43 protein-coding genes and 1 tRNA gene (2 of these 44 running past the window's edge) are annotated in these 57671 nt (G+C 68.0%); 19 read left to right on the top strand and 25 right to left on the bottom strand.

All coding sequences use genetic code 11. The features are described 5' to 3' along the window. A protein-coding gene (locus tag ACFPN1_RS05305; protein WP_386754050.1) for an acyl-CoA dehydrogenase family protein crosses the window boundary here: on the top strand, positions 1-1590 show its 3' portion. The gene continues 51 nt to the left of window position 1, outside the view; only the last 1590 of its 1641 coding nucleotides appear in the window; its start codon lies beyond the left edge, outside the window; the stop codon is at positions 1588-1590. A 32-nt stretch (positions 1591-1622) separates the two neighbouring features. On the opposite strand, the gene ACFPN1_RS05300 is transcribed toward ACFPN1_RS05305, so the two are convergent. The 5 genes from ACFPN1_RS05300 to ACFPN1_RS05280 form a co-directional block, all read right to left on the bottom strand. Beyond that, positions 1623-2048, bottom strand: a complete 426-nt coding sequence (locus tag ACFPN1_RS05300; RefSeq protein WP_386753588.1) for a pyrimidine dimer DNA glycosylase/endonuclease V — start codon at positions 2046-2048, stop codon at positions 1623-1625. 14 nt (positions 2049-2062) lie between these two features. Further along, complete coding sequence (locus ACFPN1_RS05295) at positions 2063-3820, bottom strand: ABC transporter transmembrane domain-containing protein (protein ID WP_386753586.1); 1758 nt, start codon at positions 3818-3820, stop codon at positions 2063-2065. A 108-nt stretch (positions 3821-3928) separates the two neighbouring features. After that, positions 3929-4513 (bottom strand): IMPACT family protein, encoded by a 585-nt coding sequence (locus ACFPN1_RS05290; protein ID WP_386753584.1) that lies wholly within the window; start codon positions 4511-4513, stop codon positions 3929-3931. After that, positions 4510-5517 carry a hypothetical protein gene (locus ACFPN1_RS05285; protein WP_386753582.1) on the bottom strand — a complete coding sequence of 336 codons (1008 nt, stop codon included), beginning with the start codon at positions 5515-5517 and terminating at the stop codon, positions 4510-4512. Before ACFPN1_RS05285 ends, ACFPN1_RS05290 begins: the two co-directional genes overlap by 4 nt. Beyond that, positions 5514-6068 (bottom strand): RNA polymerase sigma factor, encoded by a 555-nt coding sequence (locus tag ACFPN1_RS05280; protein WP_386754049.1) that lies wholly within the window; start codon positions 6066-6068, stop codon positions 5514-5516. Before ACFPN1_RS05280 ends, ACFPN1_RS05285 begins: the two co-directional genes overlap by 4 nt. Before the next feature lie 220 nt (positions 6069-6288). Between ACFPN1_RS05280 and ACFPN1_RS05275 the strand changes: the two genes are divergently transcribed. Further along, positions 6289-9189, top strand: a complete 2901-nt coding sequence (locus ACFPN1_RS05275) for a bifunctional diguanylate cyclase/phosphodiesterase (RefSeq protein ID WP_417498519.1) — start codon at positions 6289-6291, stop codon at positions 9187-9189. A 79-nt stretch (positions 9190-9268) separates the two neighbouring features. Here ACFPN1_RS05275 and ACFPN1_RS05270 read toward each other — a convergent pair whose 3' ends face one another. The 4 genes from ACFPN1_RS05270 to xseA form a co-directional block, all read right to left on the bottom strand. Next, positions 9269-11080, bottom strand: a complete 1812-nt coding sequence (locus tag ACFPN1_RS05270) for a vWA domain-containing protein (protein ID WP_386753580.1) — start codon at positions 11078-11080, stop codon at positions 9269-9271. Positions 11081-11158: 78 nt separating this feature from the next. Beyond that, positions 11159-13204 carry a M14 family zinc carboxypeptidase gene (locus tag ACFPN1_RS05265; RefSeq protein ID WP_386753578.1) on the bottom strand — a complete coding sequence of 682 codons (2046 nt, stop codon included), beginning with the start codon at positions 13202-13204 and terminating at the stop codon, positions 11159-11161. A 137-nt stretch (positions 13205-13341) separates the two neighbouring features. Further along, on the bottom strand, positions 13342-14769 hold the full coding sequence (locus tag ACFPN1_RS05260) for an aldehyde dehydrogenase family protein (RefSeq protein ID WP_386753576.1): 1428 nt from the start codon (positions 14767-14769) through the stop codon (positions 13342-13344). A gap of 118 nt (positions 14770-14887) precedes the next feature. Further along, a complete protein-coding gene (xseA, locus tag ACFPN1_RS05255; protein WP_386753575.1) occupies positions 14888-16234 on the bottom strand; it encodes an exodeoxyribonuclease VII large subunit in 1347 nt (448 codons plus the stop codon). Positions 16235-16520: 286 nt separating this feature from the next. Between xseA and ispG the strand changes: the two genes are divergently transcribed. From ispG to ACFPN1_RS05240, 3 genes are read left to right on the top strand one after another with little or no spacing between them, the layout of a single operon-like run. After that, the gene (gene ispG, locus ACFPN1_RS05250; RefSeq protein ID WP_386754047.1) at positions 16521-17756 is read left to right on the top strand and encodes a flavodoxin-dependent (E)-4-hydroxy-3-methylbut-2-enyl-diphosphate synthase; all 1236 of its coding nucleotides are present in this window, start codon (positions 16521-16523) and stop codon (positions 17754-17756) included. Then, positions 17734-18465 (top strand): phosphatase PAP2 family protein, encoded by a 732-nt coding sequence (locus ACFPN1_RS05245; RefSeq protein WP_386753573.1) that lies wholly within the window; start codon positions 17734-17736, stop codon positions 18463-18465. The genes ispG and ACFPN1_RS05245 overlap by 23 nt, the downstream gene beginning before the upstream one ends. Before the next feature lie 58 nt (positions 18466-18523). Further along, the gene (locus ACFPN1_RS05240; RefSeq protein WP_386753571.1) at positions 18524-20479 is read left to right on the top strand and encodes an HD domain-containing phosphohydrolase; all 1956 of its coding nucleotides are present in this window, start codon (positions 18524-18526) and stop codon (positions 20477-20479) included. A gap of 12 nt (positions 20480-20491) precedes the next feature. Here the strand turns inward: ACFPN1_RS05240 and ACFPN1_RS05235 are convergent, their stop codons facing one another. The 6 genes from ACFPN1_RS05235 to ACFPN1_RS05210 form a co-directional block, all read right to left on the bottom strand. Then, a complete protein-coding gene (locus ACFPN1_RS05235) occupies positions 20492-21361 on the bottom strand; it encodes a DMT family transporter (protein ID WP_386754046.1) in 870 nt (289 codons plus the stop codon). 38 nt (positions 21362-21399) lie between these two features. Next, a complete protein-coding gene (murB, locus tag ACFPN1_RS05230; RefSeq protein WP_386753569.1) occupies positions 21400-22443 on the bottom strand; it encodes a UDP-N-acetylmuramate dehydrogenase in 1044 nt (347 codons plus the stop codon). A gap of 16 nt (positions 22444-22459) precedes the next feature. Continuing rightward, positions 22460-23518 (bottom strand): quinone-dependent dihydroorotate dehydrogenase, encoded by a 1059-nt coding sequence (locus ACFPN1_RS05225; RefSeq protein WP_386753568.1) that lies wholly within the window; start codon positions 23516-23518, stop codon positions 22460-22462. Between the two features lie 135 nt (positions 23519-23653). Then, positions 23654-25186, bottom strand: coding sequence for an L-piperidine-6-carboxylate dehydrogenase (gene amaB, locus ACFPN1_RS05220; RefSeq protein WP_386753566.1), 1533 nt, complete (start codon positions 25184-25186; stop codon positions 23654-23656). A gap of 106 nt (positions 25187-25292) precedes the next feature. Next, positions 25293-25369, bottom strand: a tRNA-Arg gene (locus tag ACFPN1_RS05215). Between the two features lie 316 nt (positions 25370-25685). Beyond that, a complete protein-coding gene (locus tag ACFPN1_RS05210; RefSeq protein WP_386753565.1) occupies positions 25686-27896 on the bottom strand; it encodes a M3 family metallopeptidase in 2211 nt (736 codons plus the stop codon). Positions 27897-28069: 173 nt separating this feature from the next. Here ACFPN1_RS05210 and ACFPN1_RS05205 point away from each other — a divergent pair, with 173 nt between their 5' ends. The 6 genes from ACFPN1_RS05205 (at position 28070) to ACFPN1_RS05180 (ending at position 37783) form a co-directional block, all read left to right on the top strand. Beyond that, positions 28070-28495 (top strand): CBS domain-containing protein, encoded by a 426-nt coding sequence (locus ACFPN1_RS05205; RefSeq protein WP_386753563.1) that lies wholly within the window; start codon positions 28070-28072, stop codon positions 28493-28495. A gap of 372 nt (positions 28496-28867) precedes the next feature. Beyond that, positions 28868-30952, top strand: a complete 2085-nt coding sequence (locus ACFPN1_RS05200; RefSeq protein ID WP_386753561.1) for an amidohydrolase family protein — start codon at positions 28868-28870, stop codon at positions 30950-30952. Between the two features lie 478 nt (positions 30953-31430). Next, positions 31431-33722, top strand: coding sequence for a TonB-dependent receptor (locus ACFPN1_RS05195; protein ID WP_386753559.1), 2292 nt, complete (start codon positions 31431-31433; stop codon positions 33720-33722). Positions 33723-33866: 144 nt separating this feature from the next. Continuing rightward, positions 33867-34349 carry a glutathione peroxidase gene (locus ACFPN1_RS05190; RefSeq protein ID WP_386753557.1) on the top strand — a complete coding sequence of 161 codons (483 nt, stop codon included), beginning with the start codon at positions 33867-33869 and terminating at the stop codon, positions 34347-34349. After that, complete coding sequence (locus tag ACFPN1_RS05185) at positions 34346-34744, top strand: hypothetical protein (RefSeq protein WP_386753555.1); 399 nt, start codon at positions 34346-34348, stop codon at positions 34742-34744. The genes ACFPN1_RS05190 and ACFPN1_RS05185 overlap by 4 nt, the downstream gene beginning before the upstream one ends. Positions 34745-34837: 93 nt before the next feature. After that, the gene (locus tag ACFPN1_RS05180; RefSeq protein ID WP_386753553.1) at positions 34838-37783 is read left to right on the top strand and encodes a bifunctional diguanylate cyclase/phosphodiesterase; all 2946 of its coding nucleotides are present in this window, start codon (positions 34838-34840) and stop codon (positions 37781-37783) included. A 99-nt stretch (positions 37784-37882) separates the two neighbouring features. Here ACFPN1_RS05180 and ACFPN1_RS05175 read toward each other — a convergent pair whose 3' ends face one another. Beyond that, on the bottom strand, positions 37883-39091 hold the full coding sequence (locus tag ACFPN1_RS05175) for an acyltransferase family protein (RefSeq protein ID WP_386753551.1): 1209 nt from the start codon (positions 39089-39091) through the stop codon (positions 37883-37885). 152 nt (positions 39092-39243) lie between these two features. Here ACFPN1_RS05175 and ACFPN1_RS05170 point away from each other — a divergent pair, with 152 nt between their 5' ends. After that, on the top strand, positions 39244-40140 hold the full coding sequence (locus ACFPN1_RS05170; RefSeq protein WP_386753549.1) for a LytTR family DNA-binding domain-containing protein: 897 nt from the start codon (positions 39244-39246) through the stop codon (positions 40138-40140). Positions 40141-40434: 294 nt separating this feature from the next. Here ACFPN1_RS05170 and ACFPN1_RS05165 read toward each other — a convergent pair whose 3' ends face one another. The 6 genes from ACFPN1_RS05165 to ACFPN1_RS05140 form a co-directional block, all read right to left on the bottom strand. Then, positions 40435-41244, bottom strand: coding sequence for a ferredoxin--NADP reductase (locus tag ACFPN1_RS05165; protein WP_386753547.1), 810 nt, complete (start codon positions 41242-41244; stop codon positions 40435-40437). A 215-nt stretch (positions 41245-41459) separates the two neighbouring features. Beyond that, the gene (locus ACFPN1_RS05160) at positions 41460-43130 is read right to left on the bottom strand and encodes an ABC1 kinase family protein (protein WP_386753546.1); all 1671 of its coding nucleotides are present in this window, start codon (positions 43128-43130) and stop codon (positions 41460-41462) included. Between the two features lie 55 nt (positions 43131-43185). Further along, a complete protein-coding gene (locus ACFPN1_RS05155) occupies positions 43186-44388 on the bottom strand; it encodes a PQQ-dependent sugar dehydrogenase (protein ID WP_386753544.1) in 1203 nt (400 codons plus the stop codon). 140 nt (positions 44389-44528) lie between these two features. After that, complete coding sequence (locus ACFPN1_RS05150; RefSeq protein ID WP_386753542.1) at positions 44529-46415, bottom strand: ABC transporter ATP-binding protein; 1887 nt, start codon at positions 46413-46415, stop codon at positions 44529-44531. Between the two features lie 228 nt (positions 46416-46643). Then, the gene (locus tag ACFPN1_RS05145) at positions 46644-47102 is read right to left on the bottom strand and encodes a carboxymuconolactone decarboxylase family protein (protein ID WP_386753540.1); all 459 of its coding nucleotides are present in this window, start codon (positions 47100-47102) and stop codon (positions 46644-46646) included. Positions 47103-47189: 87 nt separating this feature from the next. Then, the gene (locus tag ACFPN1_RS05140; protein ID WP_386753539.1) at positions 47190-48050 is read right to left on the bottom strand and encodes an RNA polymerase sigma-70 factor; all 861 of its coding nucleotides are present in this window, start codon (positions 48048-48050) and stop codon (positions 47190-47192) included. A 212-nt stretch (positions 48051-48262) separates the two neighbouring features. On the opposite strand from ACFPN1_RS05140, the gene ACFPN1_RS05135 reads away from it, so the two are divergent. Then, a complete protein-coding gene (locus ACFPN1_RS05135) occupies positions 48263-49816 on the top strand; it encodes a fumarate hydratase (RefSeq protein WP_386753537.1) in 1554 nt (517 codons plus the stop codon). A 415-nt stretch (positions 49817-50231) separates the two neighbouring features. On the opposite strand, the gene ACFPN1_RS05130 is transcribed toward ACFPN1_RS05135, so the two are convergent. From ACFPN1_RS05130 to ACFPN1_RS05120, 3 genes are all read right to left on the bottom strand, one after another. Next, entirely contained in the window at positions 50232-51497 is a 1266-nt protein-coding gene (locus tag ACFPN1_RS05130; protein WP_386753535.1) for a phospholipase D-like domain-containing protein, read from the bottom strand. Between the two features lie 77 nt (positions 51498-51574). Then, positions 51575-52729 carry a phospholipase A gene (locus ACFPN1_RS05125; RefSeq protein ID WP_386753533.1) on the bottom strand — a complete coding sequence of 385 codons (1155 nt, stop codon included), beginning with the start codon at positions 52727-52729 and terminating at the stop codon, positions 51575-51577. Next, entirely contained in the window at positions 52729-53229 is a 501-nt protein-coding gene (locus tag ACFPN1_RS05120) for a DUF456 domain-containing protein (protein WP_386753531.1), read from the bottom strand. Before ACFPN1_RS05120 ends, ACFPN1_RS05125 begins: the two co-directional genes overlap by 1 nt. Positions 53230-53479: 250 nt before the next feature. Between ACFPN1_RS05120 and ACFPN1_RS05115 the strand changes: the two genes are divergently transcribed. The 6 genes from ACFPN1_RS05115 to ACFPN1_RS05090 form a co-directional block, all read left to right on the top strand. Further along, positions 53480-53689 (top strand): cold-shock protein, encoded by a 210-nt coding sequence (locus tag ACFPN1_RS05115; protein ID WP_386753529.1) that lies wholly within the window; start codon positions 53480-53482, stop codon positions 53687-53689. Positions 53690-54017: 328 nt separating this feature from the next. Next, complete coding sequence (locus ACFPN1_RS05110; protein ID WP_386753528.1) at positions 54018-54707, top strand: GspH/FimT family pseudopilin; 690 nt, start codon at positions 54018-54020, stop codon at positions 54705-54707. Next, positions 54704-55168 carry a type IV pilus modification protein PilV gene (pilV, locus tag ACFPN1_RS05105; protein ID WP_386753527.1) on the top strand — a complete coding sequence of 155 codons (465 nt, stop codon included), beginning with the start codon at positions 54704-54706 and terminating at the stop codon, positions 55166-55168. The genes ACFPN1_RS05110 and pilV overlap by 4 nt, the downstream gene beginning before the upstream one ends. Next, positions 55165-56265: a PilW family protein gene (locus ACFPN1_RS05100; RefSeq protein ID WP_386753526.1), complete on the top strand. Its 1101-nt coding sequence runs from the start codon at positions 55165-55167 to the stop codon at positions 56263-56265. The genes pilV and ACFPN1_RS05100 overlap by 4 nt, the downstream gene beginning before the upstream one ends. Next, entirely contained in the window at positions 56262-56804 is a 543-nt protein-coding gene (locus tag ACFPN1_RS05095) for a pilus assembly PilX family protein (RefSeq protein ID WP_386753524.1), read from the top strand. The genes ACFPN1_RS05100 and ACFPN1_RS05095 overlap by 4 nt, the downstream gene beginning before the upstream one ends. A 13-nt stretch (positions 56805-56817) precedes the next feature. Then, on the top strand, positions 56818-57671 hold the 5' portion of the coding sequence (locus ACFPN1_RS05090) for a pilus assembly protein (RefSeq protein ID WP_386753523.1). It continues 2404 nt past the right edge of the window; 854 of the gene's 3258 nt are visible here — the first part of the coding sequence; the start codon lies at positions 56818-56820; its stop codon lies beyond the right edge, outside the window.

Raw genomic sequence — 57671 nt, 5'->3', positions numbered from 1 at the left:
CAGCCGCCGGAGTTCGCCGGGCACGACCTGTGGGCGGATGACATCGTGCTGCGCGAAGCGGTCGAACGCGAAGGCGCCGCCGCTTTCACCGGGCGCCTGCAGGATTACGCCCGGCTCGCCGGTGGCGAACTGCTCGGGCTCAGCTTCGACGCGCATCGCGACCGGCCGCGCCTGCGCACCCACGACCGTTTCGGCCATCGCCTCGACGTCGTCGAATTCCACCCGAACTACCACGCGGTGATGAACGCCGCCATCGGCCATGGCGTCGCCGGGCTCTCGTGGCAGCAGGCGCAAGCCGGAAGCCACGTCGCGCGCGCCGCCTTGAGCTACCTGCACGGCCAGGTCGAGCCCGGCAGCAGCTGTCCGCTGACGATGACGCATGCGGCCGTGCCGGTGCTGCGGCGCGAGCCGGGCCTGCACGAGTGGGCCGACAAGGCTGTCGCCCCGGCCTACGACCCGCGCAACGTGCCGATCGGCGGGAAGCGCGGCGTCACCGTCGGCATGGGCATGACCGAGAAGCAGGGCGGCAGCGACGTGCGTTCCAACACGACCCGCGCGACGCCGTTGTCGGGCGAAGGCGAGTACGCGCTGGTCGGGCACAAGTGGTTCTTCTCCGCGCCGATGTCCGATGGCTTCCTCGTGCTTGCGCAGGCACCCGGCGGCCTGACCTGTTTCCTGCTGCCGCGCTGGCGGCCCGACGGCACGCGCAACGCGTTGCGGCTGATGCGCCTGAAGGACAAGCTGGGCGACTGGTCGAATGCGTCGTCCGAAGTGGAATTCGACGACGCGTGGGCGCGGCGCGTCGGCGACGAGGGACGCGGGGTGGCGACCATCATCGAAATGGTGATGCTCACGCGCCTGGACTGCATGCTGGGCTCGTCCGCGTTGATGCGGATGGCGCTGGCGCAGGCGATGCATCATGCGCGGCATCGCAGCGCCTTCGGCAAGCGCCTGGTCGAGCATGCGCTGATGCGCAACGTGCTGGCCGACCTCGCGATCGAAGCGGAAGCCGCGCTCGCCTTCTCGTTGCGCATCGCCGGTGCCGTCGATCGCGCGCCCGCTGACGAAGGTGAAGCGGCCTTCGCGCGCATCGCCACCGCGATCGGCAAGTTCTTCGTCTGCAAGCGCGCACCGGCGTTCGTCAACGAGGCGCAGGAATGCCTGGGTGGCGCCGGTTACGTCGAAGAGTCGCTGCTGCCGCGCCTCTATCGGCAGGCACCGCTGAATTCGATCTGGGAGGGCAGCGGCAACATCCAGTGCCTCGACGTGCTGCGCGCGCTTGAGCGCGAACCCGGAACGCGCGTGGCGCTGCTTGCGCAACTGGAATCTGCATCGGCCCATCCCGCCGTGGCCCGCGAGACCACCGCGCTGCGCGGGCAACTCGAGTCGGGTGCAAGCGAAGAAGCCGGCGCGCGCAGGCTGGTCGAGCGCCTGGCATTGGCGCTGCAGGCGAGCGTGCTGGTGCGCGCCGGCAGTCCCGTCGCGGAGCTGTTCTGCCGCTCGCGCCTCGGTGGCGAACGCGGGCTCGTGTTCGGCACGCTACCGCCGGATGCGCCGTTCGTTGCCGTCATCGAGCGCGCATTGCCCTGATCCGCGCGCGGTGGGGTGCCGCGCGCTGCAGGTCAGGCGCGCTCCCAGTCTTCCACCGGGCCCGGCTCGATCACGAACAGCGGATGGATCGCCGGCGCGGTGGTCGCCCAGCGCTGGAACAATTCCGGCGATCGCGCCTGCAGCTTCGCCAGCAGATGCCGCCACTCGTGTGCGACCTGGCCATCGCTGACGGGAATGGGCCCGACCGCGCGTCGCGGCCCGAGCTTGCCGCGATCGAAGCGATAACCGCGTGCCGTGGCCTCGGCGTGCACGGCTGCGAGGTAGGCGTTGATCGCGGAAACCGGCGTGGCGTGCGCCTGGAAGCGGTGCAATTGCGGATGGTGGCGATAGCCGCGCGTCTTCCCCTGCAGGACCGCCTTCGCGAGCAGCGCTTCGCGCCACAGCGCCACCAGCCCCTGCGGGTCGAGGTGGCGCGGATGCAGGGTCCACAGGCGCACGGCCGCGCCGCGGATCAATCGAGGAACTGCAAGCGGGCGAGTTCGGCGTAGAGTCCGCCCTGCGCCAGCAACTGTTCGTGGGTGCCTTCGGCAACGACGCGGCCGTGGTCCATCACCACGATGCGGTCTGCCTTGAGCACGGTGGCGAGCCGGTGCGCGATCACGATCGTGGTGCGGCCCTGCATCAGCGCTTCCAGCGCCTGCTGCACCGCGCGCTCGCTCTGCGCATCCAGAGCGCTGGTGGCTTCATCCAGCAGCAGGATCGGCGCGTCCTTGAGCAGTGCGCGCGCGATGGCGATGCGCTGCTGCTGGCCGCCGGACAGGCGTGCGCCGCGTTCGCCCAGTTCGGTGTCCAGGCCCTCGGGCAGTGCGTGGATGAAGTCGGCGGCATGCGCGTTGTGGACGGCGGTTTCGATCTGCACGGCATCGGCGTCGAGCCGGCCGTAGCGGATGTTGTCGCGCGCGCTGGCGGCGAAGATCGTCGGCTGCTGCGGCACCAGGGCGATGGCTTCGCGCAGCGCGGCCGGATCGAGCGTGCGCACGTCGATGCCGTCGACGCTGACCCTGCCCGAGTCCGGATCGTGGAAGCGCAGCAGCAGCGAGAACACCGTGCTCTTGCCGGCGCCCGAGGGGCCGACGAGAGCCACGGTCTCGCCCGGCTGCACGCGCAGGCTGAAGTCGGTCAGCGCGGCGTAGTCGGGGCGCTGCGGGTAGTGGAAGGTGACGTGCTCCAGGGCGAGGGCGCCCTGCACCGGCGTGGGCAGGGTCTGCGGAATCGCGGGCGGCATGATTCCGGGCTGTTCCTGCAGCAACTCGCTGATCCGGCCCATGCCGGCGGCCGCGCGCTGCACTTCGTTCCACACTTCGGCCAGTGCGCCGATCGATCCGCCGCCGATCACCGCGTAGAACACGAATTGCAGCAGGACGCCCGCCTTCATCCGTCCGCCTACCACATCGTGCGCACCGGACCACAGCACCAGCGTGATCGCACCGAACACCAGCGTGATGGCCACCGCCGTCACGATCGCCTGCGCACCGATGCGCCTGCGCGCGGTGGCGACCGCGGTCTTCAGCGCGTCGGTGAAGCGGCGCCGCTCATAGGGCTCGCGTGCGTGCGCCTGCACGGTCCGCACCGCGCCCAGCGTTTCGGATGCGAGGGCATTGGCGTCCGCGATGCGGTCCTGGCTGGCGCGCGAGATCTTCCGCAGCCTGCGTCCCCCGATCACGATCGGCAGCACGGTCAGCGGGATGCCCACCAGCGCGAACGCGGCCAGGCGCGGGCTGGTCACGAACAGCATCACGATCGAACCGGTGACGGTGACCACGCTGCGCAAGGCCACCGACATCGTCGAGCCTACCGTGCTGCGCAGCAGTTCGGCGTCGGCGGTCAGGCGCGAGACCAGCTCGCCGCTGCGGTTGCGGTCGTGGAAGCCCGCATCGAGCGAGAGCAGGTGCGAATACAGGCTCGCGCGCAGGTCGGCGACCACACGCTCGCCGAGCAGCGAGACGAAGAAGAAGCGCGCCGCGGTGGCGAACGCGAGCACCAGCGCCACGCCGAACAGCAACAGGAACGCCCGATCGATCGCGGCGCCGCCGCCGCTGGCGAAGCCCTGGTCGATCATCACCCGCGATGCGGCCGGCAGGGCCAGGGTCGCGGCGCTCGAGCAGGCCAGCGCCAGCAGCCAGGCTCCGAACAATCCCTTGTGACGACGCACGAACGGCCACAGGCCGCGGAGGCTGCCGATGGGAGCTTTGCTGGGGGCGTCGGCCATGCGTGGGGAGTCCGTAGCGGTGGGGCGGAGACGGGTTGCGCGGATCGCCGGCGCCGGCTGCTGTCGGCAGCCCGGCCGGAATCGCGTGGAGTGGCGAACGCCGGGCGGTCAATCCATCCCGAAGCGCACCCGGTCCCGGGTGGCGTCCCGCAACTGGATTTTCAAGGCGTCGATACGGTCGGCGGGAAGCCGCAGCCGCATCCTAACGCCGTCGGCCTCGTAGTCCTCGGCCAGTTTCTCGACGCCAAAGGCGCCCAGCGTGCCGTGCACCGCGCCCGTGGCTTCGAACGGATAGCGGATGTCCAGCTCTCCGTACGCGATCAACTCCTGGCGTGGCGCCACCCGCAGGCATTCGGCGGCCGCACCGCCATACGCACGCACCAGGCCGCCGGCGCCGAGCTTGATCCCGCCGAACCAGCGCGTGACCACCGCGACGACCTGGTCGTACCCCTGACCGTCGATCGCAGCGAGGATCGGCCGCCCGGCGGTGCCGGCCGGTTCGCCATCGTCGCTGAAGCGGTACTGCCCGCCGATGCGGTAGGCCCAGCAGTTGTGCGTGGCCGCGGGATCGGCGACTTCGGCGAGGAAGGCGAGGGCGGCCTCGGGTGTCGTCACCGGCGCCGCATGAACGATGAAGCGGCTGTGCTTCACCTCGAGCACGTGCGCCGCGCGCGCGGCCAGGGTGTGGCTCATCGCGACGCGTCTGCGGACATCAGCGCCCGCAGGTCGTCGGGAATGCGGACGCGGGGGTACTCGCGCCGGAACAGCCGCAGGCTGGCGCGGGCATTGTCGAGGTCGTCGGCGTCGCGGCGCGCGCGGACGCGCTCGAGCCACTCGGCGGCGGGGAGATGCGTGTCGTCGTTGACGGGAACCTGCGTCCAGTCGACCGCATCCGCATCCGCACGGCGGATGCGCGAGCCGGTGACTTCGACCCGATCGAGCGTCGCGGCATCCGCTTCGGCGGCCTGCGCAGCGGCCGCTTCTTCGCGGTTGCCGCGCGCGCGGCGTTCCGCCATCGCGCGCGCGGCGGTGGTGTAGGTCGCATGGCTCTTGCGTGCGGAAGTCGCCGCCGGCGCCGCTGCCGGAGGCGGTTCCGCGCTGAAGCCCTCGGCGGTGGCGGGAGCATCTGCGGCCACCGCTTCCGCCGCCGGCGCTGCTGCCGTCGCCGCAGAAGCACCCGGCGCCGCGGGCGCAGTGGCCTTCGCCGTCGCATCCGCCATTGGCGCGGAGGCGTGTTCGAGCTCCGCCGTCTCCGTCGCTGTCTTCGCACGCGAAGCCGGCGCTTGTGGCGTGGCCACGAGGGCAACGGACGGTTCCGCCGCCGGCGGCGGATTGGCCGCGGGTGCGCGCGCCGCGGGCAGGGGCTCGGCCATGATGATCAATTCTTCGTCCGCGCCGGCACTCACCCGGGCCGCGTTGTGGCCGTACTGCGGACGCAGCTGCCAGACGAGGCCGAGTGCGAGCACCGCGGCCGCGGCGACGCCGATCCCGGTGACGAGCGCCGGCGGAAGCCCGAGCCAGGCGAACTTGCCGTGCCGACGCGGCCGGTGCGCGGCCGCGGCCGCATGGGCGGCGGCGAGGATCCGGGCGTCGAGCGCCGGCGACGGCCCGTCGATCGGACCCATGCGCGCGAGCCGCGCGGCGAGCTCGCGCTCCTCGGCGTCCAGCGGGTCGTGTTGATCGGGGCGGGTGGTCATTCGTTCATTCTCTGGCGCAGCTTGTCCATGGCGTAGCGAAGCCGCGATTTCACGGTTTCCCTGCCGACGCCGGTGATGGCGCCGATCTCCTCCAGGCTCAGCTCCCGTTCGAGGCGCAGCACCAGCACTTCGCGCTGTTCCTCGGGTAGTTCTTCCATCGCCAGCTGCAGGCGACGGCGTTGTTCGAAATCGGACAGTTCGCGCTCGGGCGTGCTCGGGTCGGGTACCCGCGCAGCACGCTCGTCGCCATCGTCCGGCGCGGTCGGGCGGTGCTTCGCCGCACGCCAATGATCGTTGAGGCGGTTGTGGGCGATCCTGAACAACCACGTGGAAAACGCGGCTTCGGGCTTCCAGCCCGCGCGCGCGGCGATCACGCGTTGCCAGACGTCCTGGAAGAACTCGTCCGCCAGCGCCTGGTTGCGCAACTGGCGCATGAGGAAGCGATACAGGGGCCCGCGGTGGCGCGCATACAGGATCTCGAACGCCGCGACGTCGCCGCCCACCCAGGCCAGCATCAACAGGTCGTCATTGGCGTCCGCGCCCGGATTCATCGCCGGCAGGTTACGGGCTGGCGCGGGGGACGTGAAGCCGTTGACGTGGCCACCGGCGCGGGGTTGCAGGGGCCAGGGGGAAGCCAGAACCAGTTCCATGGGGCTGCAAACGTCCGGATCCGGGGGGCGGGGTTGGGGGTTCCAGCCACGCCGGCTGGAGGTATGCTCCACCGGTTCGTCGGGGGATGATTCGAGAGGGCGAGTGCAGCGATTGCGGGCGATGATGGCCAGGCCGACCGAGCCGGCGGAGGGCGCTGCACAGGCGTTGGCGGGCGTGCTGCAGGAAGGCCTGCCGGCCGGATCGCAGGTGCTCGTTCGCTGGCGTGAGGAAGCGGGCGCGCCCGGGTTCTCGATGTCGGCCGAGGTTCCGGACCGGCTGCACGAAACCGCCGATCAGCTGATGGCCACCGGCAACGCGTCGGAGGACGTGCAGACCCTGATCGACGTGTGGGATGGCGATGGCGCCATGCGCGCGGCAATCGTCGCCCACGTTCCCGAAACCATGCCGCAGTCCGCCCGTCGCGGCTGGCTGACCATGGCGAAGGTGCTGGTGGCCGCGCACCTGGCCGCCGTGGAGGCGAAGGCGCGCGCCGAACGGCTGGAGAAGTCCGAGCGCCTGCAGCAGGCGTTGTACGAAATCGCCGACCTGGCCGGTTCCGACCTGGAAATGGCCGACATGCTGCGTCGCATCCACGCGATCGTTGCCGGCCTGATGTACGCGGAGAACTTCTACATCGTGCTGTACGACGATGCGCGCGATTCGATCCGCTTCCTGTACTTCGCCGACCGGCAGGATCCGTACGTCGCCGACCCGGCGCTGGACATTCCCGCCATCGACATGCCCAACAGCCTGACCCTGGCGCTGCTGCGCCATGGCGAGCCGCTCAGGGGCGCTTCCGACCAGCTGCGCGTGCAGTTCGGCGTCGCGCGCGACACCGACCACGGTCCCGACAGCGCCGACTGGCTCGGCGTGCCGATGCGGCGCGAGGACCGCGTGTGCGGTGCGGTGGTGGTGCAGAGCTACGACCGGCCCGACGTCTACCGCGACGAGGAACGCGCGCTGCTCAGCTACGTGGCGCAGCACATCCTCACCGCGCTCGATCGCCGCCAGGCGCGCGAGGACCTGGAGCGACGCGTCGAGGAACGCACGCGCGCCCTGCAGCACAGCAACCGCGACCTGCAGGCCGAGATCGTCGAGCGCCAGCGCGGCGAACGCCTGCAGCGGGCGCTGTTCCGCATCGCCGAGCTTTCGATCACGTCGGAAACGCTGGAGCGCTTCTACGCCCAGGTGCACGACGTCGTGGGCGAGTTGCTGTACGCACGCAATTTCTACATCGCGCAGGTGTCCGAAGACGGGGCCATGATCGAGTTCCCGTACTCGATCGACGAACGCGATTCGGTCCGCCATGCGCGCCAGTTCGCCCGCGGCCTGACCGAGTACGTGATCCGCGAGGGCCGCGCGCTGCTCGCCGACCGTCCCGTGATCGAAGGCCTGCAACGCGACGGCAAGGTCCGCAGCCTGGGCACGCTCGCGCACTGCTGGCTCGGCGTGCCGCTGTTCCGCGAGGAAGTGGTGGTCGGCGTGATCGCGGTGCAGAGCTACTCGCCGGCAATCAGCTTCACCAGTCGCGACCAGGAGCTGCTCACGTTCGTCGCGCACCACATCGGCATCGGCCTGGCGCGCAAGCAGGCGCAGGACCGGCTGCTGGTCGCGCATGGCGAACTGGAGCAGCGCGTCGCTTCGCGCACGCGCGAACTGGCCGAAGCCAATGCCGAACTGCTCTCGCAGATCGGCGAGCGCCTGCGCGCCGAACAGCAACTCACTTACCAGGCGCGCCACGACGCGCTGACGGGCCTGCCCAACCGCAGCCAGCTGCTCGAGCGCCTGGCCGCATCGATCGCGCGGGCGCAGGCCGATGCGGCTCAGGGTCATGCGCCGACGCGGCAGTTCGCGGTGCTGTTCCTCGACCTCGATCGCTTCAAGCTGGTCAACGACAGCGTCGGCCATTCGGCCGGCGACGAACTGTTGATCGAAGCCGGGCGCCGCATCGTCGCCACCGTGCGCGGCGGCGACATGGTCGCGCGCCTGGGCGGCGACGAATTCGCGATCCTCATCAGCGACATCGACACCCTGTCCATCGCCGAAGAGCTGGCGCGGCGCGTGCTGATCGCGCTGGGTGAGCCGTTCTGGGTCGCGGGCAGGGAGGTGTTCCCCTCCGCGAGCGTCGGCATCGCCGCCTGGCATCCGCGCTACCAGAACGGTGCCGAACTGCTGCGCGACGCCGATGCCGCGATGTACCGGGCCAAGGCCAACGGCCGCAACAGCTGCGCGGTGTTCGACGAGGTCATGCGCGAGGAGGCGATGCGCATCCTCGATCTCGAAGCCGATCTGCGACGCGCGATCAACGGCGACAACTTCGTCGCCTTCTACCAGCCGATCGTGCGCCTGAGCGACCGCCGCGTGATCGGTCACGAAGCCCTGCTGCGCTGGAAGCACGAGCGCCGCGGCCTGCTGGCGCCGGGCGAGTTCATCGGCCTGGGCGAGGACAGTGGCCTGATCGAGGAAGTCGACTGGCTGATGTACGCGCAGGTCGCCAAGCGGCTCGCGCGCGAGGAATACGGCTACATCTCGGTCAACGTGTCGCCGCGGCATTTCCTCTCCGCCGACTTCGCCGACCGCCTGTTGCGCCTGCTGGACGAAGCCGGCGCCGATCCGCACCGGCTGCGCATCGAAATCACCGAAGGCGCGCTGCTCGACGACACCGCGCGCGCGCTGCGCATGCTGCGCACCTTGCGCAGCAACGGCGTGCTGGCGCAGCTGGACGACTTCGGCACGGGCTTCTCCGCGCTTTCGTATCTGCACCGGTTCCCGCTGGAATGCCTGAAGATCGACCGCAGCTTCGTCGCCGGGCTGGTGGGCGACACGCGGCCGGAAAGCATGGCGGTGGTGCGCGCGATCCAGGCGCTGGCCGGCTCGCTCGGCATCCACACCATTGCCGAGGGCGTGGAAAGCGAATCGCAGCGCATCATCCTGCGCGAGCTGGGATGCCAGCACGGACAGGGCTTCCTGTTCGGCAAGCCGGCCGATGAGCTGATGCCGCTGGTGTCGCTGCCGCGCTGATCCGGCGCTGCTTCGATGCGGCACGTCCGAACGAACGCGAAGGCCCGGCAGCGCCGGGCCTTCATGTTTACGGCAATGCCTATTCGCTGACGCGGACCGCGACGCCTTCTGGCGAGGTCAGCGCACGTGCCTGTTCGATGAGGCCGACGAATTCCCGGCGCTGCCCCCAGCGGTCCTCGCCCACCGAGTGTTTCGCCGCCGCGGCGATGTCGTTCCAGTTCCACTGGCCGATCTGCTTGCCGCCACGCAAGGCATCGGCGAACGCCGCGACGGCGGCCGCGAAACGCAGCGATTCGTCCGGTGTGGAGACCAGCTGCGAGCGCAGGATCGGCGTTTCGATCAGGCGGCTGGTGCCCTCGCCAGGGCGCTTGTAGCGCAGGCTCAGGTGCGCGAGTTCCTTCGTGTCCGTGGGCGCGACCGAAGCGGCGCCGCTGCCATACCGCAATGCGGGCAGCCGCTCCGCGCCGGAACCGACCGGCGTGATTTCGTACAACGCCGTCACTTCGTGCCCGGCGCCGATGTCGCCCGCGTCGACCTTGTCGTTGGCGAAATCCTCGCGGTTGAGCACGCGGTTCTCGTAACCGATGAGCCGATATTCCGCGGCGACGGCCGGATTGAATTCGATCTGGATCTTCACGTCCTTCGCGATCGTCAGCAGCGTCGAACCCATTTCCTGCACCAGCACCTTGCGCGCTTCCATGGGCGTGTCGATGTAGGCGTGGTTGCCGTCGCCGACGTCGGCGAGCTTCTCCGCCAGCTCGTCGTTGTAATTGCCCTGGCCGAAGCCGAGCGTGGTCAGTGCGATGCCGCTTTTGCGCTGGTCGGCCACCAGCGTCTCCAGTGCGTTCTGGTCGACCGTGCCGACGTTGAAATCGCCGTCGGTGGCGAGGATCACCCGATTCACGCCGCCCTGGATGTAGGCCTGTTTCGCCATCGCGTAGGCCAGGCGGATGCCGTCGCCGCCATTGGTGCTGCCGCCGGCTTCGAGGCGATCGAGTGCATCGAGGATGTCGTCGCGTTGCGCGCCGGACGTGGGTGGCAGCACGAGCCCGGCCGAACCGGCATAGACCACCATCGAGACGCGATCCTGCGGCCGCAGCTGCTTCACCAACTGGCGCAACGCGTCCTTGACCAGCGGCAGCTTGTCGGGGTCCTGCATCGAGCCGGAGGTGTCGATCAGGAACACCAGGTTCGCGGGCGGCAGTTCCGCCTTGGGCACGTCGTAGCCCTTGATGCCGATCATCAGCAGCTGGCGCTTGCCGTTCCAGGGCGCGGGCGCGAGCTTGGTGGTGACGCGGAAGGGCGTCTCGCGCGAGGTCGGCGCCGGATGCCCGTAGTCGAAGTAGTTGATGAATTCCTCGGCGCGCACCGCATCTCCCGGCGGACGCACGCCGTCGGCGAGCATGCGCCGCACGTTGCTGTAGCTGCCGGTGTCGACGTCGATCGAGAACGTCGACACGGGTTGCTCGGACGTGCGATGCACGGGGTTGTCTTCGTTGTGCGCGTATTTTTCGGTATTGGCCGGTTGCGGCGGCGCGCGCATGACCAGCATCGCGGCCGGTGCCGCGGGTGCGTTGCCGACGATGCGCGAACCGGTCACCTGCACGCTCTCCAGCGCCACCGACTTCTGCCGGGACTCAGCCGGCGGTGGTGGCAGGGCCGGCGCCGTTGCCGCAGCGGCCAGTGCAGCGTCGCGCTCGCGTCGCGGCTGCAGCATTCCATTGGCGGCGGTGCTATCGACCGATGCCGCGGCATCGGCGGCTTCGGCCGCCGCGACCGCGGCTTCCTCTCCGGTGCTGGCGAGCTGGCTGTTGTTGGTGCTGCATCCGCCCAGGGCGAGGGCGAGCCCGAGGGCCAGGGTGAGGCGGTGGCGCTGTGGCGAGCGTTGCATGGCGAGTCTCCGCGGTGTGGTGGCCGTGGAAACGCGCGGTTCCGGCAAACGGGGTTGGCAGGATCGATCGGTGCGTCATCAGTAGCGGAACACCAGGCTCCACTGGTTGATGAAGCCCGCACTCCCGCTGGCGCGGTCGGTGACGCGCAGGCGCCACGTCCCGTTCGCGCTTTCGCTGGAAGCATCGCGCGAATAGCTCGCGACGACATTGTCGCCCGTGCCGCCGCTGCGGTTGTGCAGTCGATAAGTCGTCCCGCCCGGCGCGATGAGGTCGACGAGGAGGTCGCCCTTGTTCGGGTGGCGGATGTCCACGCTCACGCCAAGCGCGGTGGGTGCGGTGCCGTACACGCCCGTCGCCTGGATGCTGCTGGATGCCGTGCCGCCGTCGGGAATGGCGACATCCGTTCCGTTGGCGAAGGTGCGGCTGCCGGCGACGGTGAACACCACGCCCTGCGGCGGGCCCGGTCGTCCGCTGGCGTCGGTGCCGCGCACCAGCACCGTGTGCCTGCCCGGGGCGAGGCCGCCGGTGGACAGCGTCGCGCGCACCGCTTCGCGCGATGCGTTGAAGGCGTCATCGGTCGCCACCATCGCCCATGCGGTGGCGCCCGACGTCCACGGGCGCTGGTCGAGGTAGGCGCGCGCGCTGGTGATGCGTTGCATGGGTTCGGTGCCGTTGCTCTGGTTGTAGCGCGTGTCATCGATGGTCGCGGTCAGCGCGATCGGCGTTCCCGCGGCGACGCGCGCAGGCGAAGCGCCGATCGCGGTCACGTCGGGTCCGCCCGCATAGACGTACGGCGCGACGAGCGTGCGCGCGGCGTAACGCAGTGCCGCCAGGTTCTGCGGCAACGTGGTGGACTCGAAGGTGGCGCACGACTCGAAGAACGCTGCGCCCATCTCCAGCGCGTAGCTGGGCGCACCCAGCACGCCGTACACCGAATCCGTGGTGGTGCCGTCGGCGACGTACAGACCCGTCCATTGCCGTGGCGAGTAGCCGTTGAACCAGGCCAGGCGGCGTCCCAGCGTCCGCAGCGCGGCGGCATTCGGCGGGGCGGCCGTGCTGTAGGACCACGGCCAGAGCACGAGTCGCGCATAACTGTGCAGGTCGATGAACAGGCCGCGGTAATCGCTCGGCGCGAGACTCGTCGACGCATCGCCGCGCCGGTCGGGCAACACGCCGCCCGCGTAGACACCGCTGACGCCGGGCGTGCCGGCGATGTACTGGAACATCGCGATCGATTCAGGTTCCGAAGCGGCACCCGGACCGCGGTAATTGCCCAGGCAGGGATCCCCGCTGGAGCCGCCGGACGCGCTGTTCCAGCGGTAGGGGAAGTTGCGGTTGAGATCGACGCCGTAGGCGTTCGCGCTGCACGTGCCGTTGAGATCGTCGACGTTCTTGCGCCAGGACAGGCCCGCTTCCGCTTTCTTGCGCCCGTCCGGATTGGCCTGCAGCACGATATGGAAGCGGAAGTTGTCCAGCAGCCACGTGGCCTCGCTGTCGGTGCCGTAACCATTCACCAGCCATTCGCCGAAGCGCGTCAGCAGTTCCGCCGGCGTGTATTCGCGCGCATGGATCGAACCGAGCACCACCATGTTGGGCTTGTTGTGGATGCTCGCGTCGGTAGCGACGTTGTTGAGCCGCAGCACGCGCATGCGGTAGCCCGCCGAAGCGTTGCGGCTGCGCAGCCAGGACGGGCCGATGTCGACCACGCGCGCGAGATTGGGATGGGCAGCGGCGAGCGCGTCCATTGCGGCGTACGTTTCCTCGACCGTGCGATAGCACGAATAACCGGAAATGGTCTGCGTTCCCGGTTCGCCCGCCGCTTCGGCCGCGGCCTGCAGTGCGGTTTCCGATTCGCGTAGCCGCGCCGTTGCCTCGCGATCGACACGCACTGCGATGCCCGCGCGTTGCAGCGCGGCGATGTCGTCGTGCGACGCCTCGACGGTGGCGGTCTTCGCCCGCTGGTTGATGATCAGATGCTGGAAGCGGGAGGCGATCCGCTGCAGTTCGGCACGGTCGCGGTAGCTCACGCGGATGACGACGAGCGGGTCGGTGTCGTTGCCCGCAGCGCAGGTGCCGCTCGCCGCGAGCAGCAACAGCGCGAACAGGACGGGTCGCGATCGCATGACGACTCCCGCGTGCGATTCGTGCTGAAGCGTCGCGAATATCCGGTGAAAGGCGTGCGAACCGCCGTGGCGACGGATGGCGGTGAAAGCGCGCGAAAAGCCGGGTCAGGAACCGCAACAGGCCGAAGCGCGCGGGATCAGCCGCGGATCACCAGCAGCCTCGGCTCGGTCATGTCCTCGATGGCATAGCGCAGGCCTTCGCGCCCCAGGCCGGAGTGCTTCACGCCGCCGTACGGCATGCTGTCGACGCGGAAACTGGGCACGTCGCCGACGATCACACCGCCGACCTCGAGCCGGTCCCATGCACGCAGGGCATGATCGAGATTACCGGTGAACACGCCCGCCTGCAGGCCGAAGTCGCTGTCGTTGGCGCGATCGAGCGCGTCGTCGAAATCGTCGAAGGGTTCGATCATCGCCACCGGGCCGAAGGCTTCCCTGCGGTACAGGTCGGCATCGTGCGGCACCTTTTCCAGCAACGCGGCCGGCAGCATGTTGCGGTTGCGTGCGCCGCCGGCCAGCAGCTTCGCGCCTCCCTTGCGCGCGGCCGCGATCCAGCTTTCCACGCGCTGCGCGGCCTCCTCGTTGACCATCGGGCCGATGAAGGTTTTCTCGTCGTGCGGATCGCCCATGCGCAGTTTGGCGACGGCCGCCTTCAGCTTGCGCCGCAGTTTTTCGTAGATGTCCGCATGCGCGTAGATGCGCTGCACGCTGATGCAGCTCTGGCCGGACTGGTAATACGCGCCGAACACCAGGCGCTCGACCACATGATCGAGCGGCGCGCCGGGATCGGCATCGACGATGCAGGCCGCATTGCCGCCCAGTTCGAGGGTGACCTTCTTGCGGCCCGCGCGCGCCTTCAGGTCCCAGCCGACGAGGCCGCCGGTGAAGCTCAACAGGGCGATGCGTTCGTCCTCGACCAGCGCCGCCGCATCGTCGGTGCTGCACACCACGACGGAGAACGCCCCCTTCGGCAGGTCCGTTTCCGCCAGGACTTCCGCGATGATCAGCGCGCCGATGGGCGTCTTGTCCGCGGGCTTGAGCACGAACGGACAACCCGCCGCGATGGCCGGCGCGACCTTGTGCGCGACGAGGTTGAGCGGAAAGTTGAACGGCGTGATGAAGCTGCACACCCCGATCGGCACGCGCTTGACCATGCCGCGGTAGCCGCGCGCGCGTTGGGAGATCTGCAGTTCGAGCAGTTCGCCGGGACTGCGCGTGGCTTCGCCGGCAGCGATGCGGAAAGTGTCGATCAGGCGCGTGACTTCGCCCCGTGCGTCGCGGATCGGCTTGCCGGCTTCGATGCAAAGTGCCTGCGCAAGTTCCTCGGCGCGCTCGCCGAAGCGGCGCACGCAGTGCTCCAGCACATCGCGGCGTGCATCGGGCGGAAACGCGGCCATCGCCTCGCGGGCGCGGTGCGCGGCGACGATCGCCTTGCGCACGGCCGCTGCGTCGGCGAGGGCGACGCGCGTGGCGCGCTTGCCGGTGTACTTGTCGAGGACGTCCAGTTCCTGCTTCCCGTCGACCGGCTGGTTGGCGAGGTAATAGGGATAGCGCCTGGCGAGCATCGGAATCCTCCTTGTTTCGCGAAGCCTAGATCATGCCGTGTAAACGCGGCATGGGTTGTGTTGCAGGCGACCTTGCGAACGTGTCGCGCGGCGTCGGCTCGCGATCTGCGGGCGACCGTCACGCTTCGCCGGGATCGATCACCCGCAGCGGCAGCTGGCCGTCGGCCAGTCGCGCGTCCAGGCGATCGCCGGGCGCGGCGTCTAGCACGCTGCGCACGACGCGTCCGTCGGGATGACGCAGGATCGCGTAGCCGCGTGCGACGGTGGCGAGCGGGCTGATCGCTTCGAGCGAGCGCGCGAGCCCGCGCAGCCGCAGCGTCTCGTTGCCCAGCCGCCGCACCACCGCGGCCTGCGGGCGCGAAGACACGGCGGCCAGGCGTTCGCGCAGGCGCGCGATGCGGCGCTGTGGGTGCGCCGCGCGCAGTACCGCGTCGGCATGGCGGACGCGGGCGCGTTCGCGATCGATGCGCCGCTGCCAGGCGGCCGACAGGCGCCGCAGCGCGTCCGCCTGGCGCTTGCACAAGGCATCGAGCCGCGCGCGCGGACGCAACGCATTCAGGCGCAGTGCGGCGCGGTCGGCGCGCTGCATCGCCGCGCGCAATTGCTGTGCCTGCAGGTTGCGCAGGCGTGCATCCAGTGCGCGCAACCGGCGGAGGAGATCGTCGCGGCTGGGCACCAGCAGTTCCGCCGCGACCGAGGGCGTCGGCGCGCGCAGGTCGGCGGCGAAATCGGACAGGCTGAAGTCGGTTTCGTGGCCGACTGCCGACACCACGGGTACGGGCGAGGCAGCGATCGCGCGCGCCAGGCGCTCGTCGTTGAAAGACCACAGGTCCTCGAGCGATCCGCCGCCGCGCGTGAGCAGCAACGCGTCGTAGCGGCCCGACGCAGCGGCCCGCTGCAGCATCCGCACGATCTGCGGTGCCGCGGTTGCGCCCTGAACCTGCACGGGCAGGATCTCCGCTTCGACCAGCGGAAAGCGACGCGCCAGCACGCTCAGCACGTCGCGCACCGCGGCGCCGCTGGGTGAGGTGATCACGCCGATGCGGCGGGCGAAATGGGGCAGGGGGCGCTTGCGTTCGCTGTCGAACAGGCCTTCGGCGCCCAGCTTCGCCTTGAGTTCGTCGAACGCGCGCCGCAGCGCGCCTTCGCCGGCTTCCTCCATGTGGTCGAGCACCAGCTGGTATTCGCCGCGCGCCTCGTACAGGGTGAGGCGGCCGCGCGCGAGCACGTGCACGCCTTCGCGCGGGATGAATTTCAGCCAGGTGCTCTTGGGCTTGAACATCGCGCAACGCACCTGCGCGCGTTCGTCCTTCAGCACGAAATACAGGTGCCCGGACGAGGGCCGGGACACGTTGCCGAGTTCGCCTTCCACCCAGATCAGCGGGAAGCTGCCTTCCAGCAGGTCGCGCGCCAGCGTGTTGAGCTGGGAGGGTGTCAGGACGTCGCGGGAGTCGTCAGCGTTCATGAACGAAGGCACGGCACGGCCGCTCACGGTACCGCAGACGGCGTAGCCCGGGTAAGCGCAGCGCACCCGGGTGTGGTGTCGCCCCAGGCAACCGCAGCGCACCCGAACGCGGTGTCGCCCCAGGCAACCGCAGCGCACCCGAACGCGGTGTCGCCCCAGGCAAGCACAGCGCACCCCGGGTGCGGCCTGCGGCCTTACCCGGGCTACGGAGCGCGCGGGGGCTGCGCGATACAATGCGCGGATGAATTCCGTCCTCGATCTGACCTCAGCGGTACCCTGCGCCGCCATGGCCTTCGGCCCCCAATCGCGCCGTAACACCCGCGCGGTCGCCATCGGCGGCGTGCAGGTCGGCGGCAGCGCACCGGTGGTGGTGCAGTCGATGACCAACACCGACACGGCGGATGTCGCTTCGACCACGAAGCAGGTCGCCGAGCTGTGGCGCGCGGGATCCGAACTCGTGCGCGTCACCGTGAATACGCCGGAAGCCGCCGCCGCGGTGCCGCGCATCGTCGAGAAGCTGGCGATGATGGGCGTGAACGTGCCGATCATCGGCGACTTCCACTACAACGGCCATCAGTTGCTGAGCAACGAACCGGCGTGTGCCGAAGCGCTGGCGAAGTACCGCATCAACCCGGGCAACGTCGGCTTCGGCAAGAAGAAGGACACGCAGTTCGCCACGCTGATCGAATTCGCGATCCGCCATGGCAAGCCGGTGCGCATCGGCGCCAACTGGGGCTCGCTCGACCAGGCGCTCGCGGCGAAGCTGATGGACGAGAACCACGCGCTGGCCGAACCGCGCGATGCGGCCGAGGTGCTGCGCGAGGCGCTGATCCGCTCGGCGCTGGATTCCGCGCATCGCGCAGTCGAACTCGGCCTGCCCGCCGATCGCATCGTCCTCAGCGCCAAGGTCAGCGGCGTGCAGGAACTCATCGCGGTCTACCGCGAACTCGCGCGTCGCAGCGATTTCGCCCTGCACCTGGGCCTCACCGAAGCCGGCATCGGCAGCAAGGGCATCGTCGCCTCGAGCGCCGCGCTGGGCGTGCTGCTGCAGGAAGGCATCGGCGACACCATCCGCATCTCGCTCACGCCCGAGCCGGGCCAGTCGCGCACCACCGAAGTGATCGTCGCGCAGGAACTGCTGCAGACCATGGGCCTGCGCGCGTTCACGCCGATGGTCACCGCGTGCCCCGGTTGCGGCCGCACCACCAGCACCTTCTTCCAGGAACTGGCATCGAGGGTGCAGGAACACGTGCGCGCGAAGATGCCGGAGTGGAAGGTCACGCATCCCGGCGCCGAGAACCTCACGCTGGCCGTGATGGGCTGCGTGGTGAACGGTCCCGGCGAGTCGCGCCACGCCAACATCGGCATCTCGCTGCCCGGCACGGGCGAAGCGCCGTCGGCACCGGTGTTCGAGGACGGCGAGAAGACCGTGACGCTGCGCGGCGAAAACATCGCCGACGAATTCGTCGCGCTGATCGACCGTTACGTCGAACGACGCTATGGCGCCGCCGGCCAGGCCTGAGCCCACCGCACGCACCCTCGCGAAGGAAGCGCGTTTCGGCGCCGCCTTCCTGCGCCGGTACTGGCTGCGCCTGTTGCTGCTCTTCGCCGGACTGCTGTTGCCGCTGCTGGGCTTTGCCGCGCTCGTCGACGAACTCCGCGAAGGCGAGCCGTTCTTCTTCGACGCGCCCATCCTGCTGTTCGCCCATGCGCTGGCGCGCGACGGATTCGACCGGGCTTTCCTGCTGTTTTCCGCGTTGGGCTACGAGTGGGGCGTCATTCCCGTGGATATCGCGCTCGTCGCGATCCTCGCCGTGCGCCGCCGCGCACGCGAAGGCCTGTTCGCCGGGCTCGCGCTGGGCGGTTCGGCCCTGCTCAACCTGGCCACCAAGCAGCTGTTCGCGCGCGAACGTCCCTCGCTGTGGGAATCGATCGCGCCCGAGTCGACCTTCAGTTTCCCCAGCGGGCACGCGATGGGTTCGATGACGCTGGCGTGGGTGTGCCTGCTGCTGGCGTGGCGCACGCCGTGGCGCTGGCCGGTGACGATCGCGATGCTGGGCTTCACGCTCGCGGTCGGCCTGTCGCGGGTGTACCTCGGCGTGCATTACCCGTCCGACATCCTCGCCGGGTGGACCGCTGCTTCAGTGTGGGCCGTGGGCTGTTTCTTCCTCGTGTTCCGTCACGATCGTCACCCCTGGGAAACGCGCCGCGTGCCGCAGGACGCCGGCTGAGCGGGCTGCGGCTGCTGGCTTAGACTGGCCGGCAACGGGGACGTTGCGGGCAGCGCACATGTCGGGGAGAACTCCGCTTTATCTGCAGGCGGCGCTGGGCGCCGTGCTGCTGGTCGCCGCGACAGCGACGGCTACGCATGCATTCGACACGGGAACGGGGACGCTCGCGGTGGCGATCGGGCTCGCCGTGATCGGCGTCGTGCTGGCGCTCGCGTTCGCGCGCCGGGTCGCGCGGCCCCTGGAGCAGCTCGCGCTGGAGGCCGATGCGGTACGCCGTTTCGACTTCCGCGATTTTCCGCAGGTGCGTTCGCCGGTGCGGGAAATCGACCGCCTGGCGCAGGGCTTCGACCTGATGCGCGATGCGATGCGCCGTTTCCTCGCGCTGAACCAGCGCCTCGCCGAGGAGCGCGATCTCGACGCCCTGCTGCCGTGGCTGCTGCGCGAAACCATGGGCGTGTTCGATGCCACCGCGGGCGTGCTTTACCTCGCCACGAACGGCGAGGACGGCCTGGCGCCCGTGGCCCGGCACGGGCTCGATGCAGGATTCGATCCGGTGCGCCTGGAGTCCGGCGGCCTGCACGGTGTACTGGGCACTGCATTGCGAACCGGCACGGCGAATGCCGGACACCTCGACGGCGCGCAACTGGCGTTGCTCGGGCTCGGCGATGCAGCGGCGGAGCGCTACGCGATTGCGCTGCCGCTGCTGGACCGCAAGGACCAGCGGGTCGGCCTGCTGCTGCTGTTCCCGCAGCACACGATCAATGCGCACGGGCTCGCGTTTGCGGCCGCGCTCGCCGCGAGTGCCGCCATGGCCCTGGAGACGCGTCGATTGATGCGCGACCAGAAGGAACTGCTGCAGGCCGTGATCCGCATGGTCGCCGCCGCCATCGACGCGCAGAGTCCGTACACGGGCGGGCATTGCGAACGCGTGCCCGAGCTCACCTTCATGCTCGCGCGCGCCGCTTGTGAAGCGCGCGAGGGACCTTTCGCCGGCTTCGCGCTCGACGCGGACGAGTGGGAAGCCGTGCACATCGCCGCCTGGCTGCACGACTGCGGCAAGGTCACCACGCCCGAGTTCGTAGTCGACAAGGCGACGAAACTGGAGACCCTTTACGACCGCATCCACGAAGTGCGCATGCGGTTCGAGGTGCTCAAGCGCGATGCCGACATCGTGTACTGGCGCGGCGTGGCGCAGGGCGGCGATGAAGCGGTGCTGCGGGCCGCGCGCGATGCCACGTGGCAGCGGCTCGACGAGGAGTTCGCGTTCGTGGCGGCGTGCAATACCGGCGGGGAATTCCTGTCCGCCGAGCGCCAGGCGCGCCTGCGCGCCATCGGTACGCAGACCTGGCGACGCACGCTCGACGATCGGCTGGGCCTGTCGCGCGACGAACTCGAGCGGCGCCCGGCCGTGGAGGTCGCGCTGCCGGCCGAGGAACCGCTGCTGGCCGACCGCCCCGAGCACCGCATCCCGCGGCCGCAGGACGACGGCATCGCCTCCGTCGACGACGCCTGGGGTTTCCGCATGGACGTGCCGGAGCTGCTGTACAACCGCGGCGAACTGCACAACCTCACGGTCAGCCGCGGCACGCTTTCGGCGGAGGAGCGCTACAAGATCAACGAGCACATCGTGCAGACGATCGTGATGCTGTCGCAGCTGCCGTTCCCCGCGCATCTGCGCAACGTTCCCGAGATCGCCGGCGGGCACCACGAGAAGATGGATGGCACCGGCTATCCGCGCGGCCTGACCCGCGAGCAGATGAGCCCGGTGGCGCGGATGATGGCCATCGCCGACATCTTCGAGGCGCTCACTGCGGCGGATCGCCCGTACAAGTCCGGCAAGAAGCTGTCCGAAGCGCTCTCGATCATGGCGAAGATGCGCAGGGAGCAGCACATCGACGCCGATCTTTTCGAACTGTTCCTGCGCTCCGGCTTGCACGTCGACTACGCGACGCGCTTCCTGAAGCCGGAGCAGATCGACGACGTCGTGATCGAGGACTACCTGCAGGGCGCCTAGCCCGCGGAAGGACTATTCGCCCGGCTTGGCCGCTTCCACCGGCGCGGTCGTGGCGTGTTGCCGCGCCAGCCGGGCTTCGCGATGGGCGATGTAGGCGTTGGCGGCGAAGATGACCGCCGCTCCGAGCACGGTCCAGCGATCGAGCTTCTCGCCGAACAGCAGGTAGCCGGCCACCGCGACCACGGGCAGCTGCATGAAGCTGATGGGCGTGAGCGCCGAAACGTCGCCCATGCGCAGCGCGCGCGTCCACAACAGCTGGGCGACGGTGCCGAATATGCCGGTCGCCACCAGCCACAGCCAGACGATGCCCTGCGGCCACTGCCACACGAACAGCGCCGGCAGCAGCGACAGAGGCACCCAGAACACGTAGGTGTAGAAGACGATGGTGTCGGCGGGGTCGATGCGCGAGAGCTGCTTGATCTGGATCGCGACCACCGCGCTGAACACCGCCGCCGCCACCGCGATCAACGAGTGCGCAGTGAAGCCCGCGGTGCCGGGCCGCACCACCACCAGCACGCCGATGAAGCCGACCACCACCGCGGCCCAGCGGCGCATGCGCACGTGTTCGCCCAGCCAGAACACCGCCAGGATGGTGACGAACAGCGGGGTCGAGTACGACAGCGAAATGGCCTGCGACAGCGGCAGGTTGCCGATCGCCCAGAAGCCGCACAGCATCGAGCAGATGCCGATCGCGCTGCGCAGCAGGTAGCGGGGCAGCTGCTTCGTCTGCAGCACGCTGCGTCCGCTGCGCACCAGCATCGGCAGCAGCGCGAGCAGGCCGAAGGCGTTGCGGAAGAAGGCGATCTCGAAGGTCGGCAGCGATTTCGACGCGTAGCGGATCGTGATCGCCATCATGCCGAAGAACAGCGTGCTGACGACCATCAGCATGGCCGCGCGCAGGAACCGGTGCGGCTGCGCGCTCACCAAGTCGCGCCGATCAGCCGGGGTTCGGGTTCGATCGCCACGCCGAAGCGTTCGCGCACCGAGGCCGCGATGCGCCGGGCCAGTGCCAGCAATTGCGCACCGGTGGCGTTGCCGTGGTTCACCAGCACCAGCGCGTGCGATGCGGCTACGCCGGCATCGCCGTCGCGGTGTCCCTTCCAGCCGCACTGGTCGATGAGCCAGGCGGCGGAGAGCTTCCGCGTGCCTTCGTCGTTGCCGCGGAACACCGGCAAGGCCTCGTGTGTCGACTTCAGCGCTTCGGCCTGTGCCGCCGGCACGATGGGATTCTTGAAGAAGCTGCCCGCGTTGCCGAGCACCGCCGGGTCCGGCAGCTTGCGGCGGCGGATCGCGATCACGGCATCGGCGACGAGTTGCGGCGTCGGCGACGGGATGTCCATGGCGGCGAGCTCCTCGCGGATGCCGGCGTAATCGAGCTTCAGCGACGGCTCGCGCGACAGCGCGAATTCCACGGCGGTGACGATGTACCGGTCCGGTTGCCGCTTGAACAGGCTGTCGCGATAGGCGAAGTCGCAGCCGGCCGCATCGAAGCGGCGCAGTTCGCCGGTGGCCGGTTCGAACACTTCCACCGCGTGGATGAACTCGCGCACTTCCGCGCCGTAGGCGCCGATGTTCTGGATCGGCGCGGCACCGACCGTGCCCGGGATCAGGGCGAGGTTTTCCAGTCCGGCGAAACCATGGCGCAACGTGCGCATGACGAAGTCGTGCCATTCCACGCCGGCATCGGCGCGCACGATGGTGCGGCCGTCGGCGCCTTCGTCCAGATGCGCGACGCGCTTGCCGGTGAGCGCGAGCACCACGCCCTCGGGATCGCCCGCGAACAGCAGGTTGCTGCCGCCGCCGAGCACCAGCGAGAGGCGTTCGCCGAATTCCGGGTCCGCGAACAGGGCGGGCAGGGCGCTCGCGTCGGAGACTTCCACCAGCACCGGTGCCGTCGCCGCGACGCCAAACGTATTCCGGGATTGCAGGGAAGCGTCGCGGGCGATGCGGATCGATTCGGTCATGGATGCGTATGCCGCCTCAGACTTCGGGCGGCAGGTGGCCGCGGCTCGGGGCTTCCTTGCGGCGGCGCAGGGCCTCGACGCATTCGCGCACCAGTTCGGGACCGCGATAGACCAGGCCGGTGTAGACCTGCACCAGCGTCGCGCCGGCGGCCTGCTTCGTCGCCGCATCGGCGCCGGACAGGATGCCGCCCACGCCGATCAGCGGAATGGATTCGGGCAGGCGCGTGCGCAGCATGCGCAGGATCGTGGTGGAGGATCCCATCAGCGGCTTGCCGGACAGGCCGCCCTGTTCGTTCGCGTGTTCGGCGCCTTCCACGAGGAAGCGCGACACGGTGGTGTTGGTGGCGATCACGCCATCGACCTCGAGATCGGCGAGCACGCGCGCGGCGGCGTCGACGTCGCTCTCGCTGAGGTCGGGCGCGACCTTCACCAGCATCGGCACGCGCTTGCCGTGCTTGGCGCCCAGACGCTCCTGTTCTTCGCGCAGCGTGCCGATCAGGCGGCGCAGGGCCTGTTCTTCCTGCAGTTCGCGCAGGCCGGCGGTATTGGGCGAGGAGATGTTGACGGTGACGTAGTCGGCCAGCGGGTACACGCGCGACAGGCAATACATGTAATCGCCTTCGGCCGCTTCGTTGGGCGTGTCCTTGTTCTTGCCGATGTTGATGCCGAGCAGGCCGCCGCGACGCTGCGCCTTTTCGACATTGCGCACCAGCGTCTCGATGCCTTCGTTGTTGAAGCCCAGGCGGTTGATCACCGCGCGATGGTCCGGCAGGCGGAACATGCGCGGCCTGGGATTGCCCGCCTGCGGCTTCGGCGTGACCGTGCCGATCTCGATGAAGCCGAAGCCCAGCGCCAGCAACGCATCGATGTGCGCGCCGTTCTTGTCCAGGCCGGCCGCGAGGCCGACCGGATTGGGGAAGGTCAGGCCGAACGCCTTGGTCGGCAACGGAGCGGGCTTGCGCGCCAGCAGCGGGTTGAGGCCCGTGCGGTAGGCGACTTCGAGCGCATCGAGCGTGAGCGCATGCGCACGCTCGGCGTCGAGGCCGAACAGGAAGGGGCGGGCGAGTCCGTACATCGATCGTTCGCTGGCTGTCCTGGCTCTGGTCTATTTCGTCATCCCCGCGAAGGCGGGGATCCATGGACGTTTTACGCAGTGTAGCAACGGTAACGTCCATGGACTCCCGCCTTCGCGGGAGTGACGAGCGAGGATTTACAGGTCGAACTTGATGCCCTGGGCCAGCGGCAGCGCGTCGGAGTAGTTGATGGTGTTGGTCTGGCGGCGCATGTAGGCCTTCCACGCATCCGAGCCCGATTCGCGGCCACCGCCGGTTTCCTTCTCGCCGCCGAAGGCGCCGCCGATCTCCGCACCCGAGGTGCCGATGTTGACGTTGGCGATGCCGCAGTCCGAACCCGACGCGGCCAGGAAGGCTTCGGCGGCCTTGAGGTTGGTGGTGAAGATCGCCGACGACAGGCCCTGCGGCACGGCGTTCTGCATCTCGATGGCTTCGTCGATCGTCCGGAACTTCATGACGTAGAGGATCGGCGCGAAGGTTTCGTGCTGCACGATCTCGGCATCGTTGGTCAGGCCGGTCACGATCGTCGGCAGGACGAAGTTGCCCTTGCCCTCGACCTTCGCGCCACCGGTTTCGATCCTGCCGCCTGCGGCCTTGGCCTTCTCGATGGCTTCGAGGTAGGCATTGACGCCGTCCTGGCTGTTGAGCGGGCCCATCAGGTTCTTCGGATCGGTCGGATCGCCGATCTTGCCTTCGACCTGCTTGTACGCGGTGACCAGCTTGCCGAGCACTTCGTCGTACATCGACTCGTGCACGAACAGGCGGCGCGTGGTGGTGCAGCGCTGGCCGGCGGTGCCGACGGCGCCGAACACGATGGCGGGGATCGCGAGCTTCAGGTCGGCGGTCTGGTCGACGATGATCGCGTTGTTGCCGCCGAGCTCGAGCAGCGAGCGGCCCATGCGCTGGGCAACGCGCTCGCCGACCATGCGGCCGACCCTGGTCGAACCGGTGAAGCTGATCAGCGGGATGCGGCGGTCGTCGACGAACTGCTGCGCCAGCTCGCTGCCGGCGTCGTTGAACAGGTAGAAGATGTCCGGGAAGCCGCCCTTCTTCAGCGCTTCGTTGCAGATCTTCATCGCGGCGATAGCCGACAGCGGGGTCTTCGGCGACGGCTTCCAGATCGTGATGTCGCCGCAGATGGCGGCGATGAACGAGTTCCAGGCCCACACGGCGACCGGGAAGTTGAAGGCCGAGATCACGCCGACGAGGCCGATCGGGTGCCACTGCTCGTACATGCGGTGGCCGGGGCGCTCGGAGTGCATGGTCAGGCCGTACAGCTGGCGCGACAGGCCGACGGCGAATTCGCCGATGTCGATCATCTCCTGCACTTCGCCGTCGCCTTCCGGCTTGGACTTGCCCATTTCCAGCGCGACCAACGAACCCAGCGCGTCCTTGTGCGTGCGCAGCGCGTCGGCGCACAGGCGGATCGCTTCGCCGCGGCGCGGGGCCGGGGTGGTGCGCCACACCTTGAAGGCGGCCTGGGCGCGCTCGACGATCGTGTCGTAGTCGCCCTGCGAGGAGGCGTAGACGCGACCCAGCACTTCACCGGTGGTCGGGTTGACCGGCTCCAGCACGCCCGCGTCCTTCGTGGCCGACCACTGGCCGTTGCCGAGGAAGGTGCCGGATTCGTTATCGGTCAGGCCGAGGGCGGTGAGGACGGGATGGGTCATGGGGGAAAGCTCCGGGCAATGTGCAGGAGTGGCCCCTGGCCGCGACCAGCGCGGCGGCGACCAGGGGTGTCGCGGCCATGGGCCGCTCCTGCGTGAGTGGTTGAACTGGCGGCCCCGACACGATTCGAACGTGCGACCTTCCCCTTAGGAGGGGGACGCTCTATCCAGCTGAGCTACGGGGCCGTGAGGCGCGGAATTATCGCAGAGAACGGCGGGAGGCCGTACCCCGCGGGACGAGGCGAGGTGCCGGGCCCTGCAGGCTGCGAAAGCGGGCTTCGTTCTCACTCGGGAGAGCCGCGGGGTCGCAGCGTGCGAGTCGCTGGGTCGATGTCGTCGGAATGCCCCGCGGCGCACGCCTGACGCTCGTCATCCCGGCGAAAGCCGGGATCCATTTTGACGTTGCCTTCCTGTTTGAAAGGAAGAGGCAGCGCAGCGAGCTGCTGTTCTCCCAAACAAAAACGCCCGGATCGCTCCGGGCGTTTCGTGGACCGCGCAGGGCTTACTTCTTGCCCTGGTCGCCCTTGTCGGCATCGCTCGGCGGCGTGGTGTCGTCGGCCTTCGACGGCTCGACCAGGCCACGACGCTCCAGCAGCGGCTCGATGTACGGGTCGCGGCCGGTGAAGTCGTGGAACAGCGCCAGCGCGTCCTTGCTGCCACCGCGCGAGAGCAGCGTGTCGCGGAAGTGGTCGCCGTTGGCGCGGGTCAGGCCGCCGTTCTGCTTCATCCATTCCACGCTGTCCGCGTCGAGCACTTCCGACCAGATGTAGGCGTAGTAGCCCGCGGCGTAGCCACCCATGATGTGGCTGAAGTACGGCGTGCGGTAACGCGGCGGAACCGGGGCGAAATCGAGGCCGTCCTTCTTCAGCGCCTCGGCCTCGAAGGCCATCACGCCGTCGGCGTTGGGCACCTCATTCACCGACTTCAACTGGTGCCAGCGCTGGTCGAGCATCGCCGCGCCGAGGTATTCGGTGGTGGTGAAGCCCTGGTTGAACTTCGAGCTCGCCAGCACCTTGTCCAGCAGTTCCTTCGGCATCGGCGCGCCGGTCTGGTAGTGCTTGGCGTAGTTGGCCAGCACTTCCGGCCAGTCGGCCCACATCTCGTTGACCTGCGACGGATATTCGACGAAGTCGCGCGGCACGTTGGTGCCCGAGAAGTACGGGTACTTCACGTTCGAGAACATGCCGTGCAGCGCGTGGCCGAACTCATGGAACATCGTGGTCACTTCGTCCCAGGTCAGCAGCGTCGGCTGGCCCGCCGGCGGCTTGGGGATGTTGAGGTGATTGGCGACCACCGGCACGAAGCCGGTCAGCGCGGACTGGTCGACATACGAATTCATCCATGCGCCGCCCTGCTTGGACGAACGGGCGTACATGTCGGAGATGAAGATCGCCAGCTGCTTGCCGTCCTTGTCGAAGACGTCGAACACGCGCACGTCGTCGTGGTAGACCGGCAGGTCCTTGCGTTCCTTGAACGTCAGGCCGTACAGCTTGCCCGCGGCGTAGAAGACGCCGTTCTGCTGCACGTTGTCGAGCTCGAGGTAGGGCTTGAGCTGCGATTCGTCGAAGTTGAACTTGGCCTGGCGCACCTTCTCGGCGTAGTAGGCCCAGTCCCAGGACTGCAGCTGGAACTTGCCGCCTTCCTTGTCGATGATCGCCTGCATTTCCGCCGCCTCCTTGCGTGCGTTGGCGACGGCGGCGGGAGCGAGCTTGCCGAGCATGGCGTTGACGGCTTCCGGATTCTTCGCCGTCTCGTTGGCCAGCGCGTACGACGCGTAGTCCTTGTAGCCGAGCATCTGCGCGCGTTCGGTGCGCAGCTTCACGACCTTGGAGACGATCTCGCGGTTGTCGTACTTGTTGCCGCGGCTGTTGCGCGACAGCGAGGCGTCCTGCAGCTTCTGGCGCAGGGCGCGGTTGGTGAGGTAGGTCTCCTGCGGCTGCTGGCTGAAGTTCATCAGCGGCAGCACGTACTTGCCGTCCAGGTGGCGCGCCTTCGCGGCTTCGACCGCCGCGGCGACCTGGTCGTCGGGCAGCCCGGCGAGTTCTTCCCTGGTGTCGACGACGACGGCGAGCTCGTTCTTCTCGGCCAGCACGTTCTGGCTGAACTGGGTGCCCAGCGAGGCGAGTTCGGCGTTGATCGCCTTCAGGCGGGCCTGCTGCTCGGGAGAGAGGTTGGCGCCGGCGCGGACGAAGTCGGTGTAGTAGCGCTCGACCAGGCGCACGCCTTCGGCGTCGAGGCCCAGCTTGTCGCGGGTGTCGTACAACGCCTTGACGCGCGCGAACAGCTTGGGATTGAGATAGATCGCGTCGCGGTGCGCGGCGAACTTCGGCGAGTACTCGGCATCGAGCTTGTCGCGGGTGTCGTTGGTGTCGGCGCCGACTAGGTTGCCGAACACGGTCGCGGCGCGGGTCAGGATGCGGCCGGACATCTCCATCGCGATGATGGTGTTCTCGAAGCTCGGCTTGGCGCGGTTGTTGGCGATCGCTTCGATTTCCGCCTTCTGGTCGGCCATGCCGCGGTCGAAGGCCGGTGCGAAGTCGCTGTCCTTGATCTTGTCGAACTGCGGGTAGTGCAGCGGCAGCGGGCTTTCGCTGAAGAAGGGGTTGGCCTGGGCGTTCACGGCACTGGATGCGGGAGTGGAGGTCTGGGCAAGAGCCGGGGCGGTGGCGGTGGCCAGGGCGATGGCGACGGCCAGCGCAAGACGGTGCTTCATCGGACGGTCTCAGTGGAGCGGGAGCCGGAGGGTAACCGATGGGGCGTGAGGGGGACCCATGACGAAAGGCACGGGCACGCCGCGTCCGGGCGCTTCCACGGGGCTGTCACGCGGCGGAAACCAGCGGTTTTTCATGCTGTCCCCGCATCCATCCTGCGACCAGGGAGCCCGCCATGAACGTCCAATCCGTGATGACACCCGATCCGGCCTGCTGCACTGCGGCCACGCCGCTGCGCGACGTCGCGCGGATGATGCTCGACAACGACTGCGGGCAGATCCCGGTGGTCGACGAGTCGCAGCGACCGATCGGCGTGGTGACCGACCGCGACATCACCGTGCGCATCGTGGCCGAGGGCCGCGACAGCAATGCCGCGACGGCCGCCGATGCGATGACGGGCCCGGCCCGGACCGTGCGCACGGACACCAGCCTGGCCGATTGCGTGTGCCTGATGGAGGCCGATCAGATCCGGCGCGTGCCGGTGGTGGATAGCGAAGGCAGGCTCGCCGGCATCGTGGCGATCGCCGATCTCGCGCTGGCGGGCAAGCAGGAGTCGACGGCGGAGGTGGTGAAGGAAGTGTCGGAGCCGTTGCGGCATTGAGGGGCTTCGCTGGCAGAGCGGGATCACAAAGTCAAAATGGATCCCGGCTTCCGCCGGGATGACGACTGAGTGCCTGTGGTGATAGTCCGCTGGACGCTGTGGGCCCTTCGACTTCGCTTCGCTACGCTCGGGGGAAACGGAATGTCCTGCTCGTTCGATGCCTCAAGGCATTTTCCGTTCGTCCGGCCCGCAGAACCCGTTCGTCCTGAGCGTAGCGCCGAAGGCGCTAAGTCGAAGCACAGGCGCCGAGTCGAAAGACCCGCGACAAGAAAAATGTGATCCCTGCGCCGCCACGGACCAACCTTCGGCCCAGGCAATCGCCCGCATTTGCGGCCATGCTGCCCGTCCATTCGACCGACAAGGAACACCGGGATGAAACGCGTATTGGCCCTGTCCCTGGCGATGGTCCTCGCCAGCCCCGCCTTCGCCGCAGAAACGCTGCGCTACGTCGCCCTCGTCGACAACGGCAAGGAAGCCGGCCACCAGGTGGTGACCACCGGCGATGACGGCGTGACCCGCGTCGACTTCGTCTTCAAGGACAACGGCCGCGGCCCCGAGCTGAAGGAAGAATTCAAGCTCGCGCCCGACGGCACCTTCACCAGCTACCACGTCACCGGCACCACCACCTTCGGCGCGCCGGTGGACGAGTCCTTCGGTCGCGACGGCAACAAGGTCTGGTGGAAGTCCACCTCCGACCACGGCGAACAGACCGTCGACGGCACCGCGCTGTATTCGCCGCTGGGCGGATCGCCAGCCGGCTTCTCGGTCGCCTTCGCCGCGCTGGCCAGGCGTCCCGACGGCAAGTTGCCGCTGATTCCCAGCGGCACGATGAGTACGCGCAAGGTCGCCGAAGCCGATGTCAGCAACGGCAAGGAATCGCGCAAGGTCCAGTTGCTCGCGATCACCGGCGTCGGCCTGACGCCGACGTTCGCGTGGGCTACCGAAGAGGACACGCCGCGACTGTTCGCGTTCATCGTGCCGGGCTTCGTGCAGCTGGTCGAAGAAGGCTGGGGCAACAGCGCCGCCGCGCTGGAAACCCGGCAGAAACAGGCCGAAACCGAAACGCTGGTCGCCTTCCAGAAGCGCCTCGCCCATCCACTCGACGGCAGCACGCTGATCCGCAACGCGCGCGTGTTCGACAGCGAGCACGCGAAGCTCGGGCCGGCCTCCGACGTGCTGGTGCGCGATGGCCGCATCGTCTCCGTCGGCAAGACCGGCGGCGCGGCGAAGGCCGACAACGTCATCGACGCCGGCGGGCGCGTGCTGCTGCCGGGCCTGTTCGACATGCACACGCACATCGGTCGCTGGGACGGCGGACTCAACATCGCCACCGGCGTCACCACGGTGCGCGACATGGGCAACGACAACGCCACCCTGCAGCAGATCATCGCCGAGGAGAAGGCGGGCACGCTGCTGGCGACGCGGATCGTGCCGGCGGGTTTCATCGAGGGCGAGAGCCCGATGTCGGCGCGCAACGGCTTCGTCATCAAGAACCTGGACGAGGCGAAGAAGGCCGTCGACTGGTACGCGGAACACGGCTATCCGCAGGTGAAGATCTACAACTCGTTCCCGAAGGACATCCTGCGCGAAACGGCCGCCTACGCGCACAGCAAGGGCCTGCGCGTGAGCGGGCACATTCCGGCGTTCCTGCGCGCGGAGGAGGCGGTCGAGCGCGGCTACGACGAGATCCAGCACATCAACCAGGTGATGCTGAATTTCCTCGTCGACGACAAGACCGACACGCGCACCCTGGTGCGGTTCTACCTGCCCGCGGAAAAGGTCGCGGACATGGATTTCGACAGCAAGCCGTACCAGGACTTCATCGCGATGCTGGCGAAGAAGCAGATCGTGGTCGATCCCACGCTGTCCACGTTCGAATACTGGCGCCAGCGCCCTGGCGACATGACCGAGAGCTACGCGCCGATCGCCGACCACATGCCGCCGGACGTGCAGCGTGGCCTGCGCGTGGCCGAGATGAAGATCCCGGACGAGGCGACCGCGCAGCGTTACGACAAGTCGTTCCGGAAGATGGTCGACTTCGTCGGCCGCATGTACCGGGCGGGCGTGCCGATCGTGGCCGGCACCGACGCGTTGCCGGGCTTCACCGTGCAGAGCGAACTGGAGTGGTACGTCCGCGCCGGGCTGACCCCGTCGCAGGTGCTGCAGATCGCGACCTGGAACGGCGCGAAGTACACCCGTACCCTCGATGACCGCGGCTCGATCACCCCGGGCAAGCTGTCCGACCTGGTGCTGATCGACGGCGATCCGACCACGGACATCTCCGATATCCGCAAGGTCGCGATGGTGCTGAAGGGCGACACGGTCTATTACCCGAGCGAGATCTTCGATGCGATGGGGATCAAGCCGTTTGCGACGCCGGTGAAAGTGACGGCTCCTGAGAACGTCTTCCTCTCTTCTCCCCGCACAGCTGGGAGAAGAGGTCCGAAGGACAGATGAGGGGCGGCGAGCGCAGCGAGCTGCTGGTGCTCCTGTCGTTCAGAAGGGAGGAGCGACGGCTCGCTGCGCTCGCGCCGTAGTCGGGATTCCTCTTCTCCCCGTGCAACGGGGAGAAGATGTCCGAAGGACAGATGAGGGGCGGCGAGCGCAGCGAGCTGCTGTTGCTCTTGCTGTTCAGAAGGGAAGGGCGACGGCTCGCTGCGCTCGCTTCCCCTCATCCGCCCCTGCGGGGCACCTTCTCCCCGCCAGCGGGTAGAAGGGGATGGCAGGGCCTTTCGCTGCGTCGCAGGCCCCCGTCGATACCTGGTCGTACGGAGCTTTAACCATGCGGTAACATTTGCCGGCTCCGAACGAAGCGCCAGGCGGGACCCTCCCGCATCGGCCATCAGGGGATGGCCCGTCAGCCGCCGATTGCGCCCAGACGCAACGGCTTCCTCGAATCCGGTGGCCGGTGGCCGCCACTCCCGTGAGACCGACCATGTCTGCCAAGCCGCTGCACGCCCGTCAGCTGTCCCGCCATGCGCTGGCCGCCGCCATCGCCATGCTGCTCCCCGCGCACGCCGCCCTGGCCCAGGAAGCGGCCACCCCCGCCGAAAAGGCCGCCACCCTCGACGCCGTGCAGGTCACCGCGCAGCGCAAGGTCGAGAACATCCAGGACGTACCGGTCTCCGTCAGCACCGTAAGCGGCGAGAAGCTGGACGCGCTCGCCTCCGGCGGCACCGACGTGCGTTACCTGTCCGGCCGCGTTCCCAGCCTCAACATCGAATCCTCGTTCGGCCGCGCCTTCCCGCGCTTCTACATCCGCGGCTACGGCAACACCGACTTCCGCCTCAACACCTCGCAGCCGGTGTCGCTGGTCTATGACGACATCGTGCAGGAGAACCCGATCCTCAAGGGCTTCCCGGTGTTCGACGTCGACCAGGTCGAAGTGCTGCGCGGCCCGCAGGGCTCGCTGTTCGGCCGCAACAGCCCGGCCGGCGTGGTCAAGTTCGAATCCGTGCGCCCGAGCCAGGAATTCAGCGGCTACGGCAAGGTCGGCTACGGCAGCGACAACATGTGGAACGTGGAAGGCGCCGTCGGCGGTGGCCTGAGCGAGAACTGGTCGGCCCGCGCGTCGGTGCTGTACCAGCGCCGCGACGACTGGGTCGACAACACCTATCCGGGCCCGAACGACGGCTTCGAGGGCTACGACGAATCCGCCGCGCGCGTGCAGTTCCTGTACGAAGGCGACGGTTTCGAGGCCCTGCTCAATGCGCACGCGCGCCACCTCAACGGCACCGCGCGCCTGTTCCGCGCCAACATCATCAAGCCGGGCACCAATGATCTCGTCGACGGTTTCGACGAGGACAAGGTCTCGCTCGACGGCGCGAACTATTCCGACCTCGACAGCAAGGGCGCCAATGCCCGCCTGAGCTGGGATCTGGGCAGCTACAAGCTGTACTCGATCACCGGCTTCGAGTCGGTGGAAACCTACAGCCGCGGCGATATCGACGGCGGCTTCGGCGCGGTGTTCCTGCCGGTGTCGGGTCCGGGCGTGATTCCGTTCGCCTCGGAAACGGCCGACGGCATCCCGGATCACTCGCAGTGGACGCAGGAATTCCGCATCGAATCGAACACCGGCACCGCGTTCGACTGGCAGGCCGGCCTGTTCTACTTCAACGAGGACTACGACGTCGAAAGCTTCAGCTACGACTCGCTCAACAACAACGCGCAGGACGGCTACGAGCGCATCAACCAGACCAACGATTCGTGGGCGGTGTTCGGCGCCGCGACCTGGAAGGTCACGCCCAGGTTCGAGCTGCGCGCCGGTGCGCGCTACACGGTCGACAAGAAGGATCTGACGGTCGAGGAATACTTCAACACCGGCTTCGTGCCGTGCGTGCTAAGCGGCAAGTGCACGCTCGACCAGCTGGCGGCGCAGGAACCCGACGGCGACCTGTCCGCGCACCCGGAAGACAAGAAGTTCAGCTGGGACCTGTCCGCCACCTACGCCGTCAATGACGACGTGAACCTGTATGCCCGCGCGGCCACCGGTTATCGCGGCAGCAGCATCCAGGCTGCCGGCGCGTTCAATGCCAAGTCGGTCGCCGGCCCGGAGACCTCGGCGTCGATCGAAGCGGGCGTGAAGGCGGACTTCTGGGACAAGCGTGCGCGCCTCAACGCGGGTCTCTTCTACTACCGCGTGAAGGATCAGCAGCTCACCGCGGTGGGTGGTTCGGCCAACGCCAACATCCTGCTCAATGCCGACAAGACCATCGGCAAAGGCTTCGAGATGGACTTCCAGGCCTACCTGACCGACAACCTGCTGGTGACCTTGGGCAGCAGCTACAACGACACCGAGATCCAGGACGACGACCTCGCCGTGTCGGTGTGCGCCGCCTGCACTGTCACCGATCCGCTGGACGTCAACGGCAAGGCACTCATCGACGGCAACCCGCTCCCGCAATCGCCCAAGTGGACCCACAACCTCACCGCGCGCTGGGGCCTGCCGGTGGGCGACGGCGGTGAGTTCTACGTCTTCACCGACTGGTCGTACCGCAGCGAAGTGAACTTCTTCCTCTACGAGTCGAAGGAATTCACCGGCCAGTCGCTGGTCGAGGGCGGCCTGCGCCTGGGCTACACCTGGGACTACGGCAAGTACGACGTCGCCGTGTTCGGTCGCAACATCACCGACGAGGTCAAGGTGGTGGGCGGCATCGACTTCAACAACCTGACCGGGTTCATCAACGAGCCGCGCACGGTTGGCGTGGAGTTCAAGGCCTCGTTCTGACGCGAGATCGTTGTGGAACCGTGGAACGCCGGGCCCGTCCCGGCGTTTCCTTTTTTGCGCCGCGTGCGATGCACGCAGTCGTATTCGGACCGGGGCTGCGGGAGTATGCTGCGGCCCTCAGTCAATGCCGCCAGGGACGCCGCCATGACCACTGCCTACGACTTCACCGCGACCGACATCGATGGCCAGTCGCGACCGCTCGCGGATTTCCGCGGCAAGGTGCTGCTGATCGTCAACGTCGCTTCGCAATGCGGGTTCACCCCGCAGTACACGGGCCTGGAAAAGCTCTGGCGCGATTACGGTCAGCGCGGTCTGGCGGTGCTCGGCTTTCCCTGCGACCAGTTCGGCCACCAGGAGCCGGGGGACGAAGCGGAGATCCGCAATTTCTGTTCGCTCAACTACGACGTCACCTTCCCCATGTTCGCCAAGATCGACGTCAACGGCGACGGCGCGCATCCGCTGTGGAAGTGGCTGAAGGACGAGAAGGGCGGCTTCCTCGGCATCGATGCGATCAAGTGGAACTTCAGCAAATTTCTGGTCGGTCGCGATGGCAAGGTGATCCGGCGCTACGCGCCGACCGACAAGCCCGAATCGATCGCCCGGGACATCGAAAAGGCGTTGGGGTGAGCGGGATGCCGGCGCAGGGATCGGGCGCTGCATTCCGGGTCGGCTTCAGGCGGGGGCCTGCGCTGCTGCGCGTGCAGGTCAACGGCGAGAGCAACCTCGAGAACACCGTGGCGTACTGGCGCGCGATCGTCGAGGAGTTCGCGCGCGAACCGGCGGCCTCGCTGCTGCTGATCGACGAGTTGCAGGGCGAGCCGCTGACGGAGGGCGAGTGGCTCAGCCTGGTCCAGCAGATGGCGGGGCAGGGCCTGGAAAACGCGCGCATCGCCCACGTCAAGCCGCACGGCCTGCAGCAGATCGAGTACTGCGAGATCTTCGCCCGCGACGCGGGCTTCAATGCGCGCGTGTTCGACGACGAACACGCGGCGGAACTCTGGTTGCGCTACGGCGAAACCTGAGTTGGCGAAATGAAGGGTTAACCCGCCGACAGGCGCACATTCCGGGCGCCATGCGGCGGACGGGGCAGGTGGGCGGGCGTACACTGCCCCGCTATGGCCACGCCAGCCCCGGAGCTCGGGCAGCGCGGCGAAACCGGCATCACCCGGGCAGGGACCGCGCCGACGGCCGATTTCGTGTCCGCGCTGTTCGCCGTGTCCAGCCTCGACGACATCGCGGCTGTCGCCGGACAACGGCTTGAGGCTGCCTTCGGCGCGCGCAACACCCGGCTGGTCTGGTCGCCGCTCGCGGACGGCGCGCCGTCGCCCCAGCCCCTGCAGTGGATGCCCGCCCACGACATCGACGCCGGTGCCGCCGCGTCGGGCTGGCGACGGATCCTCGTCGACCTGGATCTGCACGAGGCCGGCAACCGCCTGTTGCTCGCTTCGGACTGGCCCGCGTCGGATTGCGTGCCGGAGTTCGGCGCCGCGGCCTGGAGCGATTTCCTGGGCGTCCTGCGTGCGCGCCTGCTCACCGTTCTCGAACTGGCCGAGCAGCGCCGGGTCGCGCAGCGCCTGGAAAAGACCGCGAAGCTGCACACCGCGCTGTTCGCCATCGCCGACCTGGCCAGCAGCGAGCTGGACATGCCCGAGATGCTGGCGCGCGTGCACGGCGTCGTCGGCGAACTCATGTACGCGAAGAACTTCTTCATCGCGCTCTACGACGCCGCGCGCAACAGCGTGCGTTTCATCTATTTCGCCGACGAACACGATTCGCTCGTGGTCGATCCGTCGGAGGAGATTCCCGCCGAGGAAATGCGCAGCAGCCTGACGCTTGCGATCATCCGCCACGGGCGGCCGGCGCTGGGGCCATCGCGGGTGCTGCTGGAGGAATTCGGGCTCGACTATCCGGATTCGGACAAGTACGGCCCGGACAGCGCCGACTGGCTGGGCGTGCCGATGGTCGCCGATGGTGCCGTGCGCGGCGCCATCGTGGTGCAGAGCTACGACGAACGCGCGCGTTACACCGAGGAGGACCGGGCGCTGCTCGCCTTCGTCGCGCAGCACATCCTCACCGCGCTGATCCGCAAGCAGGCGCATGGCGAGCTGGAGCGCCGGGTCGAGGAGCGCACGCGTGAACTCACCCGCGAGGTGCGCGAACGCCAGCGTGGCGAAAAGCTGCAGGCTGCGCTGTACAGCATCGCCGACCTCGCCAGCAGCGAGCTCGACATGAGCGAGATGCTCCACCGCATCCACGAAGTCGTCGGCGAGCTGATGTACGCGAAGAATTTCTACATCGCGCTGTACAACGCCGAGCTCGACACGCTGCGCTTTCCCTATCGCGCCGACGAGATGGACCCGGGCCTGGTGCGGCCCGACGAGGAAATCCCGGTCGAGGACCTGCGCAGCAGCCTGACGCTGGGCCTGATCCGGCACGGGCGCACCGCGATGGGCCCCGCGCGCGAAGTGGCGAAGCTGCTCGACGTCCCGGGCGGGATCGGCCTGGGCACGCCGGCCGCCGACTTCCTCGGCGTGCCGATGGTCGGGCAGGGCGAAGTGCGCGGCGTGGTGGTGGTGCAGAGCTACGACACCTCCGTCCACTACACCGAAGAGGATCGCGCACTGCTCGCCTACGTCGCGCAGCACATCCTCACCGCGCTGATGCGCAAGCAGGCGCAGGGGGAACTGGAACGTCGCGTCGAGGACCGCACCCGCGAGCTCGCCGCCGCCGTCAGCGAGCTGCGCGAACAGATCGAGGTGCGCGAGCGCGCCGAGCAGCAGCTGGTGCACGAAACCCTGCACGACTCGCTGACAGGCTTGCCCAACCGCACCTTCCTCTACGGCGCGATCGAGCGCGCGCTGGCGCGCCTGCAGCGCGATCCGGATCACCGCTTCGCGGTGCTGTTCCTCGACCTGGACCGCTTCAAGATCATCAACGACAGTGTCGGCCATCTTTCCGGCGACCAGATGCTGCGCCAGGCCAGCGAGCGCCTCGCTGCCTGCGTGCGCGATTCCGACGTCGTCGCGCGGCTGGGCGGCGACGAGTTCGCGCTGCTGATGGAGGACGTGCAGCTGCCCGAAGACGCCTGCCATACCGCGCAACGCGTCATCCAGGCGCTGAGCGAACCGATGTACATCGGCGGGAAGGAACTGTTCACCTCCGCCAGCATCGGCATCACGCTGGGCAGTCCGCGCTACCACAAGGCCGAGGAACTGCTGCGCGATGCCGACGTGGCCATGTACCGCGCCAAGGCGCACGGACGCCACCGCTTCGAGATCTTCGACGAACGCCTGCACCAGGAAGCGCTGCAACTGCTCGACCTGGAAGTCGACCTGCGCCGCGCGATCCTGCGCGACGAGTTCGAACCGCATTACCAGCCGATCGTGGATCTGCGCAGCGGCAAGGTCGCCGGCTACGAGGCGCTGCTGCGCTGGCGGCGCCCCGGCAGCGCGCTGATGCTGCCGGGCGAGTTCCTCAAGGTCGCCGAGGACAGTGGCAGCGTCGAGCAGATCGACTGGCGCCTGTTCGAGCACGCCTGCCGCGAGATCGAGACGCTGGTCGGCGACGGCGGCTACGTCACCATCAATGTGTCGCCGCGCCATTTCCGCTCGCCGGCGCTGGCGCGGCAGTTGCTCGACCTGCTCGACGCCTACGAGGTACCGCCGCAGCGGCTGCGCGTGGAGCTCACCGAGGGCGCGCTGCTGGAGAACCCCGACCAGGTCTTCGCCACGCTCGACACCCTGCGCCGCGGCGGCGTGCTGGCGGCGCTCGACGACTTCGGCACCGGCTATTCCTCGCTCAGCTACCTGCATCGCTTCCCGCTGCATGCCCTGAAGATCGACCGCTCCTTCGTCAGCGCGCTGGTGCCCGGCGAGGGCGGCAGCGTCGCGGTGGTGCGCGCCGTGCTCGCGTTGGCGAACACGCTCGGCATGGAAGTGATCGCGGAAGGCATCGAAACCGAGGCGCAGCGCGACTGCCTGCTGGCGATCGGCTGCGAACAGGGCCAGGGCTTCCTGTTCTCGCGGGCCAGGCCTGCCTCCGACTGGAGACGGTCCCCGTAGGAGCGGGTCCTGCCCGCGACCGGAGATCCTGCTGCGGCGGTCGCGGGCGTGGCCTGCTCTTACGGACTGCTTCTTGCGCCTTGTCGCGGGCGTGGCCCGCTACGGGCGCGATCGGCCGGCCCAGGCGAGGCGGGGCCACGCACGACCGGCCGGCGCCGGTGGCAGTGCCTTCATGCCGAAGCAGGGACGCAGCCAGCGCACGCGGCGGATCAAGAAGGTGTGCAGCAGCCAGCAACCGGCGACGGTGCCTGCGATCAGCAGCAGCGGTTCGGTCACCGCGCCCAGGTGCAGCGGCAGCAGCCAGTAGCCGATCAGCAGGATCAGGCTCTGGTGCAGCACGTACCACGGATACACCGCTTCGTTCGCCCACGGCAGCCAGCGGAATGGCCGGTCGAGGCAGGCCTTGGCCCAGCCCAGGATCGCGCACAGCGCCGTCCAGATGTACAGGTTGCGCAGCGTGCGGCCGACCCAGCCCAGCCATTCGGGCGCATCGTCGGGCAGGACGAACACCAGCGTCAGGTAGATCGCCACCAGCGTCGTCGCGATGCCCAGCGAGCGCTTGCGCAGGCGCACGAGTTCATCCCACACGCCCTCGGCCGAGCCCAGCCACCAGCCGTAGAGGAAGACGGTGAAATACAGCGCGTGCCGGTACCAGTCGTGGATCAGGTCGCCGGTGTCCTCGAACAGCGGCTGCAGCGTCAGCGTGTATGCCAGCAGCGGCAGGGCCGGCAGCACCAGCAACCAGCCGCCACGCAGGCGCGTGAACGGATTGGGCAGGCGGCGCAGCACCGGCAACAGCGCGGCGAACACCATCGTGTAGCACCACAGGTAGATCAGGTACCACAGGTGGTTCCAGGTGAAGCCATGCTCCCAGCCGTCGAAGGCGCCGGCCGGCCACTGGCGCTTGTGCCCGAAGTAGTCGGCAAGGAAGCGCAGGTAACCCGGTTCCACCGCGCCGTTGGCGACGCCCTGCACGTAGGGCTGGACCGGAACGACCACCAGGCAGCCGAAAACCAGTGGCAACAGCAACCGCCAGCTACGCTGGCCGACGAAGCGGCGCAGTGCCGTGCCACGCAGCAGGAAATGCACCGACAGGCCGGAGATCAGGAAGATCAGGTCCATCCGCCACCGGTTCACGATCAGCATCGGGACCTGCAGCCATTCGGCCAGGTGGGTGCTCTTGAGGTGCCAGCCCCAGTCCTCGCCGGCCACGTAGAACATGCCGCAGTGGTAGAGGATGAGCAGGGCGAAGGCGAGGGCGCGCAGGGCGTCGATGTCGTGGCGCCGGGTGGGCGAGGGCGGTTGCATGGCGGTCTCCGGGTCGTCGGTGGCGCCACGATCGATTGGCGCGCCGCGCGCTGCGACCGGTAAGTGATTGATTGCAGGGCGCCAGGGACGAATCGCGGAGCCGCGGGACGAAGCGGGACGGATTCCGGGCGCGCCTGCGCGAGAATGCGCGGATGAATTCGCAACCGACGACCCCGGCCCCTTCCACGGACCAGCTCTGGCAGCGGTACCAGCCCTGGCGCAGGATGGCCGAGTGGGGGTTCTGGATCGTCAGCTACCTGGTCGGCGCCGCGACCAACAGCGTCACGGCGCTGATGGACATCCGGCGCGCCGGGCTGGACTTCGCCGCCTGGGAACCGGCCGTGTGGGAGTGGAGCAGCCACCTGGTCGCCCTGGCGCTGGTGCCGGCGGTGCTCTGGTACACCCGCCGCTTCCCGCTGCATTTCGACACCTGGCGCCGCAACCTGCCATGGCTGGCGGTGGGCAGCGTGGGCTGGTCGCTACTGCACATCGCCGGGATGGTGGCGCTGCGCAAGGCGGTCTACGTGACACAGGGCTATCACTACGACGGCGGGCCCTGGGAGCGCACGTTCCTGTACGAGTACCTGAAGGACGTGCGGCAATTCGCCGGACTGGTCGTCCTGATCGAAGGCTATCGGCTGCTGATCCGCCGGCTCCAGGGCGAAGCGAGCCTGCTCGCCCCGGCCGACGATGCACCGCTGCCGGACCAGCCCGAGCGGCCGGAGCGGTTCCTGGTGCGCAAGCTGGGCAAGGAGTTCCTGATCGCCGCGGCCGAGGTCGAATGGCTGCAGGCCGCCGGCAACTACGTGAACCTGCACGTGCGCGGCCGCGATTACCCGTTGCGGACGACGATGGCGGCGATCGAGTCGCAACTGGACCCGGCGCGCTTCGTGCGCGTGCACCGCAGCTACATCGTCAACCTGGACTGCGTGGGCGAGATCGAGCCGCTGGACACCGGCGATGCGCGCATCGCGATGCGCGACGGGATGCAGATTCCGTGCAGCCGGACGTATCGGGATGCGCTGCGGCCGGAGCGGCGGGCGGCGTGACACGTCCCCTCACCCTGCTTCGCTGCGCGAAGCGGTCCCTCTCCCCGCCAGCGGGGCGAGGGAGATCGCTGCGGGCGAGGGAGATAGGTGCGGGGCGAGGGAGATAGGTGCGGGGCGAGGGAGATAGGTGCGGGGCGAGGGAGATAGCTGCGGGGCGAGGGAGATAGCTGCGGGGCGAGGGAGCTCCACCTTCCTTCTCCCCGCGTGCGGGGAGAAGGTGGCGCGTAGCGCCGGATGAGGGGCGCGCGGCGCAGCCGCGCGATATCGCGCGATATAACGCGCCAGCGCGCCGCGCTACTTCTCCACGAAGGCGCGCTCGAACACGTACTGCCCGAGCGTCCCGATCCGCGGCGCGGCGGTAAACCCGCGCTCATCCAGCAAGGAACGGAAATCCGCCAGCATCTGCGGGCTGCCGCAGATCATCGCCCGGTCGTGCTGCGCATCCAGCGGTTCGATGCCGAGCTGCTCCATCATCCGGCCGCTCGCCATCAGGTCGGTGAGGCGACCGCGCTGGTCGTGGCCGTCGAACACGAACTCCTCGCGCGACACCGCCGGGTAGTACTTCAGCTTCGCGCTGATCTGTTCGCCGAGGAATTCATGCCGCGGCAGTTCGTTGACGATGTAGTCGCGGTACGCCAGGTCCTGCGCGTTGCGCACGCCGTGGCAAAGCACGACCTTGTCGAAGCGCTCGTACGTCTCCGGATCCTTGATCACCGCCAGCCACGGCGCGAAGCCGGTGCCGGTGCCCAGCAGGTAGAGGTTGCGGCCGGGATGCAGGTCGGAAATCAGCAGCGTGCCGGTCGGCTTGCGCCCGATCAGCACCGTGTCGCCGGGCTTGATGTCCTTCAGGCGCGAGGTCAGCGGGCCGTTGGGCACCTTGATGCTGAAGAACTCCAGCTGTTCTTCCCAGTTCGCACTCGCGATCGAATACGCGCGCAGCAGCGGTTTCGTGCTGCCGTCCGCCTGCGGGACCTGCAGGCCGATCATCACGAACTGGCCGTTGTCGAAGCGGAAGCCGTCGTCTCGGGTGGTGGTGAAGCTGAAGTAGGCGTCCGTCCAGTGACGGACATCCAGCACGGTTTCGGTGCCGAAGGCGGAGGACATGGGGAAGGGGACGTACTGCGTGGGTGCCCATTTTAGCCGACGCCCGGGCTTGTCCCGCCGCACGGCACGGCCCGCTCCCACGGTCAGCGACGGTCGCATGCGCCGCCGCCCGTAGGAGCGCCCCATGGGCGCGACCACACGCCTCGTCGCACGTCCCGCGTCGCACGTCGCGGGCATGGCCCGCTCCAGCTACCGCATCGGCGCGAACACGCCCGCTAGCGCGGCCCCGATTCCTCCCGCGGCCTGGCCTTGCGATCGCGCAGCAGCGCGCTCACCACGATGCCCACCCCCAGCGCCGCCGCCAGCAGGAACAGCACCAGCGCCAGCGCCGGATAGCCGAACAGCCGCGCCGTGGTCTCGATCCGCATGATCATCGCCGCCGCCACGATCAGCGCCGCGACGATCAACCCCGTGGTGATGCGGTTGGCGATCTTCTGCAGGTTCTCCATCAGCCGCGATTCCTCCAGGCCGCGGATGCGCACCTGGAAGCGGTTGTCGGCGAGCAGCGACAGCATGTCCGACAGCTTGCGCGGGGCCTCGCGCGTGAGCGCCTGCAGATCCATCAGCTCGCTCGCCACGCGGTGCGGTGCCAGCGAGCGCCGCAGCCGTTCGCCCATCACCGAATCCAGATGCCGGTCGACGACGTGCTTCATGTCCACGCGTGGATCAAGCGCGCGGCAGGTGGTTTCCAGGTGCGCCAGCGTCTTGCCCAGCAGGCTCAGCTCGGAGGGCGAGCGCAGACCGCAGGCGGTGCTGACGCGCACGATGTCGAACAACAGCCGGCTCTCGCTCGCCGACGCGCTGGGATGCGCCGCGTAGCGGGCCACCAGCTGGCCGACTTCGCGCATGAAACGCTCTTCCTCGAAGTCCTCCAGCCGCGTGCCCATCGCGATCGCCTCGCGCGCGGCTTCCTCGCCGCGCCCATCGACGGCGGCGAACAGCAGACGGAACAGGCGATCGCGTTGCCGCGGCGGCACGTGGACCACCATGCCCAGGTCGAACAGCGCGAGCCGGCCGTCGTCGGTCACCAGCAGGTTGCCCGGGTGCGGATCGGCGTGGATGTCGCCGTACACCAGCACCTGGTCGAGGTAACCGCGCAGCAGCGCCTCGGCGAGGTCGCGCACGTCGTGCTCGGTGCGGAACAGGCCGCTCAGCTCGGTGACCTTGTGCCCCGTCACCAGGTCCATGGTCAGCACGCGTCGCGCGCTGAAATTCCACAGCGGCGCGGGAATGAATATCTCGGGGTAGTCGCTGAAGTGCCGGCTGAAGCGGGCGAGGTTTTCCGCCTCGCAGCCGTAATCGAGTTCGAGCAGCAGCGCCTTGCGGAATTCGTGCACCCAGTCGGCGAAGTGCACGCGCCGCCCCACGCGCGTGGCGGTGTCCGCGCGCGCAGCGATCGCCGCGAGCGCGTCCAGGTCGGTCTGGATCACGGTGCTGATGTCGGGCCGCTGCACCTTGACCGCGACCGCGCGGCCGTCGCGCAGGGTTGCGCGATGCACCTGCGCGAGCGAGGCGCTGCCCAGCGGCACGTCGTCGAAGGTTTCGAACAGGTGCCCGGGACGCACGCCCAGTTCGGCCTCGATCACCGCACGGATCTGTTCGGCCGGTACCGGCGATACGTTGTCCTGCGTGCGTTCCAGCGCGGCGAGATAGGCCGGCGGCACCAGGTCGGGCCGGGTCGACAGCGCCTGTCCGAACTTGATGAAGGTGGGGCCGAGCGCCTCGAGGTCGGCGACGAACTCCTCCGGCTTGCCGGCGATCTCCGGCACGGTGCCGTCGTTGACGCTGTCGAGGTCGAGCCCGGTGAATACACCGGCCCCGCGATACTTGAGCAGGAAGCGGAGGATCCGCGCGGTGCGCGCGAGTCCGGCAGTGGCATCGCCCATGGCCATCGACCCCGTTGTCTGCACGCAGCCTAGTACCGGCGATGTAAAGGCGTGTTCACCGCGGCGGGCGCAGGCGCAAGAGCTTGCCGTCGGCTTCGTCCGTCAGCACGTACACGTCGCCGTCCGGACCCACGCGCACGTCGCGGATGCGCGCGCCCAGTTCCTTGAGCAGGCGCTCCTCGCCGACGATGCGATCGCCGTCGAGCGAGAGGCGGATCAGGCTGCCGTCGGCCAGTGCGCCCACGAACAGGCTGTTGTTCCACTTCGATGCCGGCCGGTCGACCAGGAAGGCCATGCCGGACACCGCGGGCGACTTGGCCCAGACGTAGTGCGGCTGTTCCATGCCGGGCGCGGAAGTGCCTACCGCCTCGGAAATCGGGAAGCCGGAGTAGTCGATCCCGTGCGTGATGATCGGCCAGCCGTAGTTCCTGCCGGCTTCGGGAATGTTGATCTCGTCGCCGCCGCGCGGTCCATGCTCGCTCTGCCATACCTTGCCGGTGCGGGGATCGGTGGCCAGGCCCTGCATGTTGCGATGGCCGTAGCTCCAGATCTCCGGTCGCGCGCCTTTGCGACCGGCGAAGGGATTGTCCTGCGGCACGCTGCCATCGAGGTTGAGGCGCACCAGCTTGCCCTGCAGCATGTCGAGCTGCTGCGCGCGCGGACGGTAGGTGCGTTCGCCCTGGCTGATGAAGACGTGGCCACCGCTGCCCGGCGGGATGCCGTCGAAGGCGATGCGCGAGCCGAAGTGGTTGCCGCCTTCGAGCTTGGGTTGCTGGCGGTAGATGACCTTGACGTTTTCGAGCGACGTCGCGCCCAGCGTCGCGCTGGCGACCGCCGTGCCCGCCGTGTCGTCGGCGCCGGGCTCGGCATAGCTCAGGTAGATCCGCCGGCTGCTTTTGAAATCGGGCGCGAGCACGACGTCGAGCAGACCGCCCTGGCCTTCGGCGAAGACCTCGGGCACGCCCGCCAACGGTTTCGACAACGCACCGTCCGCACCGACCCGGCGCAGGCGTCCCGGTCGCTCGGTGACGAGATAGCCGCCCGCGGGCAACAGCGCCACCGCCCACGGATGCTCGAGCCCGCTGGCGATGGTGCTGACTTCCACGTCGCCGAGTTCGCTGGCGACCCTTCGCGAAGCGTGGCCCTGCGCTGATCCGGAGGTCGTATCGACTGTCGCGGCGCCAGCGTCGGGCTGCGCGCCGCATGCAGCGAGTGCTGCAGCCAGTGCCAACGGGGGGCAGGCGAGCGGCAGGCGCATGGGAACCTCCTGGAAGCAACGGTGCGCCCAATGATGCCCCACGCCCCGCGCACGCGATGTGCACCGCCGTCGTACACCCGCAGGAGGGGTCATGCACGCGATTCGAGGCGCGCGCGTGCAATCGCGCCCACGGGGCGCTCCTACCGGTATCCCGCTGCCTGCAATTCGAACAACTCGGCGTAGCGGCCGCCCTGCGCCATCAGCTCGTGGTGGGTGCCGCTCGCTTCGAGGCGGCCTTCGTTGAGCACCAGGATCCGGTCCGCCATGCGCACGCTGCTGAACCGGTGCGAGATCAACACCGCGGTGCGCTCGTCCGACAGTTCCTTGAAGCGCTGGAACACCTCGAATTCGCTGCGCGCGTCCAGCGCCGCGGTCGGCTCGTCGAGGATCATCACCTGCGCGTCGCGCATGTACGCGCGCGCGATGGCGATCTTCTGCCACTGGCCGCCGGAGAGATCCACGCCGCTCTTGAAGCGGCGCCCGATCAGCTGGTCGTAGCCGTGGGGCAGGGCGTCGATCACCTGGTCCGCCATCGCGCGATGCGCGGCGGCGCGGATGCGGTCGCGGTCGTACATCGCCTCGATGCGGCCGACACCGATGTTCTCGCCGGCGGTGAGGTGGTAGCGGACGAAATCCTGGAAGATGACGCCGATGTTCGCGCGCAGTTCGTCGAGGTCGTACTCGCGCAGGTCGCGGCCGTCGAGCAGGATGCGCCCTTCGTCGGGGTCGTACAGGCGCGCGAGCAGCTTGACCAGGGTGGTCTTGCCGGCGCCGTTCTCGCCGACCAGCGCCAGCACCTCGCCCGCGCGCAGTTCGAAGTCGAGGCCGCGCAGCGCCCAGCGTTCCGCATCCGGATAACGGAAGCCGACGTTCTCGAACACGAAGCCCCTGGTGATCGGCTGCGGAATCGCCACCGGATTCGCGGGCGAGTGGATCTCCGGCCGGATCTCGAAGAACGAGAACAGGTCATCCAGGTACAGCGCCTGGCCCGCCACCTGCGAGAACCCGACCAGCAGCCCTTCCAGCAACTGGCGCAGGCGCAGGAAGCTGCCGGCGAGGAAGGTCAGGTCGCCGATGCTGAAGTCGCCCTTCACCGTGCGCCACGCGATATAGGCGTAGGCGACGTAGTAACCCAGCGTGCCCAGCGCCGCGAGCAGCGTGCCCCAGAACGCGCGGCGTCGCGCCAGCTTGCGGTTGGCGTGGAAGAACCGGTCCGACAGTTCGCGGAAGCGCGTGATGAAGAAGCGATTGAGGTTGAAGATCTTCACCTCCTTCGCCGTTTCCACGCTCGCGCCCATCTGGCGGATGTATTCGAGCTGGCGCCGCTCCGGGGTCCACTGGAAATTCAGCGAATAGCCCAGCGCATTGAAATGCGCCTCGCCGACGAAGGCAGGCACCAGCGCGATCGCCAGCAGCACGATCAGCCACGGCGCGTACACCAGCAGGCCAGCGGCGAAGCTCGCCACCGTGATCGCGTCCTGCACCTGGCCGAACAGCTGGCTCATCAGGTTCATGCGCCCCATCGTCTGGCGACGCGCGCGATCGAGCTTGTCCTGCAGGTCCGGATCCTCGAAGTCCTCCAGGTCCAGCGTCGCCGCGTGTTCCATCAGCTTCACGCTGGTGGCGTTGGTGAACAGCTCCGACAGCAACGCGTCGCCATAGCTGATCAGTCGTCCGAGCAGGTCCGAGCCGATCGCCAGCGCGAGTTCGGCGCCGAGCAGCCAGAGCAGATGCGCGAGCTGGCCGCTTTGCCACGCGGCCATCAGCGATCCGTACGCGGTGCCGAGGCCGACCAGCCGTACGGCTTCGTCGATGATCAGCTTGCCGATGTACAACGTCGCCACCGGCAGGAAGGCGCGCACCAGGCGCAGCCCCAGCGTGGTCAATGTCAGTGCGGGGCTGGTCGCCCAGATCTGGCGGAGGAAGGGCGGAAGGTTGCGCAGCGCATTGAAGCGGTCGCGCAGGCTGGGATTGCCGGCAGGCCGGGAGCGCGTGCCGGCCGCGGACGGATCGGATGAGGCGGCCATGCGCGCAGTGTGCCTTGCCGGTCGTGATGCCTGCACCTGCGAGGACACATCCGTCCGTAGCCCGGGTAAGCGCAGCGCACCCGGGGACGCATCGCGCGATGCACGGTCACACGCATCGAGGGCATCAAGGGGACGGAGCAGCGTCCGTCCCCAGAGAGATGCTTTCCGCGCCCTGCGGCGGTTCAAGACCCGCCTTGCGTAAGGCGGGTTTTGACGCGCCGCGAATGCTCAGGCCGCGGCAGCCGCCATCGGCAGCGGCACGTGCAGGCCGACGTTGAGGATGTTCCAGGAACGGATCATCGCGACGGTGAAGGCGAGTTCGGAGATTTCGCGTTCGTTGAAGTTCGCCTGCACGGCGGCGAACGTTTCCTCCGGCACCTGCGCGCTGCCGATCGCATTCAGTGCTTCCGCCCAGCCCAGCGCGGCGCGTTCGCGCTCGTCGAACAGCGGGCTCTCGCGCCAGGCGGCGAGCGTGTCCAGCTTGCGCTGGTCCATGCCGGCCTTGCGCAGGGCGGTGCAATGCATGTCGAGGCAGAACACGCAGCCGTTGAGTTGCGACACGCGCAGCGAAACCAGTTCGACCAGCTTGTGGCCGAGTGGGCCCTTGTGCAGGCCGTTGCTCAACGCGAGCAGGTGCTGGAAGGCCTGTGCGGAATGGGTGGTGTAGTCGATGTGGGGAGCGTTCATTGGGGGCTTCTCCTGGTCGGCCACCGTGGCCGTTGCATGAGGTAGACGGGCGAGGCCGGCGCGGTGTGACAGTTCGCAACGCATCCGTCAGTGCCAGGCGTGCAGCTTGTCCGGATTGAGCACCGACAGGACCTGGGTGATGCGATCGCCGTCGATGGCGATCGTAGTGATCGAATGAAGTTGTCCCTGGTACCAGCGCAGGATCGCCGGCTCGCCGTTGACGTAGCCGATGCGGCATTGCGTCTCCGCGCCGAACCGCGCCGCGACGGCGCCGTACAGGCGGGCGATGCGCTCGGCGCCTTCGAGCGGGCGGATCACCGCGGTGACCTTGCCGCCGCCGTCCGACACGAGGCGCGCGTTGGTATCGAGCAGCGCGAGGATCGAGGCCTGGTCGCCCGTTTCCGACGCGTGCATGAAGCGTTCGAGCAGGCGGCGGTGCTTGTCCGGCGCGACTTCGAAGCGCGGCCGTTCCGCCTGCAGCCGCTGGCGTGCGCGATGCACCATCTGCCGGCAATTGGCTTCGCTGTGGCCGATGAGCTCTGCGACCTGCGCGTAGTCGTAGTCGAAGATTTCCTTGAGCAGGAAGGCGGCGCGTTCCTCCGGGCCCAGCCGTTCCAGCAGCGACAGGAAGGCGAACGACACCTGGCTGCCGATGTCGGCGCGGTTCTCCGGCGTCGGCGATTCGTCGACCGTCAGCGGTTCGGGCAGCCACGGGCCTGAATAGGTTTCGCGCTCGGTGCGGGCCAGCCGCAGGCGGTCGATCCCCAGGCGCGTGGTCGCGGTTACCAGCCAGGCTTCGACGTCGCGGATCGCGGAACGGTCGGCCTGGTGCCAGCGCAGCCAGGCGTCCTGGACCACGTCCTCGGCATCGCTGCGGCTGCCCAGCAGCTTGTAGGCGAGGCCGAACAGGCGGGAACGGTAGGTTTCGAAGAGGGATTCGCTGTTCATGCCACCAGGACGGGCGAGGGGGATGCGGTGTGACATTGGCACGCGCGAGGGCGGCCGGGGTGCCCTCCGTCGGTCGGGAGGGCGCGCAGGAGCGTCCATGCCCGCGACGCGGTGTGTGGGTCCTGCACGATCGGGCCGCCTGATCCGGCGGGGCGGCGGGCCGGGGCCCGCCCTACAATATGCGGCTCCGCCCGTTATCCCTCCGGCAACCCGTGACCGCCAGCAAGCCCGCTTCCGAAACGACCGCTCCCGTCTCCATCCGGCAGGAAGACCTGATCCAGTCCGTCGCCGACGCCCTGCAGTACATCTCGTACTACCACCCGGTCGACTACATCAAAAACCTCGCCGCCGCCTACGAACGCGAGGCATCGCCGGCCGCGAAGGACGCGATCGCCCAGATCCTGATCAATTCGCGCATGTGCGCCGAAGGTCACCGCCCGATCTGCCAGGACACCGGCATCGTCACCGTGTTCCTCGAGATCGGCATGAACGTGCGCTGGGACGACGCGACGATGGGCGTGGAGGACATGGTCCACGAAGGCGTGCGCCGCGCCTACAACCATCCGGACAACAAGCTGCGCGCCTCGGTGCTCGCCGATCCGGCAGGCAAGCGCACCAACACGAAGGACAACACGCCGGGCGTGGTCAACGTGAAGGTCGTGCCGGGCAACACCGTCGACGTGATCGTCGCCGCCAAGGGCGGTGGTTCGGAGGCGAAGTCGAAGTTCGCGATGCTCAATCCGTCCGATTCCATCGTCGACTGGGTGCTGAAGACCGTGCCGACGATGGGCGCCGGCTGGTGCCCGCCGGGCATGCTCGGCATCGGCATCGGCGGCACCGCCGAGAAGGCGATGCTGCTGGCCAAGGAAGCGCTGATGGAGCCGATCGACATCACCGAGCTGCAGCAACGCGGTGCGTCAAGCCGTGCCGAAGAGCTGCGCCTCGAGCTGTACGAGAAGGTCAACGCGCTCGGCATCGGCGCGCAGGGGCTGGGCGGCCTCACCACCGTGCTCGACATCAAGGTCAAGGATTACCCGACCCACGCCGCGAACCTGCCGGTCGCGATGATCCCGAACTGCGCGGCCACCCGGCACGCGCATTTCACCCTCGACGGCAGCGGGCCGGTGATGCTGGATCCGCCGGCGCTGGCCGATTGGCCGGAACTCACCTACGACGCGTCGAAGGGCCGTCGGGTCAACCTCGATACCGTCACGAAGGAAGAAGTCGCCTCGTGGAAGCCGGGCGAAGTGCTGCTGCTCAACGGCAAGCTGCTCACCGGCCGCGACGCCGCGCACAAGCGCATGGTCGACATGCTCAACAAGGGCGAAGCGCTGCCGGTCGATTTGAAGGGCCGCTTCATCTACTACGTCGGCCCGGTCGATCCGGTGCGCGACGAAGTCGTCGGCCCCGCCGGCCCCACCACGGCGACCCGCATGGACAAGTTCACCGAGCAGGTGCTCGCGCAGACCGGCCTGATGGGCATGGTCGGCAAGGCCGAGCGCGGCCCGGCGGCGATCGAGGCGATCCGCAGGCACGGCTCCGCGTACCTGATGGCCGTCGGCGGCGCCGCGTACCTGGTGTCGAAGGCGATCAAGGCGGCGAAGGTGGTCGGCTTCGCCGATCTCGGCATGGAAGCGATCTACGAGTTCGAAGTGAAGGACATGCCGGTCACGGTCGCGGTGGATTCGCAGGGCACCTCGGTACACAACACCGGGCCGAAGGAGTGGCAGGCGCGGATCGGCAAGATCCCGGTGGTGGTGGCATAAGGGCAGCGCCCGGAGATGATTCCCGCGGACCCGAAGTTCGCGGGTCCATCTTTTGCTCGTCATTCCTGTGAAGACGGGAGTGTCTTTGGCTTCCGCTTGTCGTAGTTGTTTTTGCCCCGTCATTCCCGCGAAGGCGGGAATCCAGTGCCTTTGCCCTTCGCTTTTCATAGTTGCTTTTTGCCCGTCATTCCCGCGAAAGCGGGAATCCAGTGCCTTTGCCCTTCGCCAGCGGTAGCTGCTTTTGCCCGTCATTCCCGCGGCTTTCAATGGACGAATGTCCGGTCAGGCGGAAATCCATGCGCGTTGGTCTTCTGGTCCAATGGCCTGCCGTCGACGCAGCGTTCATGCATTCCTCATCGCCAGGGGAGCAGGACGGCAAGGAGCAAAGCCCGGAATCCGCAACGCACGCCGCTTTCTACAACTGCGACTTCAACGGCAGGATGAAGGTTTCGAAAAGCTTTTCCTTCAGCGGGCGCTGCTTCCACGTCCCGTAGGTGTAGCGATGCGTCGGCTTCAGATCCGCTTCGAAGACCTCGGTCATGCGCGCCGCGAACGCCGGGTCGTACACGTTGAGGCTCGCCTCGTCGTTGAGCCGGAACGAGCGCAGGTCGAAGTTGGTGGAACCGACTGACACCAGCAGGCCGTCCACGATCAGCATCTTGTTGTGGAACATGGTCGGTTCGTACTCGTAGATCTCGATCCCGGCCAACAGCAGCGGTCCCCAGCCTGCCTTGGATGCGAACCGGGCTGCGTCCGAATCGGTGTTCTTGCCCGGAACGACGACCCGGATACGCACACCGCGGTGGCGCGCGGCAATCAGCGCCTTGGTGATCAGTTCGTCGGGAATGAAATACGCGGCCTGCAGGTCGATGCTGTGTTCGGACGCGGCGATCGCCATCAGATACATCAGATGCATGCTTTCGCTGCCGCCGGACGGCGAACTGATGAACAGATGCGCGTCCATGTCGCCGACCTTCTCCAGCGGCGGGAAGTAGTCGGCGCCGTTGAGCACTACGCCGGTCGTCTTGATCCAGTTGTCGTTGAAGGCCGCCTGGAACTGCGAGGCCACAGGCCCCTCGATGCGGAAATGCATGTCGCGCCAGTGGTCGGGATCCTGCGCGTGCCCCTGCCAGGGATCGCCGATGCCGACACCGCCGGTGAAAGCGACGGCGCCGTCGACGACCAGCAGCTTGCGGTGCGTGCGGTTGTTGAGCCGGGCGAGGTTGTACCAGTGCAGCGGACGGTAGCGTTCGACGTGCACGCCGGCGTCCTGCATCTCCTGTAGCTGGCGTTGGTCCATGGTGATGCTGCCGACCCAGTCGATGGTGACGCTCACGGCGACGCCGGCGCGTGCGCGTTCCGACAGCGCGTCGGCGAACGCCTGGCCGACCTGGCCTTCCCAGTAGATGTAGGTCTCGAAGGTGATGGTCTTCCGCGCGGCGCGGATGGCGGCGAGCATTGCGGGGAAGATCTCGTCGCCGTTCTCCAGATCGGTGACGTGGTTGCCGGGCACGATGGCCGGCCCGAGCATCACGCCCATCTCGCGCCGGAACTGCGGATCGGCGATGGCGTAACGGTGCTCGATCTTGCGCTCGAGCTGCTTCTCGGGAGCGGTGAAATTGAGCGAAATCACGACGACCAGCAGGGTCGCCACGGCGGTCAGAGCGATTGTCCAGAGCATGCGCTTGCGGGACCAGGGCATTCCCGCACTGTGGAACCCGGTTCAGCAATGCGCCGTGAAATGGCCGCTTCGGCGGCTCAGTACCACTCGAGCAGCGAGATCCCGAGGCCGAGATACAGGGCGCGGTGGTCGTAGTCGATCAGGCTTTCGCCGTAGCCGTCGAACACCTGCACGTGGCCGCGCAGCGTGCGGGTGATCGGGAAGCCCCAGTCGAACTGCACCGCGCCCCGCGAGTTGGCGCCGGTACGCAGCGAGTGGCGTGCCATCAGCGCCAGCTCGTGGTCGTTCCAGCGGCGCACGACCGTGATATCGCCGCGACCGACGTAATCCTCGATGCCCGGGTTCTCGTCGGCATTGCGGCCGTCGGGTATCCGCCACCACGGCCGGATCATCACCGCCCAGTCCTCGCGGTCCAGGCCGATGTTGGCGATGACGCGATTCCAGCTGCGCGATACCGGATCGGCGCGGCCGTTGGACTGGTGGTTCACGCCGATGCCGAACATCCGGCCGCGCCATCCGCCCAGCGAATAACTGTTGCGGAAGACCAGCAGCACTTCGGGCTCGTAGTTGGTCTCGCGGAAGGGGCGCGATTCGTCGGCGTTGTAGACCTGCCAGCGCGAACTCTGGGTGTAGGCGGCCCACAGGTCGCCGTTGTCGCCGAACAGGTTCTGCGCGACCTTGGTCTTGAAGCTGAGCTGGAACTTCGCCTCGACGGCGTCCAGCGACTGGGGCTGCGCCGGCACCCTGGTCGGATTCGAGGAGCTCGGCAGCTCGTTCGGATCGCTGCTCCAGAACGCGGGCAACAGGTACACCGGCTTGTACGCACGGAAGTTGAACGTGCCCAGCTTGGAGTCCTTCGCCAGTTCCCAGCGGCTGTCGAGCAGCGACCCTTTCCCCGCATTGGCGATGCGTTCGTCGAAGACCGAGCCGCCTTCCTTGCGGAACAGGTCGCTCACGATGCGGCGCGTCCGCTCGGCGGGCGGCAGGGTCTCGCGTTCCAGGCGTTCGTACTGCTGGATCAGTGCGCGTGTCGCCTTGGCGGCTTGCGCCGCCTGGTCGGCCGCGGCGGTGTCGGCGGCGTTCCGCTGCATCGCGGCGTCGTAGCAGGCGAGGCGATCGGCATCGACCGGGATCGCCACGCAGGCTTGCGGATCGAGCCGGGTCTGCGCGGCCTCCTGCGCCAGTGCGGGCGAGACGAGGAGCAGCAGGAGCACGCCGGAAACCGCCCGCATCAGAAGAACCACGCGATGGCGAACAGCCCGACCATCACGAAGGCCACGCCCAGCTTGAGGATCGTGCCGACCACGATGCCGAGCCAGGTGCCCAGGCCGACGCGGGTGGCCTGGCCGAGCTCGCGTCCGCCGACACCGCGCAGCCAGTACAGCTCGCCGAGCAATGCACCCACGAACGGACCGATGAAGACGCCCACGAAGCCGAACGCCAGGCCGGCGAACGTGCCGAGGATCGCGCCCACCAGCGCCGGCTTGCTGGCGCCGACCCGCTTCGCGCCCAGCGCCGTGGCCATGAAGTCGATGCCCAGGGAGAGCAGGGTGAGGAGCGCCAGGACGACCATCGTCCATCCGCTCACTTCCTCGAAATGACCTGCCCAGGCGGCCAGCAGCATTCCCGCGAACACCAGGGGCAGGCCCGGCAGGGCGGGCAGAACCGTGCCCGCGATGCCGACCACCATCATTACTACCGCGAGCACGTAATAAAGCGTCTGAAAGTCCATTCGGTCCGTCGTCTGATCTGTGTGATTGGGGCGCTGTTCGGGGGCTTTCGGACCCCCGGCGAGGTTCGTTGCATTTTCACCGGGCCCGGGGTACCGTGCGGGCGCTGTGTTTGCCAGGGTCACCGTGAACCGTGGCCCGATGCGGTTGATCCGTCGATCCGCTACATCGTTACACCTCGCTTCCTCCTTGCGAACCAGCACACGATGAGCGTCGTGTCCAACCAGCAAATGTTCCAGGGAGCAAGTAAGTATGTCGACCCGCGAAACCGGTACCGTCAAGTGGTTCAACGATGCCAAGGGCTTCGGCTTCATCAGCCGCGAAAATGGTGAAGACGTGTTCGTGCACTTCCGTGCCATCCAGGTGCAGGGCTTCAAGAGCCTGAAGGAAGGCCAGAAGGTTTCGTTCACCGTCGTCCAGGGCCAGAAGGGCCTGCAGGCCGACGCCGTCGAACCGATCTAATTTCGTCCCGTCGCGGTTCGTCCGCGCCACAGGATTTTGAAGCCCGGCTCCGGCCGGGTTTTTCTTTTCAGCCGGGGCAGGTCTTTGGGGGCGGACGCGCCGCCCATTCGTGCTGCGATGCAGCAATGCAGGCTTTGCAAAATCTGCCCAAACCCCCAGGAGCCCCAAATCAATTGTGAATAGGCTCACGGATCGGGCACTGGGCTACCGCTGGTCGGATATTCTTGCCGTTCAGCCTGTAAATTCCTACCGTAAGTCGGTCTGACGAACGGTAACCGGCTGTCCGCGGGGGTGCGGGCAGTGCGGGGATTGTGCACTGGGGGAAAGGATGCAGGGGAAAAACCGGGGGGAAACGCGGGCCAACCTGGCCGCCGCGCTCGTTGCCGCAACTGCGGTGGGCGTCCCGTCAATCCGCGCAATTCCTGGCGCAACCGGCAGGTCGGCGGGTCGATCGGCGGTGCGTGGGTTCACCCTTATCGAACTGATGGTCACGCTGGCAGTGGTGGCCATTCTCGCAGCGGCCGCCACGCCCGCGATGCAATCGCTGGTCAATGGCAATCGCCTGCGTTCCGCCGCAAACGAAACCGTGGCCTCCCTGCAGTCGGCGCGCCTCGAGGCCATCCGGGTCAACCGTCGCACCGTTGCGTGCCTCAGCGTGGACCCGAACGCCGCCATTCCGTCCTGCGCGGCGGCGGGCGCCACGGGCTGGATCGTCTTCCAGGATGCCGACAGGGACGGGCAGTACGACGTCGCCGAACGCCTGGTCCGTCGTGCAACGGTGGCCGGGAACGTGCAGCTGCTCGGCAGCACCGCCTTCGCCGGGAGAGTCACCTTCAATTCCGACGGCATGGCCAGGGATGCCGGCGGCAACCTGCTCAACGCCGCGGTAGGCGCATGCCTGCCGATCCTGCATCCGCAGGAGAACGAGCGGGATATCAGCATCGGCGCGGGCAGCCGGATTCGAGTGACCAGCAAGAACGCCGGCGGCAAGTGCCTGGCGCCTGGAGACAAGCCATGACCACACCACCAAGCGCCCGCAGGCCGGGACTCCGCTCCCTGCGCCGGCAAGCCGGCGTCGGCATGATCGAAGTGCTCATCGCCATCGTCGTGCTCGCATTCGGCATGCTCGGCGTCGCCGCGCTGCAGATGACCGCACTCCGCAGCAGTCAGAGCTCGCTGGAGAGCAGCCAGGCGACGGTGCAGACCTACGCCATCCTCGATGCGATGCGCGCCAATCGCGAGGTCGCGCGCATCGGCGGCTACAACCTCGACACGATGACGTGCAGTGCCCCCGACCGGGGAACGCTGGCCATGAACGACCTGGCCAACTGGATCGATTCGTTGAAGCAGACCCTTGGTCAGTCCGCCTGCGCACAGGTCGCTTGCGGCAGCGTGGAATGCACGATCGCCGTGCAGTGGAACGACGCGCGCGCCAAGGGCGAATCCGAGCACACCGTCAGGATCGTCACGCGCCTATGAAACGTCATGCCCATGCACGTGCGCGCTTTTCGCGCGGCGTGACCCTCGTCGAACTGATGGTGTCCCTGGTAGTCGGCCTGATCGTCGTGGGCGCGGCGAGCACCGTATTCGTTGCCACCAGCCGTACTTATGCCTCGACCGAAAGCCTGGGGCGAATCCAGGAGAACATGCGGGTCGCGTTCGAGCTGATGGCTCGGGACATGCGCGAATCGGCGGGTAACCCCTGCGAGAAGAACCTGCCCCTCTACAACGTGATCAAGAACTCCACCGCGCTGTGGTACACGGATTTCACCACCGGGATCCGCGGTTACGAAGGCACCCAGGCTTTCGCCGATGCGGCCTTCGGCACGGCGGCGGGGCAACGCATCGCCGGTACGGACGCCATCGAGCTCAAGTCCGCGGTTTCCAACGGCGTGGCCATTGTCAGCCACGTGCCTGCGTCGGCGCAGTTCAAGGTCAACACGGTCAATCACGGCCTGTTCGACGGCGACCTGGCGCTTGCCTGCGACTTCGCCGAGGCCGCGGTGTTCCAGGTCACCAACGCGCAGTCGGGAACCAACGACACCATCGTGCATAACCCCGGCATCGGAACACCGGGCAATTGCAGCAAGGGCCTGGGCTTCGGTACGCCGGTGAACTGCACCACGAACGGCAACCAGTACGCCTTCGGTTGCTATCAGGGCAAGTTTTCCGGAGGCGGATGCGACGGCGACGACGACGGCGTCAAGAACGAGGCGGAAGATCTCTGGCCCGCGATTCTCGCCAAGCTGCGCGCAACCCGCTGGTACATCGGTGCGAACGGGCGCGGTGGCCGTTCGCTGTACCAGTCCACGCTGCGCAACAACGGCGGCGTACTGACGGTCGACAACAACGAGATCGTCGACGGGGTGCGCGATCTGAACCTGCAGTACCTCCTTGCCGGCTCTACCAACTACGTCGACGCCACTGCCGTGACCGCGGCGGACTGGGCTTCCGACAAGGTCGTCGCCGTGAACATGGACCTCACCCTGGAAGGTACCGAAACAGTCGGTACCGACGGACAGGGCTTGCGTCGCCACCTCCAGCTCGTCGTCACCATCCGGAACCACGCCCAATGAGCATGCGACCGACCCCCATCACCTCACCATCGCGCCAGCGCGGCGCGGCGACGCTCATCACTGTGCTGATCCTGCTGCTGGTGATCGCGCTGTTGGGGCTCGCGAGCCTGCGCGGCACGCTGATGGAAGAGCGCATGAGTTCCAGCGTGCGCGACCGCGGATTGTCCTTCCAGGCGGCGGAAGCCGCGCTGCGCGAAGGCGAGCTGCTTGCATCCACCAAGCCCGCACTGCCTGCGTCCGGCTGTTCCAAGGGATTGTGCGCGAAGCCCGATCCTACCGCCGCGCCGGTGTGGGAAGACGAAGCGGTATGGACCGATGCCCCCGAGACCCTCGTGAACCTCGGCACCGAAACGGCACGACCGAAGTTCATCGTGGAGCTGCTTGCGAACAATGTTCCTCCCCGCGGCAGCTGCACCACCGAACACGTCATCGGCGAAAGCGCGTGCAGCGGCACCGAGAGCCGTTACCGCATCACGGCACTGAGCCGCGCCAATGGCCGCGCGGAAGTGATGCTGCAATCCATCTACGCGGTCCCCTGATCGGAGCCGACACATGACCAAGACCCAATCCAGTCGCGCAGTCGGCCACGCCCCTCGCAGCAGCCGCTCCCTGGCGGCGGCGCTCACGTTCCTTGCGACGCTCGCGGCGGCGCCCGGCCATGCCCTGGACATTCCCAATGTCCCGCTGCAATCGCAGGCGGAGTATCCCCCCGCGAACGTTCTTTTCATTCTCGACGATTCCGGTTCGATGGACTGGGTGGCCATGCCAGCGAACATCGAGGATGGTGACCTGGACGAGGACGAAGTGACCGATGTGTCCTACGGACACAACACCATCTACTACAACCCGGCGGTTACCTACCAGCCATGGATCAAGGCGGATGGCACGCGCTTCACCGGAGGGACTTCCTTCTATTCGGCGTACAGCGATACGGCGCTGCTGCGCGGGTCGGTGGACCTTTCGGACGAAAGCCCCATCTTCTACGTGCCCAAATCGGCTGCGGTGGCGACCAGCACAAAGCGCTCCAATTTCACGCGTTATCGCTTCGTTACCTCGAAGGGCACGACCCGGGTCCAGCAATGCCTCACGTACAGGCGGGGCGACTGGGAAGATTGCAGCTACGCCACTCCCACGGGGCGCAGCGATGCCGATGAGATGAAGAATTTCGCGACCTGGTACTCGTACCATCGCACGCGCATGAAAGTGGCCAAGGCGGGCGCCAGCGAAGCGTTGAGCCGCGTCGGAGAAAAGCTCCGCCTCGGCCTGGACACGATCAATCGCAACGGCGTCAACAACACCCGCTTCGATATCCCGGTCGGCACCGATGGCGGACTTTTTCGCGGCAACAATAAGGTCAACTGGTACGACCGCCTGCAGTCTGCCACCGCCAACGATTCGACGCCGTT

This window comes from Lysobacter yangpyeongensis, from assembly GCF_042655745.1.
Classification (GTDB): Bacteria; Pseudomonadota; Gammaproteobacteria; order Xanthomonadales; family Xanthomonadaceae; genus Agrilutibacter; species Agrilutibacter yangpyeongensis.
Note: the sequence above shows the minus strand (reverse complement) of the source record. Positions and strands in the feature narration are given on the sequence as shown.

Excerpts from the sequence above, each read along its gene's own strand:
- ACFPN1_RS05295 (WP_386753586.1), bottom strand. The coding sequence starts at position 3,820 with ATGGCCGACGCCCCCAGCAAAGCTCCCATCGGCAGCCTCCGCGGCCTG.
- ACFPN1_RS05290 (WP_386753584.1), bottom strand. The coding sequence starts at position 4,513 with ATGAGCCACACCCTGGCCGCGCGCGCGGCGCACGTGCTCGAGGTGAAG.
- ACFPN1_RS05285 (WP_386753582.1), bottom strand. The coding sequence starts at position 5,517 with ATGACCACCCGCCCCGATCAACACGACCCGCTGGACGCCGAGGAGCGC.
- ACFPN1_RS05280 (WP_386754049.1), bottom strand. The coding sequence starts at position 6,068 with ATGAATCCGGGCGCGGACGCCAATGACGACCTGTTGATGCTGGCCTGG.
- ACFPN1_RS05275 (WP_417498519.1), top strand. The coding sequence starts at position 6,289 with ATGATGGCCAGGCCGACCGAGCCGGCGGAGGGCGCTGCACAGGCGTTG.
- ACFPN1_RS05270 (WP_386753580.1), bottom strand. The coding sequence starts at position 11,080 with ATGCAACGCTCGCCACAGCGCCACCGCCTCACCCTGGCCCTCGGGCTC.
- ACFPN1_RS05265 (WP_386753578.1), bottom strand. The coding sequence starts at position 13,204 with ATGCGATCGCGACCCGTCCTGTTCGCGCTGTTGCTGCTCGCGGCGAGC.
- ACFPN1_RS05260 (WP_386753576.1), bottom strand. The coding sequence starts at position 14,769 with ATGCTCGCCAGGCGCTATCCCTATTACCTCGCCAACCAGCCGGTCGAC.
- xseA (WP_386753575.1), bottom strand. The coding sequence starts at position 16,234 with ATGAACGCTGACGACTCCCGCGACGTCCTGACACCCTCCCAGCTCAAC.
- ispG (WP_386754047.1), top strand. The coding sequence starts at position 16,521 with ATGGCCTTCGGCCCCCAATCGCGCCGTAACACCCGCGCGGTCGCCATC.
- ACFPN1_RS05245 (WP_386753573.1), top strand. The coding sequence starts at position 17,734 with ATGGCGCCGCCGGCCAGGCCTGAGCCCACCGCACGCACCCTCGCGAAG.
- ACFPN1_RS05240 (WP_386753571.1), top strand. The coding sequence starts at position 18,524 with ATGTCGGGGAGAACTCCGCTTTATCTGCAGGCGGCGCTGGGCGCCGTG.
- ACFPN1_RS05235 (WP_386754046.1), bottom strand. The coding sequence starts at position 21,361 with ATGGTCGTCAGCACGCTGTTCTTCGGCATGATGGCGATCACGATCCGC.
- murB (WP_386753569.1), bottom strand. The coding sequence starts at position 22,443 with ATGACCGAATCGATCCGCATCGCCCGCGACGCTTCCCTGCAATCCCGG.
- ACFPN1_RS05225 (WP_386753568.1), bottom strand. The coding sequence starts at position 23,518 with ATGTACGGACTCGCCCGCCCCTTCCTGTTCGGCCTCGACGCCGAGCGT.
- amaB (WP_386753566.1), bottom strand. The coding sequence starts at position 25,186 with ATGACCCATCCCGTCCTCACCGCCCTCGGCCTGACCGATAACGAATCC.
- ACFPN1_RS05210 (WP_386753565.1), bottom strand. The coding sequence starts at position 27,896 with ATGAAGCACCGTCTTGCGCTGGCCGTCGCCATCGCCCTGGCCACCGCC.
- ACFPN1_RS05205 (WP_386753563.1), top strand. The coding sequence starts at position 28,070 with ATGAACGTCCAATCCGTGATGACACCCGATCCGGCCTGCTGCACTGCG.
- ACFPN1_RS05200 (WP_386753561.1), top strand. The coding sequence starts at position 28,868 with ATGAAACGCGTATTGGCCCTGTCCCTGGCGATGGTCCTCGCCAGCCCC.
- ACFPN1_RS05195 (WP_386753559.1), top strand. The coding sequence starts at position 31,431 with ATGTCTGCCAAGCCGCTGCACGCCCGTCAGCTGTCCCGCCATGCGCTG.
- ACFPN1_RS05190 (WP_386753557.1), top strand. The coding sequence starts at position 33,867 with ATGACCACTGCCTACGACTTCACCGCGACCGACATCGATGGCCAGTCG.
- ACFPN1_RS05180 (WP_386753553.1), top strand. The coding sequence starts at position 34,838 with ATGGCCACGCCAGCCCCGGAGCTCGGGCAGCGCGGCGAAACCGGCATC.
- ACFPN1_RS05175 (WP_386753551.1), bottom strand. The coding sequence starts at position 39,091 with ATGCAACCGCCCTCGCCCACCCGGCGCCACGACATCGACGCCCTGCGC.
- ACFPN1_RS05170 (WP_386753549.1), top strand. The coding sequence starts at position 39,244 with ATGAATTCGCAACCGACGACCCCGGCCCCTTCCACGGACCAGCTCTGG.
- ACFPN1_RS05165 (WP_386753547.1), bottom strand. The coding sequence starts at position 41,244 with ATGTCCTCCGCCTTCGGCACCGAAACCGTGCTGGATGTCCGTCACTGG.
- ACFPN1_RS05160 (WP_386753546.1), bottom strand. The coding sequence starts at position 43,130 with ATGGGCGATGCCACTGCCGGACTCGCGCGCACCGCGCGGATCCTCCGC.
- ACFPN1_RS05155 (WP_386753544.1), bottom strand. The coding sequence starts at position 44,388 with ATGCGCCTGCCGCTCGCCTGCCCCCCGTTGGCACTGGCTGCAGCACTC.
- ACFPN1_RS05150 (WP_386753542.1), bottom strand. The coding sequence starts at position 46,415 with ATGGCCGCCTCATCCGATCCGTCCGCGGCCGGCACGCGCTCCCGGCCT.
- ACFPN1_RS05145 (WP_386753540.1), bottom strand. The coding sequence starts at position 47,102 with ATGAACGCTCCCCACATCGACTACACCACCCATTCCGCACAGGCCTTC.
- ACFPN1_RS05140 (WP_386753539.1), bottom strand. The coding sequence starts at position 48,050 with ATGAACAGCGAATCCCTCTTCGAAACCTACCGTTCCCGCCTGTTCGGC.
- ACFPN1_RS05130 (WP_386753535.1), bottom strand. The coding sequence starts at position 51,497 with ATGCTCTGGACAATCGCTCTGACCGCCGTGGCGACCCTGCTGGTCGTC.
- ACFPN1_RS05125 (WP_386753533.1), bottom strand. The coding sequence starts at position 52,729 with ATGCGGGCGGTTTCCGGCGTGCTCCTGCTGCTCCTCGTCTCGCCCGCA.
- ACFPN1_RS05120 (WP_386753531.1), bottom strand. The coding sequence starts at position 53,229 with ATGGACTTTCAGACGCTTTATTACGTGCTCGCGGTAGTAATGATGGTG.
- ACFPN1_RS05115 (WP_386753529.1), top strand. The coding sequence starts at position 53,480 with ATGTCGACCCGCGAAACCGGTACCGTCAAGTGGTTCAACGATGCCAAG.
- ACFPN1_RS05110 (WP_386753528.1), top strand. The coding sequence starts at position 54,018 with ATGCAGGGGAAAAACCGGGGGGAAACGCGGGCCAACCTGGCCGCCGCG.
- pilV (WP_386753527.1), top strand. The coding sequence starts at position 54,704 with ATGACCACACCACCAAGCGCCCGCAGGCCGGGACTCCGCTCCCTGCGC.
- ACFPN1_RS05100 (WP_386753526.1), top strand. The coding sequence starts at position 55,165 with ATGAAACGTCATGCCCATGCACGTGCGCGCTTTTCGCGCGGCGTGACC.
- ACFPN1_RS05095 (WP_386753524.1), top strand. The coding sequence starts at position 56,262 with ATGAGCATGCGACCGACCCCCATCACCTCACCATCGCGCCAGCGCGGC.